Below are 54,341 nucleotides of genomic sequence, written 5' to 3'. Positions count from 1 at the left end.
CAAGGATCGCAGCACCCGCGACCTGGAAAAGGAAATCTCGACCCGGCTTGCTGCGGGTTACGTCAAGGATCCTAAGGTCAGCGTCGAGGTGCTGAACCACCGGCCCTTCTTCATCCTGGGCGAGGTGCGCAACCCCGGCCAGTACCAGTATGTCAACGGCATGACCGCCCTGTCGGCGGTGGCGATGGCCGGCGGCTACACCTACCGCGCCAAGGAGGACTATGTCCTGATCACCCGCGGCAGCGATCCCAAGAAGGAGCTGCGCAAGGCGCCGATCACCACGACGGTGATGCCCGACGACGTGCTGCGTGTGCCGGAGCGCTATTTCTGAGCCCGGAGGACGGGATCGGGAACTGGATCGGTGACAGCGAAAAGCCCGGCCGGGGTTGACCCGGCCGGGCTTTCGCTGTCCGCCGGCCGAAGCCGCCGGGGCATTTGCCGCAAGAAACCCCGCTCAGGTGTCCAGTGTGTCGCTGCCCTTCTTCTGGCCGGACGGCATCCGCTGGTCCGGAGCGACGATGGGATCGCGCGAGGGCCCGTGCGGCGGGGTGGTGCCGGCGGCCTCGTCGTCGGTGCCGAGCGGCGCGGCTGCCGGATCGGTCGCCGGAACCTTGTCGCCGGTCCGCCCCTGTTCGATGTCGCGGCGCATCCGATGGGCGTCGGCACTGGGCGAGAAGGGCATGTCGCGGTCCGACTCGGGTCGCTGGGGCTTGGTCATGGCCTGTCTTTCGTGGAAGCTGAAGGAAAGGCGCCGCGACTCGCTGCGGTGCCGGCGACGAGGCAGGGTGCGTCAGGCCATGCCCACACCCTCCAACCGCCTCCGCTTGCCGAGGTTCCTTTGGAATGTCCATGGAGGCTTTCGCGGCACTTCCGCGGAGAAGGCTCCGCTGGCATGATCCGACGGCGGGTGGACCAGGATTTCAGGAGCAACCGATGCCCGAAACCGGCCTCACCCTCTTCGCCCTGGCCATGCCCGTTCTGGCGGTGATCCTGCTGCTGATGGCAGCGGTCCTTGCGGTGCGCACCCGCGGCGTGCGGCGTTTCGGATGGGGGTTCTGTGCGGTTCTGATCGCCGGTGGCATGCTGGCAACGGGCGGCGTCCTGTGTTGCATGCCAGCGATGGTCGATCAGGACGGTGCGGTGATCGGCGAAATGCCGCCAGCCTTCGCGCTGTCGCTGATGGGGATCGCGCTGGGGTGCGGCGGCGTGCTTTTGGGGCTGCTGCGCCGCACCTTCAGCACGGCGATTGGCCGCCGCCGCTGACAGGGAACGCCGAAAGTGGAGGCTGACTGGAAGCGACAGCCTGCGGTATGGTGCCGGATACAGGAATCGAACCCGTGACCTTCTGATTACAAATCAGCTGCTCTACCAGCTGAGCTAATCCGGCGCACCCGCGGTTTGCGGGACGCACACCTTAGCGTCCCTTTTCCGCGCAAACAAGCATTCGCCCATCAAGAAATCGCAACGGCCCGTCACCCGCGCAGGCGGGCGACCTCGTAGAGCGCCACGGCGGCGGCGTTGGAGACGTTCAGGCTGCCGACCGGACCGCCGGTGGGCAGCCGGGCGATGGCGTCGCAGCGCTCCATGGTCAGGCGGCGCAGGCCGCTGCCTTCCGCTCCCATCACCAGCACCGTCTTGCCGGTCAGGTCGAGCTTCGCCAGCGTCGAGGCGCCCGATTCGGCCAGTCCGACCGCCCAGAAGCCGTTCTGCTGCAATTCGGTGAGCGCACGCGCCAGATTGGTCACGCGGACCAGCGGCACCGCCTCCAGCCCGCCCGACGCGCTCTTGGCCAACACCCCGGTGGTTTCCGGCGCGTGGCGCTCGGTCACCACCACCGCACGGGCCCCGAAGGCGGCGGCGGAGCGCAGGATGGCGCCGACATTGTGCGGGTCGGTCACCTGGTCCAGCGCCACGACCACCGCCGCCGATTCGCCGGCCAGTTCGTTGCAGAGATCGTCGATGCCCAGCTCCGGCAGCGGCGAGGCGTCGATGACGAGGCCCTGGTGCACCGCCCCGGCCGGCAGCATGCGGTCCAGATCCGTCCGGTCGACCGGGGACGCCTCGGGCCGTTGCAGCCCCTGGGCGCGTGCCGCGGCGATCGCCGGCTCAAGCGCTGCCCGGCCCGACTCGGTGACCAGCAGCCGGTGGATGCGCCGTTCCGGATTGACCCAGGCCGCCGCCACCGGATGCAGGCCGTAGAGCAGGACGCCGCGCGCCGGGGGCGGGCGGTTGCCCTTGGCCGGGCCGCGGCCGCTGCCACGAGGCCCGCCTTTCCCGTTGTCGTCGGTGTGCTCCTGCCGCGGGTCGGCGTGTTGCGGCTTGGCGTTGGGGCGGTCGGAACGGGGGCCGGGGCCGGGATGTCTGGAACGCGTCATGATACCCACGAAGAAGGGGAGGGAGGCCGCAGGGGACTCTGCCGAATTTTTTCTGGTGTGAACCGCTTAACCCGTGTTGACAAGGCCTGAAAAATTCGCATATTGCCGAACTCCGCGGCGGGCACTGCCATGCCGCGGATTGGAAGGGTGGCCGAGTGGTTAAAGGCAGCAGACTGTAAATCTGCCCGCGATAGCGTACGCTGGTTCGAATCCAGCCCCTTCCACCATCTACTTTCCACGGCTTGTCCGTGATCGCGTTTGCCTCGGACGGTCGCGCCGGCGGGATGGTCAAGGCGGGTGTAGCTCAATGGTAGAGCAGAAGCCTTCCAAGCTTACGACGGGGGTTCGATTCCCCTCACCCGCTCCAACCCGCGCGCGCCTCAGGAAAACGGATCCCGGCCGGGCCATTGTGTGCGTCCGGAACGTCGGGAACGAAAGACCAAAGCGATGGCGAAGGCAAAGTTTGAGCGGAACAAGCCGCACTGCAACGTTGGCACGATCGGCCACGTCGACCACGGCAAGACGTCGCTGACGGCGGCGATCACGAAGGTGCTGGCGGAGTCCGGCGGCGCGACCTTCACCGCTTACGATCAGATCGACAAGGCGCCGGAAGAGAAGGCGCGCGGCATCACGATCTCGACGGCCCACGTCGAGTACGAGACGGCCAACCGCCACTACGCGCACGTCGACTGCCCGGGCCACGCCGACTATGTGAAGAACATGATCACCGGCGCCGCCCAGATGGACGGCGCGATCCTGGTCGTGTCGGCCGCCGACGGCCCGATGCCGCAGACCCGCGAGCACATCCTGCTGGCCCGCCAGGTCGGCGTTCCGGCGCTGGTCGTGTTCATGAACAAGGTCGACATGGTCGACGACGAAGAGCTGCTGGAGCTGGTCGAGCTGGAAGTGCGCGAGCTTCTGTCGTCCTACCAGTTCCCGGGCGACGACATTCCGATCACGAAGGGCTCGGCGCTGTGCGCGCTGGAAGACCGTTCGCCGGAGATCGGCCGCGACGCCGTCCTGGCGCTGATGAAGACGGTCGACGAGTACATCCCGCAGCCGGAGCGTCCGGTCGACCGTCCGTTCCTGATGCCGATCGAGGACGTGTTCTCGATCTCTGGCCGCGGCACGGTGGTGACCGGCCGCGTCGAGCGTGGCATCGTGAAGGTCGGTGAGGAAGTCGAGATCGTCGGCCTGAAGGCGACGGTGAAGACGACGGTGACCGGCGTGGAGATGTTCCGCAAGCTGCTCGACTCCGGGCAAGCCGGCGACAACATCGGCGCGCTGCTGCGCGGCACGAAGCGCGAGGACGTCGAGCGCGGCCAGGTTCTGGCCAAGCCGGGTTCGATCACCCCGCACACCAAGTTCAAGGCCGAAGCCTACATCCTGACGAAGGAAGAGGGCGGTCGCCACACCCCGTTCTTCACGAACTATCGTCCGCAGTTCTACTTCCGGACGACGGACGTGACGGGCATGGTGTCGCTGCCGGAAGGCGTGGAGATGGTGATGCCGGGCGACAACGTCGCCATGGACGTCGCGCTGATCGCCCCGATCGCCATGGACGAAGGCCTGCGCTTCGCCATCCGCGAGGGTGGCCGCACCGTCGGTGCAGGCGTCGTTGCCAAGATCATCGAGTGATGCTATAAGCCTGCCTCCCCCGCCGGACCCGGTCCGGCGGGGGGTGTCTTCCAAGGCGGGTCGTTACGGTAAGGCTTCCGGAAAAAGCCCGTCAAATAGCTCTTGACATGGTTGCTTGAACAATGGTTTAAGCGGCCTCCCACATCGAACGGTGTGGTCGGACGGAGATAGGAGTGTAGCTCAATTGGTAGAGCACCGGTCTCCAAAACCGGGGGTTGGGGGTTCGATCCCCTCCACTCCTGCCATCCCGTCCCAAGAATGATTAGGGTAGAAGCGGCGCCCCCACAGTCGCTCCGGAGCTCGCACGGTTCGCACGATGGCTAAAGTCAATCCCGCAGAATTCGCGCGCGAGGTCCGCCGCGAGGTTGCCAGGGTCACCTGGCCGACCCGCAAGGAAACCGGCGTCACCACCGCCATGGTGTTCGTCATGGTCGTGCTGGCCGCCCTGTTCTTCCTCGTCGTCGATCAGGTGCTGGCGGTTGCCGTCCGCTTGATCCTTGGGCTGGGAGGCTAAGTCATGGCAGCGCGCTGGTACGTGGTGCATGTTTATTCGGGTTTCGAGAAGAAGGTTGCCCAGGCCATCCGCGAGAAGGCGGCTCAGAAGGGTCTGGAAGACAAGTTCGAGGAAATCCTGGTCCCGACCGAGGAAGTGGTCGAGGTTCGCCGGGGTGCCAAGATCAACACCGAGCGCAAGTTCTTCCCCGGCTATGTCCTCGTCAAGATGGACCTGACCGACGAATCCTGGTCGCTGGTGAAGAACACGCCGAAGGTTACGGATTTCCTGGGCGGTGGCGGCAAGCCGCAGCCGATTTCCCAGCGCGAGGCCGAGCGGATCATCCATCAGGTGCAGGAAGGTTTCGAGCGCCCCAAGCCGTCGATCACCTTCGAGGTGGGCGAGCAGGTTCGAGTGAGCGACGGCCCCTTCACTTCGTTCAATGGTGTCGTCGAGGAAGTCGACGAAGAGAAGTCCCGCCTGAAGGTGGCGGTGTCGATCTTCGGCCGTTCCACGCCGGTCGAGTTGGAATACACGCAGGTCGAGAAGATCTGAAAGCTGGGTTCCAGTGTTTTTCGAGTCGGAGCTGCCGGTGCTTTGCACCGGTGGCTCCATTCTGTTGCGGGAGGCTCGCCATGGCCGAACCGCGAAGCCCCGCGACGCGATGCCCGGCCGATCCGGCCGCAAGCGTAGCGCGTCGTCACAGGAGGTTGTGAGATGGCGAAGAAAATCGTCGGTTACATCAAGCTGCAGGTTCCGGCCGGCAAGGCCAACCCGTCGCCGCCCATCGGTCCGGCGCTCGGTCAGCGCGGCCTGAACATCATGGAGTTCTGCAAGGCGTTCAACGCCAAGACGGCGGACCTGGAAGTCGGCATGCCGATTCCGGTGGTCATCACCGCCTTCGGCGACCGCACCTTCACCTTCGTGACCAAGACCCCGCCGGTCAGCTACTTCCTCAAGAAGGCGTCGGGCAAGGACAAGGGTTCGACGACCCCCGGCAAGGGCGGTTTCGTCGGCCAGGTCACGACCTCGCAGATCCGCGAGATCGCCCAGAAGAAGATGGTCGACCTGAACGCGCACGACGTCGAAGCCGCCGCGACCATGATCGCCGGTTCCGCCCGCTCGATGGGCCTCGAAGTGGTGGAGGGCTGATCCTATGGCGAAGCTGGGCAAGCGTCTGACCGACGCCTACAAGACCGTCAACCGCGACTCGTTCTACCAGCTGGAGACCGCCGTCTCCATGCTGAAGGGCGGCGCGAAGGCCAAGTTCGACGAGACCATCGAAATCGCGATGAATCTCGGCATCGACCCGCGCCACGCCGACCAGATGGTCCGCGGCGTCGTCAACCTGCCGAACGGCACCGGCAAGACCGTCCGCGTGGCGGTGTTCGCCCGTGGCGCGAAGGTCGACGAGGCGCTGGCCGCCGGTGCCGACATCGTCGGTGGCGACGACCTGGCCGAGAAGATCCTGGCCGGCAACATCGATTTCGACCGCTGCATCGCCTCGCCCGACATGATGGGCGTGGTCGGCAAGCTGGGTAAGGTGCTGGGCCCGCGCGGCCTGATGCCGAACCCGAAGCTGGGCACGGTCACCCCCGACGTCGCCGGCGCCGTCAAGGCCGCCAAGGCCGGCGCGGTGGAGTTCCGTGCGGAGAAGACCGGCATCGTGCATGCCGGCGTGGGCAAGGCCAGCTTCTCGGAAGAGGCACTGGTCCAGAACATCCGCGCCTTCGTCGATGCCATCACCCGTGCCAAGCCGTCGGGCGCCAAGGGCCAGTACCTGCTGAAGGTCTCGCTTTCCTCGACGATGGGCCCGGGCGTCAAGCTCGACCTCGCCAGCGTGTCGGCTCCGGCCTCCGCCTGACGAATGCCTTTTCGCCGCTGCTTCCCTTGGGCCTGTCCCGGGTGATGCGGCGGCGATCGGACGGATTGCCGGAGGGGGGCTTCCCCCAAGGGCGCCCGCCCACCCCTGTCCGAGACCGCTGGTGTCCGAGCCTTCCCCCGGGACGGCAAGGGCTTAAAACCCGCCGGCGCAGACGGGAGTCGAACCGTTGACCCTCCGCCCCTGCCGCTCACGCGGCCGGTGTGGTCCAGGAACGGCTTGTACTTCTGGGACAGGTTCGCCGGACCTCCGGCCCTTCGGGGACGGGGGTTCATGTACACCTCTGTGCAAGGAGGCGATCCGTGGATCGTACACAAAAAGAAGCGACGATCGCGGCTCTGCAATCGAAGCTCCAGGACACGGGCCTGGTGGTGGTCACCCACCATCTGGGCCTGACGGTGAAGGAAGTCACCGACCTGCGTGCGAAGGTTCGGGCTGCTGGCGCCAGCTTCAAAGTGACGAAGAACCGGCTCGCCCGTCGTTCCCTTCAGGGGACGCAGTTCGAAGGTCTGGACGGTCTCTTCAAGGGACCGACGGCGATCGCCTTCTCGAAGGATCCCGTTGCGGCCGCCAAGGTGGTGGCCGATTACGCGAAGACCAACGAGAAGCTCAAGATCGTCGGCGCCAGCCTCGGCACCCAGATTCTGGACGCGGAGGGGGTCAAGGCCCTCGCCGCGCTCCCGTCGCTGGACGAACTGCGTGGCCGTCTCGTGGGCATGATCCAGACCCCGGCGACCCGTATCGCCGGTGTCCTCCAGGCTCCGGGCGGCCAGGTCGCCCGCGTGCTTGCTGCCTACGCGAAGAAGGACGACGAGGCGGCGGCCTAACCAGGCCTAGTCACTCGTTTTTTCCATCCCCAGAACTCAAGTCGTTTGGAGTAGTAACATGGCTGATCTGCAGAAGCTCGTCGACGATCTGTCGGCCCTGACCGTCCTGGAAGCCGCCGAGCTGTCGAAGCTCCTGGAAGAGAAGTGGGGCGTCTCCGCCGCCGCTCCGGTCGCCGTCGCCGCCGCCGGCCCGGTTGCCGCCGCCGCCCCGGTGGAAGAGCAGACCGAGTTCACGGTGATCCTCGCCGATGCCGGCGAGAAGAAGATCAACGTGATTAAGGAAGTCCGCGCCATCACCGGCCTGGGCCTGAAGGAAGCCAAGGACCTGGTCGAGGGTGCTCCGAAGCCGGTCAAGGAAGGCGCCACGAAGGACGAGGCCGCCAAGATCAAGAAGCAGCTTGAAGAGGCCGGCGCCAAGGTCGATATTAAGTAAGACCTTGTTGCGTTGCGGATCATACAGTTCCACGCCGGACGGCGGCCGGTCCCCAAGGGGGCCTGCCGCCGCACGGCGTTTTCTGCCTTCCGCCGGACCGGGCTTGCCCGGCCCGGCTCTTTCCGTCCCCATCTGGGGGGCGGCCCGCGCGGGCGCCCACGGGACCGGCCGATCATCTTGGTCGGCTCCTCTGGTCGGTTGAACGGTCGGTATAACGCGCATCACGTACAGACGTTTGGGGACATCCATGGCCAAATCCTTTACGGGTCGTAAACGTGTTCGGAAGAGCTTCGGGCGCATCCCGGAAGTCACCCAGATGCCCAACCTCATCGAGGTGCAGCGCAGCTCCTACGATCACTTCCTGCAAATGGACGTCGCCCCGGAAAAGCGGGCGAACCTGGGCCTGCAGGAAGTCTTCAAGTCGGTGTTCCCGATCAAGGACTTCTCCGACCGCGCGGTGCTCGATTTCGTCAAGTACGAGCTGGAGCAGCCGAAATACGACGTCGAGGAATGCCAGCAGCGCGGCATGACCTTCGCGGCTCCGCTGAAGGTGACCCTGCGTCTGTCCGTCTTCGACGTGGAGGAGGACACCGGCCTCCGTTCGATCCGCGACATCAAGGAGCAGGACGTCTACATGGGCGACATGCCCCTGATGACGGCCAACGGCACCTTCGTGATCAACGGCACCGAACGCGTCATCGTCTCGCAGATGCACCGCTCGCCGGGCGTCTTCTTCGACCATGACAAGGGCAAGACCCACGCGTCGGGCAAGTATCTGTTCGCCGCCCGCGTCATCCCGTACCGCGGCTCCTGGCTCGATTTCGAGTTCGACGCCAAGGATCTCGTCTACGTCCGCATCGACCGCCGCCGCAAGCTGCCGGCCACCACGCTGCTGTTCGCCCTGGACGGCGCGGAGACCGAGGCGCTGCGCGCCGAGCGCAAGGCCAACCGCAAGGACCTGCTGCCCTACGAGGCGCAGGGCATGGCCAAGGAAGAGATCCTCAACTACTTCTACGACACCATCACCTACAGCCGTTCGGCCGGCGGTTGGAAGACCCCGTTCAACGTCGACCGGATGAAGGGCGTCAAGCTGATCTCGGATCTCGTGGACGCCGCCACCGGCGCCATCGTCGCCGAGGCCGGCACCAAGATGACTCCGCGCGTCATCAAGAAGCTGGTCGAGGCCGGCCTGACCGAGCAGCAGGTCTCCACCGAGGAGTTGACCGGCCGCTATCTGGCCGTCGACATCATCAACGAGCGCACCGGCGAGGTGCTGTTCGAGGCGGGTGACGAGCTGTCGGCGAGCGACCTGGACAAGCTGGAGAAGACCGGCGTCGACGAGCTGCCGGTGCTGGCGATCGACCATCTGAATGTCGGCGCCTACATCCGCAACACGATGAACGCCGACCGCAACGCCAGCCGCGAAGACGCGCTGATCGACATCTACCGCGTCATGCGCCCGGGCGAGCCGCCGACCCTGGAATCGGCCGAGGCGCTGTTCTCGGGCCTGTTCTTCGACAGCGAGCGCTACGACCTGTCGGCCGTCGGCCGCGTCAAGATGAACGCGCGCCTGAACTTCCAGACCGACGACCAGATGCGTGTGCTCCGCAAGGAGGACATCCTGGAGATCCTGAAGGTTCTGGTGAACCTGAAGGACGGCCGCGGCGAGATCGACGACATCGACCATCTCGGCAACCGCCGCGTCCGCTCGGTCGGCGAGCTGATGGAGAACCAGTACCGCGTCGGCCTGCTGCGCATGGAACGTGCGATCCGCGAGCGCATGAGCTCGGTCGAGATCGACACGGTGATGCCGCACGACCTGATCAACGCCAAGCCGGCCGCCGCCGCGGTGCGCGAGTTCTTCGGCTCGTCGCAGCTGTCGCAGTTCATGGACCAGACCAATCCGCTGTCCGAGATCACGCACAAGCGTCGTCTCTCGGCCCTCGGGCCGGGCGGTCTGACCCGCGAGCGCGCCGGCTTTGAGGTGCGCGACGTGCACCCGACCCATTATGGCCGCATCTGCCCGATCGAGACGCCGGAAGGCCCGAACATCGGTCTGATCAACTCGCTGGCGACCTATGCCCGCGTGAACCAGTACGGCTTCATCGAGAGCCCCTACCGCAAGGTCATCGACAGCAAGGTCACCGACGAGGTGGTCTATCTGTCGGCGATGGAGGAGGGCCGCTACGTCGTCGCCCAGGCGAACGCCGAGCTGACCGCCGACAACAGCTTCGCCAACGATCTGGTGTCCTGCCGCCAGGGCGGCGAATACCTGATGTTCCGGCCGGAGGCGATCGATCTGATCGACGTGTCGCCGAAGCAGCTGGTGTCGGTCGCCGCGGCGCTGATCCCGTTCCTGGAGAACGACGACGCCAACCGCGCGCTGATGGGCTCGAACATGCAGCGCCAGGCGGTGCCGCTGGTGAAGGCGGACGCGCCGCTGGTCGGCACCGGCATGGAGGCGACCGTCGCCCGCGACAGCGGCGTGACCATCGTCGCCAAGCGGGCCGGCATCGTCGACCAGGTCGACGCCACCCGCATCGTCGTGCGCGCCACCGACAGCTCCGACAGCACGGCGCCGGGCGTCGACATCTACAACCTGCTGAAGTTCCAGCGTTCCAACCAGAACACCTGCATCACCCAGCGTCCGCTGGTGAAGGTCGGTGACCGGGTGAATGCCGGCGACATCGTGGCCGACGGTCCGTCGACCGACCTGGGCGAGCTCGCGCTCGGCCGGAACGTGCTCGTCGCGTTCATGCCGTGGAACGGCTACAACTTCGAGGACTCGATCCTCATCAACGAGCGCATCGTCAAGGACGACGTCTTCACCTCGATCCACATCGAGGAATTCGAGGTCATGGCCCGCGACACCAAGCTGGGCCAGGAGGAAATCACCCGCGACATTCCGAACGTCGGTGAGGAAGCTCTGAAGAACCTCGACGAGGCCGGCATCGTCTATATCGGCGCCGAAGTCCGTCCTGGCGACATCCTGGTCGGCAAGGTGACGCCGAAGGGCGAAAGCCCGATGACGCCGGAAGAGAAGCTGCTGCGCGCCATCTTCGGCGAGAAGGCCTCGGACGTCCGCGACACCTCGCTGCGCCTGCCGCCGGGTGTCGTCGGCACGATCGTCGAGGTCCGCGTGTTCAGCCGCCGCGGCGTCGACAAGGACGAGCGCGCGCTCGCCATCGAACGGGCCGAGATCGAGAAGCTGGCCAAGGACCGCGACGACGAGCGCGGCATCCTGGAGCGCAGCTTCTACACCCGCCTGAAGGAAGTGCTCATCGGCCAGACCGCCCAGTCGGGTCCGAAGGGCATGAAGGGCGGCACGGTCCTGACCGACGAGGTGCTGGCCGGCCTGTCGAAAGGCCTGTGGCGCCAGATCGCCATCGCCGACGAGTCGGTGATGGAGACCGTCGAGAACCTCGCCAAGGTATTCGACGACTCGATCAAGGCCCTGCAGGACCGCTTCGAGAACAAGGTCGACAAGCTCCAGCGCGGTGACGAGCTGCCGCCGGGCGTGATGAAGATGGTCAAGGTCTTCGTCGCGGTGAAGCGCAAGCTGCAGCCGGGCGACAAGATGGCCGGCCGTCACGGCAACAAGGGTGTCGTCTCGCGCATCATCCCGCAGGAGGACATGCCCTACCTTGAGGACGGCACCCCGGTCGATCTCGTGCTGAACCCGCTGGGCGTGCCGTCGCGCATGAATGTTGGTCAGATCCTGGAGACGCATCTGGGCTGGGCCGCGTCGGGTCTCGGCAAGCAGATCGGCCGCGCGGTCGATCAGTACCGTCTGGCGATCCGCAACAAGGCCGGCGGCGCTCCCCAGCTGGAGGCTCTGCGCGGCACGCTGAAGAACTCCTACGGCGAGGCCACCTACGCCGAGGACATCGCCGATATGACCGACGGCGAGATCCTGGAGCTGTCCGGCAACCTGCGCAAGGGCGTGCCCTTCGCGACGCCCGTCTTCGACGGCGCCCGCGAGGAGGACATCTGCGTCCATCTGGAGCGTGCCGGTTTCGACCGGTCGGGCCAGTCGACGCTGGTCGACGGCCGTACCGGCGAGACCTTCGACCGCAAGGTCACCGTCGGCTACATCTACATGCTGAAGCTGCACCACCTCGTGGACGACAAGATCCACGCCCGGTCGATCGGCCCCTACTCGCTGGTCACGCAGCAGCCGCTGGGCGGCAAGGCCCAGTTCGGCGGTCAGCGCTTCGGTGAGATGGAGGTCTGGGCGCTGGAAGCCTACGGCGCCGCCTACACGCTGCAGGAAATGCTGACGGTGAAGTCGGACGACGTGTCCGGCCGCACCAAGGTCTACGAAGCCATCGTTCGCGGCGACGACAACTTCGAGGCCGGCATTCCGGAGTCGTTCAACGTGCTGGTCAAGGAGCTGCGCTCGCTCGGCCTGAACGTCGAACTGAATCAGCGGGACTACTGAGCCGGTCTGACGTGACCCAGGCCCCGGATCGGCGCGCGCGCGCCGTTCCGGGGCATTGCACTGCCTTTAACCGACAACGCGGCGATGCCAGCGGGAGACGGTCATGAATGAGTTGATGAACATTTTCGGCCAGGTTCAGGGGCCGCAGAGCTTCGATCAGATCCGCATCCAGATCGCGAGTCCAGAGCGGATCCGGTCCTGGTCCTACGGCGAGATCAAGAAGCCGGAAACCATCAACTACCGCACCTTCAAGCCGGAGCGTGATGGCCTGTTCTGCGCCCGCATCTTCGGCCCGATCAAGGACTACGAGTGCTTGTGCGGCAAGTACAAGCGCATGAAGTATCGCGGCATCATCTGCGAGAAGTGCGGCGTCGAGGTCACGCTGTCGAAGGTCCGGCGCGAGCGCATGGGCCATATCGAGCTGGCGTCCCCCGTCGCGCACATCTGGTTCCTGAAGTCGCTGCCGAGCCGCATCGGCCTGCTGCTCGACATGACGCTCAAGGATCTGGAGCGCATCCTCTATTTCGAAAACTATGTCGTCATCGAGCCGGGCCTCACCCCGCTGAAGCTGCATTCGCTGCTGAACGAGGAAGAGTTCCTGAACGCCCAGGACGAGTATGGCGAGGATTCCTTCACCGCGTCGATCGGTGCCGAAGCGCTGCGCATCATGCTGTCTGCGCTCGACCTCGACGAGGAGAAGAAGCGCTGCCGTGAGGATCTGCGCGACACCAACTCCGAGGCCAAGCGCAAGAAGCTGGTCAAGCGCCTGAAACTGATCGACGCCTTCCTGGCCTCGCAGTCGCGCCCCGAATGGATGATCCTGGAAGTCATTCCGGTGATCCCGCCCGAGCTGCGTCCGCTGGTGCCGCTGGACGGCGGCCGCTTCGCCACGTCCGACCTGAACGACCTGTACCGCCGCGTCATCAACCGCAACAACCGCCTGAAGCGGCTGATCGAGCTGAAGGCGCCGGACATCATCGTCCGCAACGAGAAGCGCATGCTGCAGGAGGCCGTCGACGCGCTGTTCGACAACGGCCGCCGTGGCCGCGTCATCACCGGCGCCAACAAGCGTCCGCTGAAGTCGCTGTCGGACATGCTGAAGGGCAAGCAGGGCCGCTTCCGCCAGAACCTGCTCGGCAAGCGCGTCGATTACTCCGGCCGTTCGGTCATCGTCGTCGGTCCGGAGCTGAAGCTGCACCAGTGCGGCCTGCCGAAGAAGATGGCGCTGGAGCTGTTCAAGCCCTTCATCTACGCCAAGCTCGAGCTGTACGGCTTGGCCTCGACCATCAAGGCCGCCAAGCGGATGGTGGAGAAGGAACGTCCCGAGGTCTGGGACATCCTGGAGGAGGTCATCCGCGAGCATCCGGTGATGCTGAACCGGGCGCCGACGCTGCACCGTCTTGGCATCCAGGCATTCGAGCCGACGCTGATCGAGGGCAAGGCGATCCAGCTGCACCCGCTGGTCTGCACCGCCTTCAACGCCGACTTCGACGGCGACCAGATGGCCGTCCACGTTCCGCTGTCGCTGGAAGCGCAGTTGGAAGCGCGCGTCCTGATGATGTCGACCAACAACATCCTGTCGCCCGCCAACGGCAAGCCGATCATCGTGCCGTCCCAGGACATCGTGCTCGGCATCTACTACATCTCCATGGACCGCCCGAGCGAGATGGGCGAGGGGATGGTGTTCTCCACCGTCTCGGAGATCGAGCAGGCGCTGAACGCCAAGGTCCTGTCGATCCACGCCAAGATCAAGGCGCGCTATGTCGGCGTCGATGACGAGGGCGAGGAGAAGATCTCCATCGTCGAGACGACGCCGGGCCGCATGCTGCTGTCCGAGCTGCTGCCGCGCCATCCGAAGGTGCCCTTCTCGCTGATCAACCGCGTCCTGACCAAGAAGGACGTCGGCAACGTCATCGACGCCGTCTACCGCCATTGCGGCCAGAAGGAGACGGTGATCTTCGCCGACCGGCTGATGAAGCTGGGCTTCGGCCACGCCTGCCGCGCCGGCATCTCGTTCGGCAAGGACGACATGGTGATCCCGGAGGCCAAGGGCCGCCTGGTCAACGAGTCGAAGGAGCGGGTCAAGGAGTTCGAGCAGCAGTATCTCGACGGCCTGATCACCCAGGGCGAGAAGTACAACAAGGTCGTCGACGTCTGGTCGGAATGCACCGAGAAGGTCGCTTCCGAGATGATGAAGGCGATCTCGACCACCGAAGCCGGCAAGCAGGTCAATTCGGTGTACATGATGGCCCACTCCGGTGCGCGTGGTTCCGCCGCGCAGATCCGTCAGCTGGCCGGCATGCGCGGCCTGATGGCCAAGCCGTCGGGCGAGATCATCGAGACGCCGATCATCTCGAACTTCAAGGAAGGCCTGACCGTGCTGGAGTACTTCAACTCCACCCACGGCGCCCGCAAGGGTCTGGCCGACACCGCCTTGAAGACGGCGAACTCCGGTTACCTCACCCGCCGTCTGGTCGACGTGGCGCAGGACGCCATCATCGTCGAGCATGATTGCGGCACCGAGCGCGGCATCACCGTCAAGGCGGTGATCGACGGCGGCGAGGTCATCTCGCCGCTGGGCGACCGCATCCTCGGCCGCACGGTGGTCGGCGACGTGATCGATCCGCTGAACGGCGAGCTGTTGATCGAGGACGGCGGCCTGATCGACGAGCCGACGGTCGACCGCATCGAGCGGTCGGGCATCGACTCGGTCAAGATCCGCTCTGTCCTGACCTGCGAGACCCGCGACGGCGTGTGCGCCAAGTGCTACGGCCGTGATCTGGCCCGCGGCACGCTGGTGAACACCGGCGAGGCGGTCGGCGTCATCGCGGCGCAGTCGATCGGCGAGCCGGGCACCCAGCTGACCATGCGCACCTTCCACATCGGCGGTGCGGCGCAGCGCGGTGCCGAGCAGAGCCAGATCGAAGCGGCGTTCGATGGCATTGTGCGGATCAACAACCGCAACATCGTCATGAACTCCTCGGGCATTCCGGTCGTCATGGGCCGCAGCACCGAAGTGATCCTGCTCGACGATCAGGGCCGCGAGCGGGCGCGTCACCGCGTGCCGTACGGTGCCAAGCTGCTGGCGGACGAGGGCGTGAAGGTCGAGCGCGGCGCCAAGCTGGCCGAGTGGGACCCCTACACCCTGCCGATCATCACCGAGCGCGCCGGTACCGCCCGCTACATCGACCTCGTGGAAGGCATCTCCATGCGCGAGGTGATGGACGAGGCGACGGGCATCAGCTCCAAGGTGGTGGTCGACTGGCGCCAGCAGCCGCGTGGTGCGGACCTCAAGCCGCGCATCGCGCTGGTGGATGATCGGGGCGACCTGATCACCCTGCCGAACGGCCTGGAAGCCCGCTACTTCATGTCGGTGGACGCAATCCTGTCGGTTGAGAACGGCGCCGAGGTCCGGGCCGGCGACGTGCTGGCCCGTATCCCGCGCGAATCCTCCAAGACCCGCGACATCACGGGCGGTCTGCCGCGCGTGGCCGAGCTGTTCGAGGCGCGCCGTCCGAAGGACTTCGCGATCATCTCGGAGATGAGCGGCCGCGTCGAGTTCGGGAAGGACTACAAGACCAAGCGCCGCATCGTCGTCCGCAACGAGGAGAGCGGCGACGAGAAGGAGTATCTGATCCCGAAGGGCAAGCACATCTCCGTGCAGGAAGGCGATTACGTCGAGCGCGGCGACCTGCTGATGGACGGCAACCCGGTGCCGCACGACATCCTGGCGGTGATGGGCGTCGAGGCCCTGGCCGATTACCTGATCAACGAGATCCAGGACGTCTACCGGCTGCAGGGCGTGAAGATCAACGACAAGCACATCGAGGTGATCGTCCGCCAGATGCTGCAGAAGGTCGAGATCACCGACGCCGGCGAGACCACCTTCCTGGTGGGCGAGCAGGTCGACCGCCAGGAGTTCGACGAGGAGAACGAGAAGACCGTCGGCGAGGGCCTGCAGCCCGCGTCGGGTCATCCAGTGCTCCAGGGCATCACCAAGGCCAGCCTGCAGACGCGGTCCTTCATCTCGGCCGCGTCGTTCCAGGAAACCACGCGCGTCCTCACGGAAGCGGCCGTCGGCGGCAAGGTCGACAACCTGGAAGGCCTGAAGGAGAACGTCATCGTCGGCCGCCTGATCCCGGCCGGCACGGGCTCGGTGGTGAACCGCCTGAAGCTGATCGCCGCCGAGCGTGACCGCGAAGCGGCCCTGGAAGCCGGCGCGCCGGAGGAAACTCCGGCCCTGCCGACCCCGGGCGAGGAAAGCACCGCGGCCTGATCCATCGGGTCGTTTGAGTAGGCGAGGGGGCGCGTTCCGTGAGGAACGCGCCCTTTTTCTTTGGGGATCAGGGATCCGCCGGATCGTGGAAACGAAGCGAAGACCATCCTTGACTCTCCCGAACCCATTCCCTAAAGTCCGCGAACTTCAAAAGGACCCTCGGGCTCTCCGTGTGTCCGCTTGAATCCACCGATCCCGCCGATCGGAGTTGCCCGATCGGCTTTCGCTCATTCAGCCCGCTCGGAACGGCAACGTTTCGCAGGCGGGCTTTTGCTTCGTCCGGCTCCGCCGGCCGAGTGATCTTGAAGGGATGAAGGGCAGATATGCCGACGATCAACCAGTTGATCCGTAAGCCGCGCGAGCCGTTGGCCGCGCGCAACAAGGTTCCCGCGATGGAGGCCTGCCCGCAGAAGCGTGGCGTCTGCACTCGCGTCTACACCACCACCCCGAAGAAGCCGAACTCGGCGCTCCGTAAGGTCGCCCGCGTTCGCCTGACCAACGGCTTCGAGGTGACGAGCTACATCCCTGGCGAGGGTCACAACCTCCAGGAACACTCGGTGGTCATGATCCGCGGCGGCCGTGTGAAGGATCTTCCCGGCGTGCGCTATCACATCATTCGCGGCACGCTGGATACCCAGGGCGTCAAGGATCGTAAGCAGCGCCGGTCGAAGTACGGCGCGAAGCGTCCGAAGTAAGGAGAACTCACGATGTCCCGTCGTCATCGCGCCGAGAAGCGTGAAGTCCTGCCGGACGCCAAGTATGGCGACCGCGTCCTGACGAAGTTCATGAACTGCCTGATGTTTGACGGCAAGAAGTCGTCGGCTGAAAGCATCGTCTATGGGGCCCTCGGCCGCATCGAGGTCAAGACCAAGAACGACCCGGTTCAGGTCTTCCACGATGCGCTCGCCAACGTGAAGCCGCATCTGGAAGTGCGCTCGCGCCGCGTCGGCGGTGCGACCTATCAGGTCCCGGTCGAGGTCCGTTCGGACCGCGCCCAGGCCCTGGCCATCCGTTGGCTGATCGGCGCCGCCCGCGCCCGTTCGGAAAACACGATGACCGAGCGTCTGTCGGGCGAACTGCTCGACGCCGCCAGCCAGCGCGGCACTGCCGTGAAGAAGCGCGAAGACACGCACCGCATGGCGGAAGCCAACAAGGCGTTCTCGCACTACCGCTGGTAAGGTTAACGCCTCTCCTGGTGATTTTGCATGCCCCGTTCGCACGCCCTCGACCGTTACCGCAACATCGGCATCATGGCCCACATCGATGCCGGCAAGACGACGACGACCGAGCGCATCCTGTTCTATACCGGCAAGTCCTATCGCATGGGCGAGGTCCATGACGGCACCGCCGTCATGGACTGGATGGAGCAGGAGCAGGAACGGGGCATCACCATCACCTCGGCGGCGACGACCTGTTTCTGGCGCGACCACCGCATCAACATCATCGACACGCCCGGCCACGTCGACTTCACCATCGAGGTCGAACGGTCGCTGCGGGTCCTGGATGGCGCAGTCGCCATCTTCGATGCGGTCGCGGGGGTCGAGCCACAGACGGAAACCGTGTGGCGGCAGGCCGACAAGTACGGCGTGCCGCGCATGGCCTTCGTCAACAAGATGGACCGCGTCGGGGCGGATTTCGCGGCTTGCGTCGCGATGATGGCCGACCGGCTCGGTGTCGCACCGCTGGTGCTGCAACTCCCCATCGGCGTCGAATCCGGTTTTTCCGGCGTCGTCGATCTGGTCGAGATGCGGACGACGGTCTGGAAGGCCGAGACGCTCGGCGCAGAATTCGAACACACCGATATTCCCGAGGATCTGGCCGGACCGGCCGCGGATGCCCGTCAGGCTCTCCTGGAGGCCGTGCTCGACCTCGACGAGGCCGCCATGACCGCCTATCTGGACCGCGGCGAGGAGCCAGCGCCTGCTGCCCTGCGCGCCCTGATACGGAAGGGCACGATTTCCGGCGCGCTGGTCCCGGTGCTCTGCGGCTCGGCCTTCCGCAACAAGGGCATCCAGCCGATGCTGGACGCCGTCGTCGATTTCCTGCCGGCGCCGAACGACATCGGCTCGGTCAAGGGCCACGCCCTGAGTGGCGGCCAGGCGGAGGAGCGGGCGGCCAACGACAGCGCCCCCTTTGCCGGTCTGGCCTTCAAGGCGATGAACGACCCCTATGTCGGGACGCTCACCTTCTGCCGCATCTATTCCGGCACCGCCAGCGTCGGCGACTGGCTGCTCAATCCGGTCAAGGGCGAGCGCGAGAAGATCGGCCGCATGCTGCTGATGCATGCCAACAGCCGCGAGGACATCGAGCGCGCCCACACCGGCGACATCGTTGCCTTCGCCGGGCTGGAGCACACCGCCACCGGCGACACGCTGTGCGATCCGGCCCGGCCGATCGTGCTGGAGCGGCTTGACGTTCCCGAGCCGGTGATCGAGATCGTGGTCGAACCGCGGACGGATGCCGACCATGACCGGATGGCGGCGGCGCTGAACCGGTTGGGCCATGAGGATCCGTCGATGCGGGTCTCGGTCGACCGCGAGAGCGGCCAGACCCTGATCCGCGGCATGGGCGAGCTGCATCTCGACGTCATCGTCGACCGGATGAAACGCGAGTTCCGCGTCGATGCCGCGGTCGGGGCACCCAAGGTCGCCTATCGCGAGACCGTGCAGCGCTCGGCCGACATCGACCATGTCCACGCCCGCCAGTCCGGCGACCGCGCCCAGTTCGCCCGGGTGGTGCTTTCGGTGGAAGCGCTTGGGCGCGGCGCGGGCTTCGTCTTCGAGAACCGCGCTTCGGCGCTGCCCCGCGAGTTCGCCGCCGGCGTGCAGCGCGGGCTGGAGGCGGCGAAGGATGCCGGCGTGGTCGCCGGCTACCCGGTCGTCGACCTCAAGGTGACGCTGACCGGCGGCGAGACGCACGATGTCGATTCCTCGCCGCTCGCCTTCGAGCTGGCGGCGCGGGCCGCCTTCCGGGAGGCGATGACAAAAGCCGCTCCGACGTTGCTCGAACCGCTGATGCGGGTCGAAATCATCACGCCGGACGACTATATGGGCGACGTCATCGGCGACCTGAACGGTCGCCGCGGGCAGATCACCGGCATGGACCAGCGCGGCAACGCGCGCATCGTCACGGGACTGGTTCCCTTGGCGGCCATGTTCGGTTATGTGAATTCCCTGCGCTCCATGAGTCAGGGCCGCGCGCAGTACAGCATGCAGTTCGACCATTACGAGCCGGTGCCACAGGCCATCGCGGACGGGGTCCGCGCCAAGGTGGCCTGAAGACCGCTGGAACGATTGAGAAACGGAGAGACCAACCCATGGCCAAGGCAAAGTTCGAGCGGAACAAGCCGCACTGCAACGTTGGCACGATCGGCCACGTCGACCACGGCAAGACGTCGCTGACGGCGGCGATCACGAAGGTGCTGGCGGAGTCCGGCGGCGCGACCTTCACCGCTTACGATCAGATCGACAAGGCGCCGGAAGAGAAGGCGCGCGGCATCACGATCTCGACGGCCCACGTCGAGTACGAGACGGCCAACCGCCACTACGCGCACGTCGACTGCCCGGGCCACGCCGACTATGTGAAGAACATGATCACCGGCGCCGCCCAGATGGACGGCGCGATCCTGGTCGTGTCGGCCGCCGACGGCCCGATGCCGCAGACCCGCGAGCACATCCTGCTGGCCCGCCAGGTCGGCGTTCCGGCGCTGGTCGTGTTCATGAACAAGGTCGACATGGTCGACGACGAAGAGCTGCTGGAGCTGGTCGAGCTGGAAGTGCGCGAGCTTCTGTCGTCCTACCAGTTCCCGGGCGACGACATTCCGATCACGAAGGGCTCGGCGCTGTGCGCGCTGGAAGACCGTTCGCCGGAGATCGGCCGCGACGCTGTCCTGGCGCTGATGAAGACGGTCGACGAGTACATCCCGCAGCCGGAGCGTCCGGTCGACCGTCCGTTCCTGATGCCGATCGAGGACGTGTTCTCGATCTCTGGCCGCGGCACGGTGGTGACCGGCCGCGTCGAGCGTGGCATCGTGAAGGTCGGTGAGGAAGTCGAGATCGTCGGCCTGAAGGCGACGGTGAAGACGACGGTGACCGGCGTGGAGATGTTCCGCAAGCTGCTCGACTCCGGGCAAGCCGGCGACAACATCGGCGCGCTGCTGCGCGGCACGAAGCGCGAGGACGTTGAGCGCGGCCAGGTTCTGGCCAAGCCGGGTTCGATCACCCCGCACACCAAGTTCAAGGCCGAAGCCTACATCCTGACGAAGGAAGAGGGCGGTCGCCACACCCCGTTCTTCACGAACTATCGTCCGCAGTTCTACTTCCGGACGACGGACGTGACGGGCATGGTGTCTCTGCCGGAAGGCGTGGAGATGGTGATGCCGGGCGACAACGTCGCCATGGACGTCGCGCTGATCGCCCCGATCGCCATGGACGAAGGCCTGCGCTTCGCCATCCGCGAGGGTGGCCGCACCGTCGGTGCAGGCGTCGTTGCCAAGATCATCGAGTGATGACCGATGCTGCTGCCGTCTCGCGACGGCGGCAGCATCTGGTAGGGTAGGGTGTCCGGTCGGTCCGGCCGCCGGTTGTATGAGACGGGTCGTCCGCACAGCGCAAGCAGGGCGGGCGGCCCGCCCCGGTTCTAGCCATCGGGCGTCGGCGTTCAATGGCCGCCCGCCTGTCGATCAGGCTTCCTCCGTCCGGGGGGAGATTCAGGATTGACAGGCGGGCGTTGAACGCCTAGAGATTACGCCCTCTGGATTTTGGGTTGGTGGTAGGCAGCTTCGGCCTAGACGCAGCCCGAGACGAACGGCAAAGGCGCGCCCCTTCGGGAGGTGCGCCGTCTGCTGAACGGAACATCCCCTTTGCGCCGCCCGCGCAGGGGATGTTCTTTTTCGTATCGGATCGTCGCATCGGTCACAGTGTCGCCCGTCGGCCCCGCTTCGGTGGATCGGCGCGCGGCTTTGCGCTGTCGACGATGTGCCGCAAGCAAGCTCGTGGAGTTCCGGTGACGCGTCCGCGTCATCGCTAAAAGGTGCAAGGGACGTTTGGACATGGACAGCCAGAACATCCGCATCCGCCTGAAGGCGTTCGATCATCGCGTGCTCGACCAGTCGACCAGCGAGATCGTCAACACCGCCAAGCGGACCGGCGCGCGCGTGCGGGGCCCGATCCCGCTGCCGACGCACATTGAGAAGTTCACCGTGAACCGCTCGCCGCACATCGACAAGAAGTCGCGCGAGCAGTTCGAGATCCGCACCCACAAGCGCCTGCTCGACATCGTCGATCCGACGCCGCAGACCGTGGATGCGCTGATGAAACTCGACCTCGCCGCCGGCGTGGACGTCGAGATCAAGCTCTGATTTTTGGTTGGTAAGGGACCTCTCCATTCGCGGACGTCCCTGGTCAGGAGATAAAGAACAATGCGATCCGGTTTGATCGCGCAGAAGCTCGGCATGACCCGCGTCTTCACGGACGACGGCCAGCATGTTCCGGTCACTGTGCTGAAAGTCGACAGCTGCCAGGTCGTCGCCGTTCGTACCGAGGACAAGGATGGCTACACCGCCGTCCAGCTCGGCGCGGGCGCCATCAAGGTCAAGAACGTCAACAAGCCTGAGCGCGGGCATTTCGCCAAGGCGCGCGTGGAGCCCAAGCGCAAGCTGGTCGAGTTCCGCGTCGATGCCGATGCCCTGATCGAGGTTGGCGCCGAGCTGTCGGCTGCCCACTTCGTCGCCGGCCAGTTCGTCGACGTCACCGGCACTTCCATCGGCAAGGGCTTTGCCGGTGCGATGAAGCGGTGGAACTTCGGTGGTCTGCGCGCCACGCACGGCGTGTCGGTGTCGCACCGCTCGCACGGTTCGACGGGCAACCGTCAGGATCCCGGCAAGGTCTTCAAGAACAAGAAGATGGCCGGCCATCTCGGTGACGAGAAGGTCACGGTCCTGAACCTCCAGGTCGTGTCGGTCGATGAAGAGCGCGGCCTGATCCTGCTCAAGGGCGCCGTCCCGGGCGCCGAGGGCGGCTGGCTGCGCATCCGTGATGCGGTCAAGAAGAAGGCTCCGGAAGGACTGCCCTTCCCGGCCGGCATCAAGTCTGCTCCGGCGGCGGAAGCCCCGGCCGAGACGCAGGAGTGAGCGCCATGAAGGCCACGATCAAGAATCTGAACAACGAGGCCGTCGGCGAGATCGAGCTGTCGGAAGCCGTGTTCGGTCTTCCGACCCGCACCGACCTGCTGGCCCGCATGGTGAACTGGCAGCTGGCCAAGCGCCGCTCCGGCAACCATAAGACCAAGGGCATCAGCGAGATCAGGGGCACGACCAAGAAGCCCTATTCGCAGAAGGGCACCGGTCGCGCTCGCCAGGGCTCCATCCGTTCGCCGCAGTTCCGCGGCGGTGCGACCATCTTCGGTCCGGTCGTGCGCTCGCACGCCCATGATCTGACCAAGAAGGTCCGCAAGCTGGCGCTCAAGACCGCCCTGTCGGCCAAGGTCGCCGAGGGCAAGCTGATCGTCCTGGAGGCCGCGGCCGCCGAGACCCACAAGACCAAGGATCTGGTGGCCCGTCTCGCCACCCTCGGCCTGACTTCGGCACTGATCATCGACGGCTCGAACCTGGACGACAACTTCGCCAAGGCTTCGCGCAACATCCCGCTGATCGACGTGCTGCCGGAGCAGGGCGCGAACGTCTACGACATTCTCCGCCGCGATACGCTGGTCCTGACCCGCAACGCGGTCGAGCAACTGGAGGCTCGCCTGAAATGAGCAAGCAGTCGAAACCTGCGGTGAGCCAGGAGCGGATGTACGACCTGATCCTCGCTCCCGTCATCACCGAGAAGTCGACGTTGGTGTCGGAGCACAACCAGGTCACGTTCCGCGTGCCGCTCACGGCCTCCAAGCCGGAGATCAAGGCCGCCGTTGAAGGTCTCTTCAACGTCAAGGTGACCGCGGTCAACACCCTGGTTTCCAAGGGCAAGACCAAGCGGTTCCGCGGCACCATCGGCCGTCGCTCGGACTTCAAGAAGGCCGTCGTCACCCTCGCCGAGGGTAACAAGATCGACGTGACCACGGGCATCTGAGCGGGAGTGTGATCCGATGGCTCTGAAGCAATACCGCCCGATTACTCCGTCGCTCCGCCAGTTGGTCATCGTCGACCGCTCGGAGCTGTGGAAGGGCAAGCCGGTCAAGACCCTCACCGAGGGCCTGACCAAGTCCGGCGGCCGCAACAACACCGGCCGCATCACCGCGCGCCGGATGGGTGGCGGTCACAAGCGCGTCTACCGTCTGGTGGACTTCAAGCGTCGCAAGTTCGACATCCCGGCCGTCGTCGAGCGGCTGGAATACGATCCGAACCGCACCGCTTTCATCGCGCTGATCAAGTACCAGGACGGGACGCTGTCCTACATCCTGGCGCCGCAGCGCCTGAAGGTCGGCGACACCGTCGTGTCGGGCGAGAAGGTCGATGTGAAGCCCGGCAACGCCATGCCGCTGCGGAACATTCCGGTCGGCTCGATCGTGCACAACGTCGAGCTGAAGGCGGGCAAGGGTGGTCAGGTCGCGCGCTCCGCGGGCACCTACCTCCAGCTCGTCGGCCGCGATGGCGGCTACGCCCAGCTGAAGCTGCCGTCAGGCGAGCTTCGCGTGGTGCGCGGCGAGTGCATGGCGACCCTGGGCGCGGTGTCGAACCCCGACCAGATGAACACCAACCTTGGCAAGGCCGGTCGCAACCGCTGGCTGGGCAAGCGTCCTTCGGTCCGTGGCGTCGCCATGAACCCGATCGACCACCCGCACGGCGGTGGTGAAGGTCGCACCTCGGGCGGCCGTCATCCGGTCACCCCGTGGGGCAAGCCGACCAAGGGCAAGAAGACGCGTCACAACAAGAAGACGGACGGCCTGATCCTGCGCCGCCGTCATTCGAAGTAAGGAGGTCGAACGATGGCACGCTCCGTTTGGAAGGGCCCGTTCGTCGACGGCTATCTGCTGAAGAAGGCGGACAAGAGCCGGGCTTCGGGCCGCAACGAGATCATCAAGATCTGGTCGCGTCGTTCGACCATCCTGCCGCAGTTCGTCGGTCTGACGTTCGGCGTCTACAACGGCCACAAGTTCCTGCCGGTTCTCGTCACCGAACACATGATCGGTCACAAGTTCGGCGAGTTCGCTCCGACGCGGACCTTCTATGGCCACGCGGCGGACAAGAAGGCGAAGAGGAAGTAAGCCATGGGCAAGTCTGCCAACCCCAGCCGGGTCGCGGAGAACGAGGCTCTGGCCCGCAATCCGATGATCCGCACCAGCCCGCGGAAGCTCAACCTCGTCGCCCAGCTGATCCGGAACATGGATGCCAGCCGCGCCGTGGCCGAGTTGACCTTCTCCAAGCGCCGCATCGCCGGCGAGGTGAAGAAGGTTCTGCAGGCCGCGATCGCGAACGCCGAGAACAACCATCAGCTCGACGTCGACCGTCTCTACGTGTCGTCGGCGACCGTTGGCCGCGCTCTGGTGATGAAGCGCTTCCATGCCCGTGCCCGCGGTCGCGGCGCCCGGGTTGAGAAGCTGTTCAGCAACCTGACGATCATCGTTCGCGAGCGTGACGCCGCCGTTGCCGAAGGGGCCGAGTAATGGGTCAGAAAATCAATCCGATTGGGCTGCGCCTCGGCATCAACCGGACCTGGGACAGCCGTTGGTTCGCCAAGCGCGACTACGCCAACCTGCTGCACCAGGACCTGAAGCTGCGCGGCTATCTGCAGGGTCGCCTGCAGCAGGCCGGCGTGTCTCGCGTCGTCATCGAGCGTCCGGCCAAGAAGGCCCGCATCACCATCCACTCGGCCCGTCCGGGCGTGGTGATCGGCAAGAAGGGCGCGGACATCGAGAAGCTGCGTCAAGAGCTGTCGAAGATGACCGGCAGCGAGGTGAGCCTGAACATCGTCGAGATCCGCAAGCCGGAAATCGACGCCCGGCTCATCGCCGAGAACATCGCCAGCCAGCTGGAGCGCCGCGTGGCGTTCCGCCGTGCCATGAAGCGCGCCGTGCAGTCCGCCATGCGCCTGGGCGCCCAGGGCATCCGGATCAACTGCTCCGGCCGTCTGGGCGGGGCTGAGATCGCCCGCATGGAGTGGTACCGCGAGGGCCGCGTTCCGTTGCACACCCTGCGTGCCGACATCGATTACGGTGTGGGCACCGCCAAGACCACCTACGGCACCTGCGGTGTCAAGGTGTGGGTGTTCAAGGGCGAGGTCATGGCTCACGACCCGATGGCGCAGGACAAGCGCATGGGTTCCGAGCCGGTGTCGACCGACGGCGAGCCGCGCCGCGATCGTCACGATCGCCGCGACCGTCGCGAGCGCTCCGAGCGCTCCGAACGCGAGTAAAGGGGCCGAGCGATGCTTTCTCCCAAGCGCACGAAATACCGCAAGGCCCACAAGGGCCGCATCCACGGCAACGCCAAGGGCGGTACCGATCTGAACTTCGGCTCCTTCGGCCTCAAGGCCCTGGAGCCGGAGCGCATCACCGCCCGGCAGATCGAGGCGGCCCGCCGCGCGATCACCCGCGCGATGAAGCGTCAGGGTCGCGTCTGGATCCGCGTTTTCCCGGATCTCCCCGTCTCCACCAAGCCCGCCGAAGTCCGCATGGGCTCCGGTAAGGGTTCGCCGGAGTACTGGGCGGCCCGCGTCAAGCCGGGTCGCATCCTGTTTGAGCTGGACGGCGTACCCGCCGATGTGGCAAAAACCGCCTTCGCTCTGGCGGCCGCGAAGCTGCCGATCAAGGTGAAGCTGGTGACCCGCCTGGGCGGGGTCGAGGAGACCGCGGCATGAAGGCCGTAGACATTCGTACGAAGAGTGCGGACGAGCTGAACGATCAGCTCCTCCAACTCAAGAAGGAACAGTTCAACCTGCGTTTCCAGAAGGCCTCCGGCCAGCTGGAGAACACTGCGCGGGTGAACGTGGTGCGCCGCGACATCGCCCGCATCAAGACCATCATCGGCGAGCGCGCCCGCTCCGCCGACGCCGGCAAGTAAGGGGGATCATCCATGCCTCGCCGCGTTCTGCAGGGCACGGTGGTCAGCGACAAGTGCGACAAGACCGTTACGGTTCTTGTCGAGCGCCGTGTCATGCACCCCGTGTACAAGAAGTTCATTCGTCAGTCGAAGAAGTACGCCGCCCATGATGAGGGCAACCTCTTCAAGATCGGCGACAGCGTTTCGATCATCGAGTGCCGTCCGATCTCCAAGTCCAAGCGTTGGACGGTCGTGACGGAGTCCGCCGCCGACAGCGGCGCCGCGTGATAACGAAAGGTCATAAACCATGATCCAGATGCAAACCAACCTGGAAGTCGCCGATAACAGCGGGGCGCGCCGGGTGCAGTGCATCAAGGTGCTTGGCGGGTCCAAGCGGAAGGTCGCGACCGTGGGCGATGTCATCGTCGTCTCGGTCAAGGAGGCCATTCCGAAGGGCCGCGTCAAGAAGGGCGACGTGCATCGTGCCGTCATCGTCCGCACCGCGAAGGAACTGCGTCGGGAGGACGGGTCTGCGATCCGTTTCGACCGGAACGCCGCCGTGCTCATCAACAAGCAGGGTGAGCCGATCGGCACCCGTATCTTCGGGCCGGTCACTCGTGAGCTTCGCGGCAAGAAGTTCATGAAGATCATCTCGCTGGCGCCGGAGGTGCTGTGATGGCCGCCAAGATCAAGACCAAGGACAAGGTCGTCGTCCTGACCGGCAAGGACAAGGGCAAGACCGGCGAGGTGCTTCGCGTCATTCCCAAGGAGAACCGTGCGGTTGTCCAGGGCGTGAACGTGGTGAAGAAGCACCAGCGTGCCAGCGCCCGCTCGCAGGGTGGCATCATCGAGATGGAGGCGCCGATCAACGTCTCGAATCTCGCTCACGTCGACCCCAAGGATGGCAAGCCGACCCGCGTCGGTTTCAAGATCCTTGAGGATGGCCGCAAGGTGCGTGTCGCCAAGCGGTCCGGCGAAGTCATTGACCTGTGAGGGCCCGGGCATGACCGCACGTCTGAAAGAAGTTTACGCCTCCAAGATCCGCGCCGCTCTGAAGTCGGAATTCGGCTACAAGAACGACATGGAAGTCCCGCGGCTCGAGAAGATCGTGGTCAACATGGGTGTCGGCGAGGCTGTCGCCGACTCCAAGAAGATCCAGCTCGCCGTGGCCGAGATGGCCGCCATCACCGGTCAGAAGCCGGTGGTGACCAAGTCGCGCAAGTCGATCGCCCAGTTCAAGCTGCGCGAAGGCATGGCGATCGGCTGCAAGGTCACGCTGCGCAGCGACCGCATGTACGAGTTCCTGGACCGTCTGGTGACGATCGCGTTGCCGCGCGTCCGTGACTTCCGCGGTATCCCGGGGAACAGCTTCGACGGCCGTGGCAACTATGCCATGGGTGTCAAGGAGCAGATCATTTTCCCGGAGATCGATTACGACAAGATCGATCAGATCCGCGGCATGGACATCATCATCGTCACCTCGGCGAAGACCGATCAGGAAGCCAAGGCTCTCCTGAAGGGCTTCGACATGCCGTTCGTGAGCTGAGGCTGGAGCACGACCATGGCTAAGACCAGTGCCATCGAAAAGAACAAGCGTCGCGCCAAGCTGGCCAAGCAGTACGCGAACAAGCGTGCGAAGCTGAAGGCTATCGCGAACGACAAGACCCTCCCGCCGGAAGAGCAATTCGCTGCCCGCCTCAAGCTGGCCGAACTGCCGCGCAACTCCTCGAAGGTGCGCGTCCGGAACCGCTGCGAGTTGACCGGGCGTCCGCGCGCGTTCTATCGCAAGTTCAAGCTGTCCCGCGTCACCCTCCGCGAACTGGCCTCGACCGGCCAGATCCCGGGGATGACGAAGTCGAGCTGGTAAGGAGGGTCCGAGAATGTCTTTGAGCGATCCGCTCGGCGATATGCTGACCCGCATCCGTAACGGTCAGCACGCCCGCATGTCCGTTGTGGTTTCCCCGGCGTCAAAGTTGCGCGTCAACGTCCTGGACGTGCTGAAGCGCGAAGGCTTCATCCGCGGCTGGTCCGAGGAAGAGCTGCGTCCCGGCGTCAAGAACCTGAAGATCGAGCTGAAGTACCACGAAGGCGAGCCTGTCATTAAGCAGATCGCCCGTGTGTCGAAGCCCGGCCGTCGCGTCTATTCGAAGATCGCCGACCTGCCCCGTGTCTACAACGGGCTCGGTCTGTCGATCCTGTCGACCCCGCGCGGCGTGATGTCGGACAACGAGGCCCGCGCCGCCAATGTCGGCGGTGAAGTCCTCTGCCGCGTGTTCTAAGGGGGATTGGCAGATGTCGCGCATTGGCAAGCATCCCGTGCCGGTCCCGGCTGGCGTCGACGTTAACGTCGACGGCCAGCAGGTGACGGCGAAGGGCAAGCTGGGGCAACTCAGCCTGACCCTGGTCGACGACATCAACGCCTCGCTGGAAGACGGCAAGGTGGTGGTGAAGCCGGCAAATGACAGCAAGCGCGCCCGCACCATGTGGGCAACCTCGCGCACCCTGATCAACAACATGGTCACCGGTGTCAGCCAGGGCTACACGATCAACCTCGAGATCAACGGCGTCGGTTACCGCGCGGCCGTGCAGGGGAAGGAGCTGGTCATGCAGCTCGGCTTCTCGCACGACGTGAAGTACCCGATTCCGGACGGCATCACGATCAAGTGCGACAAGCCGACGGCCATCTCGGTCAGCGGCTACGACAAGCACAAGGTCGGCCAGGTCGCCGCCGAGATCCGCGGTTGGAAGAAGCCGGAGCCGTACAAGGGCAAGGGTATCAAGTACGATACCGAAACCGTCCTGCGCAAGGAAGGTAAGAAGAAGTAACCGCCATGCTGAAGCCAAAGCAACTCCACGAGCGCCGCAAGCAGCGCGTGCGCGCGCAGATTGCCAAGAAGGCCGGCGGGCGTGTTCGCCTCTCGGTCTTCCGGTCGAATCTGCATATCTACGCCCAGATCATCGACGACGAAAACGGCAAGACGCTCGCGTCTGCCTCGTCGCTGGAGAAGGAGCTGCGCGAGCAGCTCAAGCACGGCGGCAACGTCGAGGCGGCCAAGCGCATCGGCGTGCTGATCGCCGAGCGTGCCAAGGCCGCGGGCGTCACCGAGGTCGTGTTCGACCGCGGTGGTTATATTTTCCATGGCCGGGTCAAGGCCCTGGCCGACGCCGCCCGTGAGGGCGGGCTGTCGTTCTAAGGAGGCCCGGATATGGCACGTGAACGTGGGGAGCGGGACAACCGCGACCGGCAGCCGCGCGAGCGGGAAGAAAGCGAGCTGATCGAAAAGCTCGTCGGCATCAACCGCGTTGCCAAGGTGGTCAAGGGTGGTCGTCGCTTCGGCTTCGCCGCTCTGGTCGTTGTCGGTGACGGCAAGGGCCGCGTCGGGGTCGGATCGGGCAAGGCCCGTGAAGTTCCCGAGGCGATCCGCAAGGCGACGGATCAGGCCAAGCGCGGCATGATCCGGGTTCCGCTGCGCGAAGGCCGGACGCTGCATCACGACACCAACGGTCACTTCGGTGCCGGCAAGGTCGTGCTGCGGGCCGCCCCGGCCGGTACCGGCATCATCGCCGGCGGTCCGATGCGCGCGATCTTCGAGGCTCTCGGCGTCGCCGACGTCGTGACCAAGTCGATCGGCACCTCGAACCCGCACAACATGATCAAGGCGACCTTCGACGCCCTGACCCAGGTCACCAGCCCGCGTTCCGTCGCGGCGCGTCGCGGTCGTCGCGTGAGCGACATCCTCGGCCGTCGCGAGGCCGGCGCCGGACAGGAGGCCTGATCATGGCGGAGAAGAAGACCGTCGTCGTGACCCAGATCGGCAGCCCGATCGGCCGCAAGCACGACCAGCGCGAGACGCTGGTCGGTCTGGGTCTCAACAAGCTGCACCGGACCCGCGAGCTGGAGGATACTCCGGCCGTGCGGGGCATGATCGCCAAGGTCGCGCACCTGGTCCGCGTCGAGAACGAGGGCTGAGATCATGACCAAGCTGAATGACCTGCGTGACAACGCCGGTGCCCGCAAGGCGCGTATGCGCGTCGGTCGCGGTATCGGTTCGGGCAAGGGCAAGACCGCCGGCCGTGGCGTGAAGGGTCAGACCTCGCGCACCGGTGTGGCGATCAACGGCTTCGAAGGCGGGCAGATGCCTCTGCACCGCCGCCTGCCGAAGCGCGGTTTCCGGAACATCTTCGCCAAGGAATACTCGGTGGTCAATCTGGGCATGGTCCAGAAGGCGATCGACCTCGGCAAGCTGAACGCCGCCGAGACCATCGATGCCGCGGCGCTCCACGCCGCCGGTGTCACCGGCCGGGTGAAGAAGGACGGTGTCCGTCTGCTGGGCAAGGGCGAGCTGACCACGAAGGTTTCCTTCACGGTCGCCGGCGCGTCCAAGTCGGCAGTCGAGGCCGTCGAGAAGGCGGGTGGCAGCGTCACGCTGACCGCGCCCGCCGCCGAAGCCGCCGAGTAAAGTTCCGCGACAAGCCCGGGCTTGCGCACGGGCTGGCGTGGCACTACAAAAAGCGAAGTCGCGAGGGGCGGCCTGCGTCATGCAGTGCCGCCCCGTTCGCGCTTACGGGACAGGGATTGGACCATGGCATCAGCGGCCGAGCAGCTTGCCGCCAACATCAATTTCGGGGCTTTCTCCAAGGCGACCGAGCTGAAAAAGCGGATTTGGTTCACCTTGGCGGCCCTGATCGTCTACCGGCTGGGCACCTATATCCCGCTGCCGGGCATCGACCCGCACATCCTGCAGGATGTCTTCAAGCAGCAGGGCGGCGGTATTCTCGGCATGTTCGACATGCTGGCGGGCGGCGCGCTCAGCCGCATGACCATCTTCGCGCTCAACATCATGCCGTACATCTCGGCGTCCATCATCGTGCAGTTGCTGACCGCCGTGTCGCCGCAGATGGAGGCCATGAAGAAGGAAGGCGAATCGGGGCGCAAGAAGCTGAACCAGTACACCCGGTTCGGCACGGTCGCACTCGCCACGGTGCAGGCTTACGGCCTTGCCGTCGGCATCGAATCGATGCGCGGTTCGACCGGAGCCGCGGTGATCGATCCGGGGCTGTTCTTCCGCATCGCCACCGTCATCACGCTGGTCGGCGGCACCATGTTCCTGATGTGGCTCGGTGAACAGATCACCGCGCGCGGCATCGGCAACGGCATCTCGCTGATCATCTTCGCCGGCATTGTCGCCGAGTTGCCGCGGGCGCTGGTGAACACGCTCGAGCTCGGCCGTCAGGGCGCCCTGTCGACCATCTTCATCATCGTGATGCTGTTGATGGCGGTCGGCGTCGTCTTCTTCATCGTCTTCATGGAGCGCGCCCAGCGCCGCCTGCTGGTCCAGTACCCGAAACGCCAGGTCGGCAACCGGGTGTTCGGCGGCGAAGCGTCGCACCTGCCGCTGAAGATGAACACCGCCGGCGTCATTCCGCCGATCTTCGCATCGTCGCTGCTGCTGCTGCCGCTGACCGCGGTCGGTTTCGCCGGCGGCGAGGGACCCGAGTGGCTGCAGGCGGTGTCGCGCTACGTCGCGCACGGCACGCCGCTGTACATGCTGCTCTACGCCTCGCTGATCGTGTTCTTCTGCTTCTTCTACACCGCCATCGTCTTCAACCCCACCGAGACGGCCGACAACCTGCGCAAGCATGGCGGTTTCATCCCCGGCATCCGTCCGGGCAAGAACACCGCCGACCACATCGATTATGTGCTGTCGCGGCTGACGGTCATCGGTTCCGCGTACCTTGTGGCGGTTTGTCTCCTCCCCGAAATCCTGATATCCCAGCACTCGGTTCCGTTTTATTTTGGCGGCACCAGCCTGCTGATCGTGGTCACCGTCACGATGGACACGGTTGCGCAGATTCACTCCCACCTGCTGGCCCACCAGTATGAGGGATTGATCAAGAAATCGAAGCTTCGGGGGAGAAGGTAATGAACCTCATACTGCTCGGTCCGCCGGGCGCCGGGAAGGGGACCCAGGCGCGCCGTCTTGAAGACACGCGCGGTCTGGTGCAATTGTCGACGGGCGACATGCTCCGCGCCATGGTGGCCGAAGGCGGGCCGCTCGGGCAGCAGGCGAAGGAGATCATGGCCGCCGGCAAGCTGATGCCGGACGAGCTGATGGTCAGCATGATCGCCGAGCGTATTTCCAAGCCCGACGTCAAGAACGGCTTCATCCTCGACGGGTTCCCGCGCACCGTGGCCCAGGCCGAGGCGCTGGACGCGATGCTGGACGAGAAGGGCCTGAAGCTCGACCATGTGATCGAGATGCGGGTCGTCGACGACGTGCTGGTCGAGCGCATCACCGGCCGCTACACCTGCGCCAAGTGCGGCAAGGGCTATCACGACAGTTTCGAGAAGCCGAAGGTAGCCGGCGTCTGCGATGTCTGCGGCAGCACGGAATTCAAGCGTCGCGCCGACGACAATGCCGAGACGGTGAGCACCCGCCTGGCCCAGTACCACCAGCAGACCGCACCGATCCTGCCCTATTACCAGGGCCGCGGCGTGCTGAAGGCGGTGGACGGCATGGCCGACATCGATGAGGTGACCAAGGAGATCGAGGCGGTCCTCGCAGGCTGAGGTCCGTCATCCACTCGATACAGGAAAGGCCGTGCTCTCCGTCCGGAGGGCGCGGCCTTTTCCATGTCCGGGGGAGCCGGCCGGTTCAGGCGGGCGGGGCGGCCGGCTCCTCGGTCATCGTGCGGTAGCGGGCGAGGATCCAGCCGAGATGGGCGGTGACGGCGTTGGCGGCATCGTCCGGATCGCGGCGGGCGATGGCCTGGTGGATGGCGCGGTGATGCTCGATCATCAGCGCCTCATGATTCTCCATGAAGGGCTCGGTGTGCTTCATCTCGACCATGTTGCCGAGGATGTCCCGGATGGTCGACAGCAGATGCAGGTACACCGGGCTGCCGGAGGCCTGGGCGACGGCGACGTGGAAGTCCATGTCGTCGGCGGCCCGCCCGCCGTCGCGGTTGGTCTGGCTCATGGCGGCCAGGATGCGGCCGATGGTGTCGATCTGCTCCTGCGTCGCCCGTTCGGCGGCACGGCGCGCTGCCCAGCTTTCCAGGGCCATGCGGATCTCGACCAAATCGCAGAGGTTCTGGTGGGTGCTGCGCACCATCGCGGTGAGGGCGCCATCCATCATCCCGGCGGAGGACACCACCCGCGTGCCGCCGCCCTGGACCGCGGTCAGGAAGCCCTGGGTCTTCAGCTTCTGCAGGGCTGCGCGAACCGACACCCGGCTGACATGGAGCTGTTCGGCCAGCTGCCGCTCGCCCGGCAGACGCTCCCCCGGGACCAGCTCTCCGCGTGCGATCCGGTCGAGCAGCTGTTGGGCCACCCATTCGGAAATGCGCTGCGAGGAGGAGGGGACATGGGCGCTGTCGTCGGTGCCGGGCACGGATTGGTCCCCTTGGGTCGGAAACGGATCATAAGCGGTTCATCATACCGGTAGCGGTCCCCACCGGCCGGGTCAATGGCCGACCGCCGATCTGCGGCGCCTTGCCCGCAGGGTGGAAAGCGCGGGCCGGCCCCCGGCCGGTAATCTCCCGGGCCGGTCGCGCGCTTAGCGGCTGCCGCGGCGGGCCAGCAGGATCCCCATCAGGATCACAGCGGCGCCGACCGCTTGCAAGGTTCCCAACGGCTCGTCGAGCAGGATCCAGGCGAGAATCGCCGCTGCCGCCGGTTGGAGAAGCAGGCTTACCGACGAGAAGGAGGCCGGCAGATGGGCCAGCGCGTAGGCGATCAGGCTCTGGCCGCCAGCATGGCTGAACAGGGCAAGCCCGCCGAGGACCAGCCAGCCGGCAACGGTCGCCGGCAGCATCGCCTCGCCATCCAGGAGGCCGAGCGGCAGCAGGACTACGGCGGTGATGACGCCGCTCCAGGTCATGATGGTGGCGGTGGAGAATTCGGCGCGCAGATGGCCGACCGACAGGATGTAGCCGGCATAGAAAACCGCGGTCAGCAGACCCAGCGCGTCGCCGAACAGATGATCTGGGCTGAGTTGGAAGCTCTGCCCCATCAGAACCACCGCACCGGCCAGCGCCATCAGCATGCCGACGACGAAGCGGCCGGTGATCCGCTCCTTGAACAGGAACCAGGCGGCCGGCGCCACGAACAGCGGCGCGAAGTTGGCCAGCAGCGTCGCGTTGGCGACCGAGGTATAGCGGATCGAGGTGTGCCAGACCGCGAGGTCGCCGGCGAAGCACAGGCCGGCCAGCGACAGGCGGGCATAATCGGCGAGCGAGGAGGGGGACCGGCGCCCTTGCCTGGGTTCGGAGCCCATCCACAGCGCCAGCACCGGGGCGGCCAACGCCACCCGCCAGAAGCCGGTGGCGACAGGGCCGACTTCCGACAGGCGGACGAAGATCGGAGCGAAGGCGATGCCGAGCGCACCGGCCAGCAGCGCGATCAGGGCGATGCGCTGCGTCCGGGACGCATCGTCGGCGGGGATGGCACTGGCGTCGGGCATGGTGCCGCTTATAGCCGCCGGCCGTCCGCCGGGCCAGCCGGACGCGCGTCATGGCTGCCGTGCGCGTCCGGGAGTCCTGCAAAAGTAGCGAAGGCCGCAGAGGCGAGGGCCATGGTGGTGCAGCGCATCACGCAACGCCCTGCGGATCAGCGCGGACGGATGCGGCGTAGCGCCACCGACTCGTCGTCCTCGGCACCGAAATCGTCATAGTGGATCGGGCAGCGGCCATCCTTGCGCGGCTTGTCCTTGACCGTGGCAGGGTACCACTCGCCCTTCCACTGCACCTCGACCCGCATGCCGGGCTGGCACAGCGACCCGCCGGCCGGGTAGCCGGAGGCCGTGGGCGCCGGGGCGGCCACCGCCGGGCCGGCGGGCGGCATCGGGCTGAGCATCGGTGCCGCCGCTGCGGCGCCCGGGGCCGACTTCCCCTCGTCGCAGAAGGCGGTGCACACGGTTTTGGCGAGGACCTGACCGCCGCAGCTTCCGCCGAAACAGTCGCGATAGTCGGCCTCGCACCGCGCCTCGCAGCTGCTGTTGCCGCAGGAATAGGAGCGGTCGAAATCGCTGACCGACTTCTTGATCGGCTGCTTCTCGGCATTCCGGCGGTTCACATAGGCCTGATATTCGTAGAGGGCGCGCGATCGCGCCTCGTTCACGCAGGCCTGCTGCATCATCCCGCAGTTCTGGCGGCAGAAGTTGCGGTTCTGCTGGCACTGGTTGACGCACAGCCGCCCTTCCGCCGAGGTCGGCGGGATCAGGCTGTATTGCGTTTCATAGACGGGGCCGCAGGCGCTGAGCAGCGCCATCACGGCAAGGCAGAGGGTCAGCAGGCGGAGCATGCGGGACGTCTTCCGGGTGGGTGCGCACGGCAGAGGGAAAGAAAGGGTATCATCTTGCTGTTCGGGCTACCACCATCGGCCGCGCTTCCGCCCGGCCCGGGGGTTGCGTTAGTGTGGCGCATGGTTGCCTCATCCCCCGATCATCACGCCCATCCCGACACCCCGCCCGACACCGCGTCCGGGGAGGGGCCGGCCGAGCATCGGCGGCCCGTCACCGCTCCCGCACCGGCGCCCCGCATCGTCGTCCCCCTGCTGGGACCGGACGATCCGCCGCCGGCGATGACGCTGAACCCGGTGGCAGGCGGACCGCTGCTGCTGGTGTGCGATCACGCGTCGCGCGCGATCCCCAAACGGCTCGGCGACCTCGGCCTGCCGGAAGAGCAGCTGTGCCGGCACATCGCCTACGACATCGGCGCGGCCGAGCTGACGCGGCGGCTGGCGGCCCGCTTCGGCGCGACGGCGGTACTGTCCGGCTTCTCCCGGCTGGTGATCGACCCGAACCGGGCGCTGGACGACCCGACCGCGATCCCGGTGGTCAGCGACGATGTGGTCATCCCGGGCAACCGCGCGCTCGATGCCGAGGCGCAGGCCCTGCGGGTCGAGGCGCTCTTCCACCCCTATCACACGGCGGTGGCCGCGGCGGTGGCGGCGATCGTCGCGCGCGGCCAGGTTCCGGTGATGGTGTCGGTCCACAGCTTCACGCCGGCCATGCGCGGGATCGCTCGCCCGTGGCACATCGGCATCCTGTGGGACAACGACCCGCGCCTGCCGGTGCCGCTGATCGAGGCTCTGGAGGCCGACGGGCGCTGGTGCGTCGGCGACAACCAGCCCTATTCCGGGCGCGGCACGTCGGGCGGCACGGTGGAGACCCACGCGACGCCGGCCGGCTATCCCAACGTCCTGCTGGAGGTCCGGCAGGACCTGATCGCCACGCCGGAGGGCGCCGACCTGTGGGCGCAGGTGATCGGTGATGCGCTGGAACCCCTGCTCGGCCTGCCGTCGCTGGCGACCATCCACCATTATCCGCGGGCCTGACCACGCATGCGACACGCCGTCACCGAACCGTCCTTCACCCTGGGGCTGGAAGAGGAGTATCTGCTGGTCGACCGCGGCACGCGCGACATCGTGACCAGCCCGCCCGACGAGATGCTGGAGGCTTGCCAGCAGCAGGCGCCCGGCCGCATCCATCCGGAGTTCCTGCGCTGCCAGATCGAGGTGGGGACGCCGGTCTGCCGGACGCTGGCCGAGGCGCGGGAGGAACTGGCGGCGCTGCGCGGCACGGTGGCCGGGGTGGCGGAGCGCCATGGGCTGGCGCCGATCGCCGCCTCGACCCATCCCTTCGCCGCCTGGGAGCCGCAGAAGCACACCAACCGCGACCGCTACAACATGCTGGCCCGCGACCTGGGTGCGCCGGCCCGCCGCCTGATGATCTGCGGCATGCATGTCCATATCGGCATCGAGGACGACGACCTGCGCATCGACCTGATGAACCAGGTCCGCTATTTCCTGCCGCATCTGCTGGCGCTGTCGACCTCGTCGCCCTTCTGGCGCGGGCGCGACATGGAGCGCCGGTCCTACCGGCTGAGCGTGTGGCACGAGCTGCCGCGCACCGGCATGCCCGCCGGTTTCCAGAGCTACGGCGAGTATCAGAGCCATGTCGCGGTGCTGGTGAATGCCGGAGTGATCGAGGATGCGAGCAAGCTGTGGTGGGACATCCGCCCCTCCTCGCGCTTTCCGACGCTGGAGATGCGCATCACCGACATCTGCACCCGGCTCGACGATGCGGTGACGGTGGCGGCGCTCTACCGCTGCCTGCTGCGGATGCTGTGGCGGCTGAAGCTGCGCAATGTGACGTGGCGGCCCTACAAGAACATGCTGATCGAGGAGAATCGCTGGCGGGCCCAGCGCTATGGCCTGGACAGCGGGCTGGTCGATTTCGGCCAGGGCCGCATCGTGCCCTATGCCGACCTGCTGGACGAGATCATCGACCTGACCCGCGAGGATGCCCTGCATTTCGGCTGCACCGCCGAAGTCGAGCGGGCGCGTGAGATCGTGGAGCGCGGGACCAGCGCGCACCGGCAGATCGCGATCTTCCAGGCGGCGCTCGCCGAGGGGGCCGGCGAGGAGGAGGCATTGAAGCGCGTGGTCGACTGGCTGGTCGAGGAGACGATGACGGGGGTGGCGTGATTCGATCGCCGCGGCGCCCCGCGTCCGAACGGCGATGTTTTCCCGTGTTGATAAATCCGCATTGCGGAAATACAAGGCTCTGGTTGTTCAAAGAGGGGCGACCATGCTCAGAGCCTTGTTTTCCGTGGTTGTGCTGATGTTGGCTGGATGTCAGGCCACCACCAGGCCGGACGACGCCCGATCGCAGCAGGGGCGTGAACGGCCAGATCGTGAACGGCCAGATGCAGCCGGGGAGGCGGCGGGAAAATCCTTGAGCGCCGCCATTGTCGAAACGACGATGCCGGGCTGGAAAGCGTCCGCCGCGCTCGCTCCGATCGACGCTCGCTCATCCGGGATGAGGCCGGTGTGCCTGTACAAGGATTCGCAGGAATCCTTGATAGGAAGGAAAGGGCCCTGGCGCGTCGTTTCAAGTCAGAACTGCATAATTGATGAAATCGGTCACGAGAGATTTTATCTCGACTTCAGAAATAAAGCGATATACTTGGCCGCAAGTGAACGTGGAAATAATTTCTCCGGTTCAAAAGGCCGCGCGGGGAGACCGACAGACGAATCCGGCCGCTCGATCCAGTGGTATTGTACGCGGAGCACGCTCGCGGGAATAACCCGCAGTAGAAATGACAATTACAATATCTGCACGTCGGAATTCACCCAGACTGTGGCGACGCCGGCAAGCGTGATTACGAATACGCTGTTCGCGCCGATCGCAGTGCTTGCGCATGCCACGGATGTGGTCGTGGATACCGGGAAGCTCTATGAAGCCGCCGTGGAAAGTGGCGCGTTGAACGGTGCCTGGACCGAGTTCTATCTCGCTGCGCAGCAGGGAATTGGCACTGCCAGATCCTTGAATGATCTGAAAACGGCCCGTGTTCAGTATGACGCTATCCTATCTGGCGATGAGTCACTGAAAAGACTCTACGAGGATCGGGAGGCGAAGCTGCGTCAGGCCGAGCGCGAAAGTCAGAAATTGCGGGAACAACAGGAAAACCAGGAAATTGAAAAGCGGCGTGTGGCTGTCGCGCGTTTCCGACGGACCGTTTCGGCTGGAATGGACAGCCATTGCGGCTTGGTTCTGTCGGTCAACGGACCGGTGGCGATGGTACAGGCGCCTGCCGGGGTCGGGCAGTACGGGATGCGGATTTCCGAGCTTTATCCGGTCGGCCTTGCCTCCTGCCGTTTCATCAACGGTGTCTATCAGCGACCGAACATCGCGTATTGAAGGGGCTTGGCGACAGCTTGCGGGCGGCGTTGACGGGCGATGGCATTTGGATGGGCCGAACCGCCTTGACGCGCGCGTCAGGGCTCCATACGCTCCCGCACCGTCGATACCGCTGGATCGCGGGTTGAACAGGGCTGGCAAAGCAAAAAGCCGACAAAAGTCGGCGTTCGACGAACGGGGGCCGCTCCTTGCCAGGCGGCCCTCATTCGCCCTCGGGGCGGGAACAACCAGCAAGCGGGAGGGAGGAGCATGGCCGGCGCCAAGTTCCTGAAGTTCGATACGCAGAGCCTGCATGCGGGACAGAAGCCCGACCCGGCGACGGGAGCGCGGGCGGTTCCGATCCACCTCACCTCCTCCTACGTCTTCTCGGACGTCGATCAGGCAGCGGCACTGTTCAACCTGGAGCGGCCGGGCCATATCTATTCGCGCATCTCCAACCCCACCGTCGCGGTGCTGGAAGAACGGCTGGCGACGCTGGAGGGCGGGGTGGGCGCGGTCTGCACCGCCAGCGGGCAGGCGGCGCTGTCGCTTGCGATCATGACACTGATGGGGGCGGGCGGGCACATCGTCGCCTCCTCCTCCATCTATGGCGGCAGCCGCAACCTGCTGGCCTATACGCTGCCGCGCTTCGGCATCACCACCAGCTTCGTGCATCCGCGCGACCTCGACGGCATCCGCGCGGCGATCCGGCCCGAAACCCGTCTGGTCTTCGGCGAGGTGCTGGGCAATCCGGGGCTCGAGGTGCTCGACGTCCCGAAGGTGGCCGCCATCGCGCATGAGGCCGGCATCCCGCTGCTGATCGATTCGACCTTCACCACCCCCTATCTCTGCCGGCCGTTCGAGCATGGCGCCGACCTGATCATGCACTCCTGCACCAAGTGGCTGGGCGGGCATGGCACGGCCATCGGCGGCGTGGTGATCGACGGCGGCCGCTTCGACTGGGAGGCGTCGGGCAAGTTTCCGACCCTGACCGAACCCTATGCCGGCTATCACGGCATCGATTTCGCCGAGGAATACGGCCCCGCCGCGTTCATCGCCCGCGCCCGCGCCGAGGGGCTGCGCGATTTCGGCGCCTGCATGAGCCCGATGAACGCCTTCCAGATCCTGCAGGGGGTGGAGACACTGCCGCTGCGGATGAAGGGCCACATCCACAACGCCCGCAAGATCGTCGGCTTCCTGGAAGGGGAGCTGTATTCGGAAACGGGCGCCGGCAATGGCGGGGGCAAGGGCGGCAGCACCGGCGCCGTCGCCTGGGTGTCCTATCCCGAACTGGTCGACCACCCCGACCATGCGCTGGCCGCCCGGCTGCTGCCGCAGGGCGCCGGCTCGATCATCTCCTTCGGTATCCGCGGCACCGGCGAGGGTGGCAGCCGCGAGGCCGGGCGCCGCTTCATCGAGTCCCTGACCCTCTTCTCGCACCTCGCCAATGTCGGCGACGCCAAGTCGCTGGTCATCCATCCCGCCAGCACCACCCATGCCCAGCTGGATGCCGAGGCGCTCGCCGCCGCCGGGGTGGGGGAGGACATGATCCGCCTGTCCATCGGGCTGGAGGATTGCGAGGACCTGATCGACGATCTGAAGCAGGCGCTGCGCGCCGCCACCAAGGGCTGAGGGCCGCGCCATGCAGTTGACCGTCAATGGCTTCCCCGTCTTCGTCCACACCGGCGGCCGGGACATCGACCCGGCACGTCCCGCCATCGTCCTGATCCACGGCGCCGGCATGGATCACAGCGTCTGGAGCCTGCAGAGCCGCTACCTTTCCCATCATGGCCGTTCGGTCCTGGCGGTCGATCTGCCCGGCCATGGCCGCTCCGGCGGCGAGCCGCTGGGCAGCATCGCCGGGATCGCCGATTGGGTGGTCGCCCTGCTGGACGCCGCCGGGCTGGAACGTGCGGCGCTGGCCGGTCACTCCATGGGGGCGCTGGTCGCGCTCGACGCCGCCGCACGCCATGGCGCGCGGGTGGAGGCGGTCGCGCTGCTCGGCGTGGCGGAACGGATGCCGGTCCATCCCGACCTGCTGGCCGCCGCGCATGCCGGCGACCCGTCCGCCATCGAGATGGTGATCGGCTGGGGCCATGGGCCGCGCGGCCATGGCGGCAGCCAGGGCGGCGGCTGCCCGACTCCGGGGCTGGCGCTGATCCCCGGCGGCCGGCGGCTGATGGCATCTGTCCGCCCCGGCGTGCTGGGTGTCGATCTGGACGCCTGCAACGACTATGGGCAGGGCGCCGACGCCGCCGCGATGGTGGCCTGTCCGGCGCTGTTCCTGCTGGGCGCGCTCGACAAGATGACACCCGCGAAGGCCGGGCGGTCGCTGGCGGCGCGCGTCACGTCCGCGCAGGTCGTCATTCTGCCGCAGACCGGTCATATGGTGATGACCGAAGCGCCCGACGCCGTTCTGGATGCCCTGACCTCGTTCCTGTCCCTGCGGCGGGGCTGACGGGGCGTTTGCGGAGGCCATGGGGAAGAGCCGGGGCGTCGCCGCCATAAAACCTTAATCTTTCCCTGGCTATGCTGGATGGCGGGACGGGGTCGGCCGCGGCATCGCGGGTGAACGGCCGGATCGGCCCGATCATCCGTTGCCGGTCCGGGGGCTGTCTTGCAGGTCAATGAAAGACTGGCCGACGCGCTGTTCCGCGATGTCCGCGAGGTGGCCGCGGTGCTGGCGCCCGACGGTCGCGTGCTCCATGTCGGCGAGACGGGAGCGGAGATCCTGGGCGGCCCGGCCCGGGCGCTGGTCGGCGCGCCGCTCGACCGCCATATCCACCCCGACGATCTGGAAGAGGTCCGGTGCAGGCTCCGGGCGCGTGCCGCGGCCCCGGCGGGGAGCAGCGGCCGTGCCGTGTTCCGCTTCCGCTATGACGGCGGCGGCAGCGACGATGGCGAGGACGGCGGCTGGCGCTGGCTGGAGGCGACCGCGCGCAACGAGCTGGCCGACCCGGACATTGGCGGGCTGGTGCTGAACATCCGCGACGTCAGCGGCCAGATCGCCCTGTCGGAGCGGCTGCGCGCCAGCGAGGCGCGCTATCGCAAGCTGGCCGACTCGGTGCCGGTCGGCATTCTGCAGACCGACGCTGCGGGGCAGGTGCAGTTCGCCAACGCCCGCGTCGGCGCCATCACCGGGCTGGAGCCGGACCGCCTGCTCGGCGACGGCTGGCTCGACGCCGTCCACCCCGAGGACCGGCCGCGGGTCGAGGCGGACTGGCGGCTCGGTGCGGGCGGCGATCCCCTGCCGACCGACTTCCGCTTCCACGATCCCCAGCTGGCGGGAGGCACTGGGATCGCCCGGCGGGTGATGTGCCAGCGCATCGCGCTGGAGGATGGCGGCAGCATCGCCACCGTCACCGACGTCAGCGAATATGTCCACACCGCCAATGCCCTGAGGCATTCGGAGGCGCTGAACAAGGCGATCCTGGACACCGCCGCCGATGCGGTCCTCACCATCGACGAGGCGGGGGTTCTGGTCGGCTTCAACCGTGCGGCGGAAGCGATGTTCGGGGTGTCGGCGGCGGAGTTGCTGTGGCGCCCGCTCGACCGCTTGCTGCCGGCGGAGACCCTGCGCGAAGAGGGTGGTGTCCGGTTGGAGTTCGCGACCGGCCAGACCACCGCCCTGGTCGCCCGCGACCGCGGCGCCGAGGCGGAGCGCGCCGACGGCACCCGGTTCCCGGTGGAGCTGTCGGTGAGCGCCAGCGAGGTGGAGGGGCGGCGGCTCCATACCGCCATCGTCCGCGACGTCACCGCCCGCCGCCGGGCCGAGGCCGACCTCCTGGCGGCCAAGGAGGCGGCGGAGGCGGCCGACCATGCCAAATCGGCCTTCCTCGCCACCATGAGCCATGAACTGCGCACCCCGCTGAACGCGGTGATCGGCTTTTCCCAGCTGCTGGACATGCGGATCGGCGAACCCGGCGGGCAGGAGCGGCTGCGCGACGGTGTCGCCGCCATCCGCCATGCCGGCGAGCGGCTGCTGGCCATGATCGACGATATCCTGGACATGGCCCGCGTCGAGGCCGGTGGGCTGTCGCTGGTCGAGGGAGCGGTCGACCTGCCGGCGCTCGCCGCCCAAACGGTGGCGCAACTCGGATTCCAGGCGACCCGCCAGACGGTGACGGTCGAGCTGGTCACCGACGGCGACCTGCCGCCGCTGCGCGGCGACGAGCGGCGTCTGCGCCAGGTGCTGGAAAATCTGCTGTCCAACGCCGTCAAGTTCAGCCATCCGCAGGGCACCGTCACCCTGTCGGTGATGCCGGCCGCCGACGGCTGGATCGAACTGGCGGTGCGCGACCGCGGCATCGGCATGAACCCGGAGGACATCGCGACCGCCCTGACCCCTTTCGCCCAGATCGATCAGGCCGCCAACCGCCGCTATGAAGGCATAGGACTGGGCTTGCCGCTCGCCCTGCGGCTGGTGGAGGTGCATGGCGGCAGCCTGACGCTGGACAGTGCTCCGGGGCAGGGCTGCACCGCGACCATCCGACTGCCGCCCTGGCGGATCATGACCATCGAGGAGTTGCTTGCGTCGATGCCGTGATCCGCCGACTGGCACCAGGCGCCCGGATGTGCCAGAAGCTGGCTGCGGAGGCCCCGGCCGGGGCCGGCGGCGTGGCAATGGCAGGTGTGCGATGGTGGAACGGGACGGACAGAAGGACGCCGTGGTGCTGGTCAGCGGCGGGCTCGATTCGACGACGGTGCTCGCCATCGCCAAGGCCGAGGGCTATCGGGTCAATGCCCTGAGCTTCCGCTACGGCCAGCGCCATGCGGTGGAGCTGGAGGCGGCGCGGCGCGTCGTCGCGGCGATGGGGGTGGAGCGGCATGTGGTTGCCGACATCGACCTGCGCGCCTTCGGCGGCTCGGCGCTGACCGACGCCATCGCCGTGCCGAAGCACGGCAGCGCCGCCGAACTGGGGGATGGGATCCCCGTCACCTACGTTCCGGCGCGCAACACCGTCTTCCTGTCCTTCGCGCTGGCCTGGGCCGAGACGCTGGGGGCGTCGGACCTGTTCATCGGCGTGAACGCGCTGGATTATTCCGGCTATCCCGATTGCCGGCCAGAATATATCGCCGCCTTCGAAACGCTGGCCAACCTCGCCACCAAGGCCGGGGTGGAGGGGACCAGCCGGTTCCGCATCCATGCGCCGCTGATGACCCTGGACAAGGCCGGCATCATCCGCCGCGGGCAGGAACTGGGCGTGGATTACAGCCTCACCCACTCCTGCTACGACCCGACGCCCGACGGGCAGTCCTGCGGCACCTGCGACAGCTGCCTGTTGCGGTTGAAGGGCTTTTCCGAAGCCGGAATGATCGACCAAATCCGTTATGAATCCGGAATGAATGGCTGAATAGTTAGGTCGATTCGATATCGGTTAGTTCTTCCACGGCATGTCTGCCCACGGGGTGCGGAACTCGCCGCCGAACTGCATCAGTTCGGCGGCGAAGGCCTCCGGGCCGACGATGCGCAGCGGCACCATATCGATGGCATAGCCCTGTTTGCGGAAGGCGGGCAGGTCCGGTGCCATCTCCCAGCGCGTGCGACTCATCACCCCGAGCATCCGCACCGGATCGACGCCGGCCGCACCGCGCGATCCCTCGCCCGGATTCCGGTCGCAGATCCGGATACGGCAGCCGATCATCGCGCGGTAATTCTCGGCGCTGCCGGAGAAGGGCGCAGGCGTCAGCTTCACGCCGGCCTGCCGCTTCAGCAGAAGCATGGCCAGATGGTCGTCCGACCCGATGCCGGTGGGGCCGACGGTCGGCGAGCGCGGTTTCTCCCTGACAGCGCGCAGGACGTCCGCGACGCTCCTGAACGCGCTGTCGGCATGGACCGTCATCACCCCGGGATCGTCGACGACGTTCAGCAGCAGATCCCCGGCCATGCACGGGAAAGAGGTCGCTGCTGTCATCGTTTCCATCCGATCATTCCGGTGCCGGTGTTGCCCTTGCCCACACGCCCGGTACGCGAAGCGTGTATAAATCAGAATGAATAACGGGTTTTAGGGCAATATAAGGCAAGAACCGCGCCAAAGAGGGCTGTTTTCAAGAACAAGACAGCCTATGCGTCGCAATGTCGCCAAATCGCGCTCGACTGCGATACAATGCTGGGCGATAATACAACTGGCGGATATGGATATGCCGGTTGTCCGATGACGGCCCGTTTCCGTCTCCATCCCCCGATGCCGGGAGCGTGGCACCCGGTTGTCGCGCCGTCGCGTGCGAGAGAGAGCGGATAGACCCATCCAATGACACATACCCTGAGATCGTCCCGGCCGGCCGCGTCCCGGTTGAGATCGCCCCGGGATCTCGCGGCCGGTCTGCTGCTGAGCGCCATCGCGCTTTGCGGGCTGTGGCTGGCCCGCGAATGGCAGGCCGGATCCCTCGCCATGATGCAGGCCGGCTTCTTCCCGCGGCTGATCTGCGGCTTCCTGCTGGCGATGGGGCTGGTGACGCTGCTGCGCGGGCTGACCGCCGACGGGCCGGCGACGCTGGGTTGGGCATGGCGCCCGTCCGTCGCCATCACCGGGGCCGTGGTCGCTTTCGCGGCGCTGCTCGACAGGCTCGGGCTGGTGCTCGCCATCCTGGCGCTGATCGGCATCGGCGGGCTGGCCGGCCGGCCGCTGCGCCCCGGTCCCTTCACGGCCCTGTGGGCCACGCTGGCGACCGGTTGCATCGCCATCTTCTCCTGGGGACTGGGCTTGCCGCTCCAGATCTGGCCATGATCGACATCTTCGCCAATCTCTGGCTCGGGCTGGGCGTCTCGCTCGAGCCGATGAACCTCGTCTACTGCTTTCTGGGCGTCCTGATCGGCACGTTGATCGGTGTGCTGCCGGGGCTGGGGCCGACGGCGACGGTGGCGCTTCTGCTGCCGATCACCTTCTACCTGCCGCCGGTCGGTGCGCTGATCATGCTGGCGGGCATCTTCTACGGTGCCCAATATGGCGGGTCGACCACGGCGATCCTGGTGAAGCTGCCGGGCGAGTCCTCTTCCGTCATGACCTGCCTGGACGGCAACGCCATGGCCCGCCAAGGCCGCGGCGGCGTGGCGCTGGCCACCGCGGCGCTGGCCTCGCTGTTCGCGGGCATCGTCACCACGCTGGTCATCGCGGTGGCCGGCCCACCGCTGGCCGGGGTGGCGCTGGCCTTCGGCCCGTCGGAATATGTGGCGCTGATGCTGGTCGGGCTGATCGGCGCGGTGATCCTCGCCCATGGGTCGGTGGTCAAGGCGGTGGCGATGATCCTGCTCGGATTGCTGCTGTCGATGGTCGGGACCGACGTCAATTCCGGCCAGATGCGCTTCACCTTCGATATTCCGCAGCTCTATGACGGGCTCGATTTCGTGCCACTGGCGATGGGGCTGTTCGGACTGGCCGACATCATCATCAATCTGGAGGAGACCGAAGGCCGCGGGATCGAGCCCTCGCCGATCCACCGGCTGTGGCCGTCCTTGCAGGATTTCAAGGAGGCATGGCCGGCCGCGGTGCGCGGCACCGCGCTGGGCGCCTTCCTCGGCATCCTGCCGGGCGGCGGCGCCACGCTCAGCGCCTTTTCCTCCTACGCGCTGGAAAAGAAGATGGCGCGCGATCCCTCGGCCTTCGGCAAGGGAGCCATCCAGGGCGTGGCCGGGCCGGAGGCGGCGAACAATGCCGGCGCCCAGGCCAGCTTCATCCCCATGCTCAGCCTCGGCATCCCGTCGAACGCGGTGATGGCGCTGATGGTGGGTGCCATGATGATCCACGGCATCACGCCGGGGCCGCAGATCATGACCAAGCAGCCGGACCTGTTCTGGGGCATGATCGCCAGCATGCTGGTCGGCAATGTCATGCTGGTGGTTCTGAACCTCCCGCTGATCGGCTTGTGGGTGCGGCTGCTGCGCGTGCCCTACGCCTATCTGTTCCCGGCGATCCTGGTCTTCTGCTGCATCGGCACCTACAGCCTGAAGAACGACGTGTTCGACGTGGTGCTGATGGCCGGATTCGGCGTGTTCGGCTATGTCCTGAAGAAGCTGGACTGCGAGCCGGCGCCGCTGCTGCTCGGCTTCGTCCTCGGCCCGCTGCTGGAGGAGAATCTGAGCCGGGCCATGCTGCTGTCGCAGGGCGATCTGAGCGTCTTCGTCACCCGTCCGATCAGCGCCGGGCTGATGGCGGTCGCCGCCGGGCTGCTCGCCCTGATCCTGCTGCCGGCCTTCCGCCGCCAGCGCGAGGTGGCATTCAAGGAATAGGGAAGCTGCCGTTCCGGATCCTGCGGCCGCCAGCCGCAGGATTCCAGCCTTGCCGAACAAGATAAAATTTTATATAAAAGCGCGTAGAAATGTATGGATGGCAAGGGAGCGCGTCATGGCCGCCACCTCTTGGATGGGACGTCGACTGACCGGCCGCGCCAACCGTGCGGTGATGCTTGCACATCGCCGCGCCAATGCACGCAAGCGCGCCTGGACCCGGGACATCGCGCGCGTGATGCTGGTCGCCTCTGTCCTGGTGCTGGGCGTGCTGGCGGTCGAGATCGGCCGCAAGGCGGTCACCATCCACAGCCACAGCGCCGCCCAGAACTCAGTCGAGATTGCCGGCTGATCCGCTGAGGCGATCCGTCAGGGCAGCACCACCACATACCGCTTGGTCGTGGTGACGACCACCGTCCAGCTGCCCTGGAAACCCGGTTCGATGACGAACCGGTCGCCGGCCTTCAAGGACCAGGAGCGGCCGTCGTCATGGGCGACGATGCTTTCGCCCTCCAGGATCTCGCAATACTCCCACTCGTCGTAGAGGATCCGCCAAGCTCCCGGCGTCGATCGCCATGTACCGGCGAACCGCTTGCCGTCCGCCGATTCATAGCCGTTCCATGTGGTGAAGGCCGGCGCTCCCGACAGGATGCGGTCGGCGGCCGGTGCGCCGGTCTCGGCCGCGCCAGGGCTCAGTAGAGCGAGAGACATACGTCGACTCCAAAGGAGATTTCCGATAGGCCGGCGGGAGACGGATTGCCTATTGGTGTATGTGGAAGGATTATGCTATCTCCGCGCGAACAATCTCGTCCTTGCCGGAATCGCTCTATGTTTTGGCTTAATCCGCCACTCGTTGTCTATCATGGCACATATGACGAAGCGGCGGCAGCGATGATGCGCAAGGGCTCGAGATACTCTCATTCAGTCGATGTCGGCGTTGGTCGCCCCAATTGCGATTTCGGTCCCGGCTTTTACGTAACGACGGACCTCGGGCAGGCACGGGAGTGGGCAAACATCAAGACCCGGCGCCTGCGGGCCTCGCGCATGTCCACGTTGCACCCGCTTGTCGCGGTTGTTGTCCGGTTCGAAATTGACCGCACGGCACTGTCCGAATTGGACAGTCTCGTGTTTCAGAATGATGGCGAGGTCTTCGGTTTCTGGCCTTTTGTTGAGGATTGCCGGGCCGGAAGGATCAGGGCGCATGGTCGCGAGAAGCCATATGATGTGGTCTATGGACCGGTTACCGCATGGCCGCAGCGTTCCATTCTGCCCGATAGATCCCAAATCAGTTTCCATACGGAGCGTGGATCGTCCGTGTTAGGATCGCCGGACAGAGCGTGTGTCGGCAGGCCGTTCTTATGAAGGATGGATGAGCGATGAGCCAGTATACGCCACCGATGGATGACCGGTCGTTGTTCTGGGCCGTGGTCGAGGCGACGTTGTCGGAAATCTTCCACGACGACCCTGCTTTGGCCCAGCGACTGAAGGATGAGCTTTCCGACGCGTCTGAATCGGAGCGATCGTTGTTTTTCCATGCGGAGCCGCTGGAGGTTGCTGCGGATCTTAGTGGCGTCACACCCACGGAAAGCCAATTTTTGTTGTATCGGTGCCTGCTGGGTCGACTGGCGCCGGAGGCGAAACTCGCACTGCGCGCAGACATGGCTGACGGGTGGTCGGCGCGCGTGGCCCGCAATCAGGCTCCTGCGGAGCAGTTGACGCTTTTCGGATCTGGTTGACGGGCGACGACCACTGCAGTTTCTTCAAGTCCCCAGCAGGGGCGGCAGTTCGCGGATCGAGTCGATGCGGCGGTAATGCTCGTCGGGCACGTCGGCTTCCTCATGGGCCCAGGTGATGGCATAGGGGATGTGGACGGCGTGGGCACCGGTCGCCAGCACCGGCAGGATATCGGAGCGCACCGAGTTGCCGACCATCAGGAAGCGCGCCGGGTCGATGCCATGGCGCTCCATCACCCGCCGGTAGGTCGCCGGATCTTTCTCGCTGACGATCTCCACCGCGTGGAAGCGTTCGGACAGGCCGGAACGGGCGATCTTGCTTTCCTGGTCGAACAGGTCGCCCTTGGTGATCAGCACCAGACGGTGGCAGGCAGCCAGTTCCTCCACCACCTCCGCCACGCCGGGCAGCAACTCCACCGGATGCTCCAGCATCGCCTTGCCGAAATCGATCAGGCTTCGCAGGTCGCGGGCCGGAACCTGGCCGTCGGTGACGTCGATCGCCGTTTCGATCATCGACAGGACGAAGCCCTTGATGCCGTAGCCGTAAACGCGAAGGTTGGCGCGCTCCGCCTCCAACAGCCGGCGATCGAGGTCGGTCGGGTCGGCGGTGTGGGCCAGCAGGGCGCGGAATCGGTCCTGCGTCATCGAGAAGAGCGATTCATTGTGCCAGAGCGTGTCGTCGCCGTCGAAGCCGATGGCATCGAAGCTCTGCTGGACCCCCGGGTTTCCGGGATCGATGGTGCCGGTCATGGATGTGCCCGCTGCTCCCAGTGATTGGTTCGTAAGTAAAACAATACATGGCTCAAGTCAGGTTGACTTGTCCAGAGGGTGGCAAGGCGGGACGTCGTCATTGTCCGTCTGGCGAACCGTAAGTATCCGCAATGACGCTTTTGCCACACATCGGTGACATTGCATGGTGAGTTCTTCGCTGCCTGCAAAGCGGGCATGTTGCCGCTGGGGGTGGCAACATGGCGAGAAGAGGCGTAATTATATTTCCACACAAGGAGAGAGCGATCGCCGACCGGCGGCCCCTCCAAAAACAAGACATCTCAGGAATCACCATCATGGCCACTCTTCTGCACTCGGCCGATGCCGGCCGCACCACCTCCACCGTCGCCCATATCGTCGAAGTCGCGTCGAACATGCTGGGCCTGTGGCGCCAGCGCATCGTGACCCGCCGCGAGCTGGGCTATCTGGACGACCGCATGCTCCAGGACATCGGCTTCAACCGCCTGGACGCCGAGCGCGAGATGTCGAAGCCGTTCTGGCGCGAATGAGCGCCTGTACGCCGGCCGGCGAACGCACAGGAAAAAGGCCGCTTCCGTTGATCGGAAGCGGCCTTTTTTATTGTCCGCACCGTCCTGGCGCCTAAAAAACAGGCTGCACAGAAAAGCGCCGCCCCCAAAAGAAAAGCCCGTCGGCCGGGATGGACGGCGGGCGGGCTGTAGGTGGCAATTCCGATGATCGGCCCGGGGACTACGCCCTGGTGATCGGCGGAGCGGGCCGGGACCGCGCTCCGCCGGCCGACGGTCAGATGCAGTAGTGCTTGAGCGGCTCGAAGCCGTTGAAGCAGACCGCCGAGTAGGTCGTGGTGTAGGCCCCGGTGGCGTGGATGCGCACGCGGTCGCCGGCCTTCAGCCCCATCGGCATCTTGTAGTCGGCGCGCTCATACATCACGTCGGCGCTGTCGCAGGTCGGGCCGGCCAGGATCACCGCCTCGCGGTCGCTCTCCTGGTCATCGCCCAGCACCTCGATCGGGTACTGGATCGCCTCGTCCATCGTCTCGGCCAGACCGCTGAACTTGCCGATGTCGAGATAGACCCAGCGCTTGGGATCCTCGGCCGACTTGCGCGACACCAGAACCACTTCGCTCTCGATGATGCCGGCGCTGCCGACCATGCCGCGGCCGGGCTCGACGATCGTCTCCGGCAGATGGTTGCCGAAATGGGTGCGCAGCGAGTCGAAGATCGCCTGGCCGTAGGCGGTGGATTCCGGCACGTCGGTGCGGTAGCGGGTGGGGAAGCCGCCGCCCAGGTTGATCATGCCCAGATCGACGCCCAGCACCTCGAGCTCGCGGAACAGCTGCGCCACCTGGAAGATGGCGTGGTCCCATTGCATCAGGTCCTTCTGCTGCGAGCCGACATGGAACGACACGCCATAGGGCTGCACGTCCATGTCGCGGGCCTTCAGCAGCAGCTCGCGCGCCATCGGCAGGTCGCAGCCGAACTTGCGCGACAGCGGCCACTCGGCGCCCTCGCCCGAGGTCAGGATGCGGCAGAAGACGCGGGCGCCGGGGGCGGCGCGCTCGATCTTTTCCAGTTCCGGCTCGCTGTCGAAGGCGAACAGGCGCACGCCCAGCTCGAAGGCGCGGCGGATGTCGCCTTCCTTCTTGATGGTGTTGCCGAAGGAGATGCGGTCCGGGGTGGCGCCGGCGGCCAGCGCCATCTGGATTTCCGGGACCGAGGCGCAGTCGAAGGCGGAGCCGAGACGGGCCAGCAGCGACAGGATCTCGGCGGCCGGATTCGCCTTCACCGCATAGAAGATGCGGGCGTCGGGCAGGGCGTCATGCAGATCGTTGTAGTTCTGCTCGACCACGTCGAGATCGACGACGAGGCAAGGGGTCTGCGGGCGCTGCTCTTCGAAAAAGCGCGCAATCTTCTGGGTCATCTCAGTCTCCTGGGACGCAAGATGATGGAACGGAACGGGTGATGTCGGGGGGACGGAGCGGCCGGGCGGGCCGATCGGCAAAGCAAAAGCCGATCAGGCGCTCAGGCCGCCAATACTGGATTGCCCCGCACAGAAACCTGTTCTGTCCGTATGGCCCAGGAGCGAGGGAGTTCGGAGACGGGTGAGCACGCGCCCACCCACAACAACATCAACCATCGTAACCTCCAAGTCGCCGCCTTGTTTAAGGGACGGTCGGGGATCACGCGTTACGTCGTTGCATAACCACATCTCGGAGACGCCGAGGGGCGGGCCAGCGGCACGTGCGCTTGCGAGTTCGCGTTACATAGATCCAACGTGATCGATTGGAAAGTGAAAAATGCCGCAGGTCCCAAAAAAGTGGCAGGTTCGGGAAGGACGCAAAAAACCGGAGCGATTTCATGGGCTTGACGATGGTTCTGACGGTCGAGGAGATGGGGTTGCGCCTGCTGGCGGCCGCGCTCTGCGGCGCGCTGCTCGGGCTCGACCGCGAGATGCGCGGCAAGGCGGCGGGCCTGCGCACCCATACGCTGATTTCGATCAGCTGCGCCCTGACTACACTGGTTGCGTTCGAGATCTATGCCGATCTGCACGCCACCGGTGACGAGCGGCCGGGCGATCCGGTGCGCGTCATCCAGGGGGTGGCGCAGGCCGTCGGATTCATCAGCGCCGGGGTGATGTTCCGATCGGGCGACAGCGTGCGCGGGGCGACGACCGCCGCGGTCATCTGGGTGGCCGGGGCGCTGGGCATCGCCTGCGGCGCCGGTTATTTCATGCTGGCGGGGATGACGCTGGGGCTGTGCCTGATGGTGACCATCGTCTTCTCCTTCCTGATGGACCGCTTTCCGCAGATCGGGAAGGACGGCGACTCGGGCCGCGACTCCGAAGACGGTCCCGAAGACGATCATGACGACGACCGCAAGGCGCGGGAACGCCGACGCGCGGCGCGGTCCGGCCGGGTCAGGCGGATCGCGCGTCCCGCCCCGCGGGAATGACCAGCAGCCGGTGCGCCAGCAGTGCACCCAGCGCCACCAGCCCGATGGCCCCCATCATCGCCAGCGCGCTGCCGTCGCTCAGATGTCCGACGACAATGCCGATGGCCGCGGCGATGGTCATCTGAGCGAATCCCAGCAGGGAGGAGGCGAGCCCGGCCATGGTGGGGTAGGGACCGACCGCATTGGCCGTGGCGTTGGGCAGGGTCAGCCCGCTGCCGAGGATGAACAGGAAGACCGGCACCACGATGGCGGCCAGATGCAGCACCCCGGCCAGGGCCAGACCGCCGCCCAGCGCCCCGCCGCCGAGCGACAGCAGCGTGCCGATCCGGATCATCCGCGCGCCTCCCAGCTTCGGAGTCAGCCGCCCGGCCAGGAAGGTGCCCAGCATGTAGCCCAGCACCACCGCGCCGAAGCTGGCGCCATATTGCGCCGGCGTCAGATGCAGCCGCTCGATCAGGACGAAGGAGGAGCCGGAGATGAAGGAGAAGATGCCGCTGTAGGAGAAGGCGACCACCAGCACATAACCGACGAAGCCGCGGTTGCGCAGCAGCATCAGGTAATTGGCGGCCAGCCGCCCGGGCCGCAGGGCCTCCTCGTCGCGGTGGCTGTTGGTCTCGCCCAGCAGCGACCATACCGCCGCCAGGATCAGGCAGGCGAAGACCGTCAGCAGCATGAAGTTGGCGCGCCAGCCGAACCATTCCGTCAGGACGCCGCCCAGCATCGGCCCGACCGCCGGGGCCAGCGCCATCGCCATCGACATGTAGGCCAGCACCGTCGCCGACCGCTCGCGCCCGAAGACGTCGCGCACCACCGCGCGTGCCACCACCGGCCCGCAGCAGGCGCCGAGAGCCTGGAAGAAGCGGGCGGCGATCAGCGCGTCGATGCTGGTGGTGACGGCGCAGACGGCGCTGGCGACCAGATAGATCGCCACCCCGACCAGCAAGGTCGGGCGCCGGCCGAAACGATCGGACATCGGGCCGTAGACCAGCTGCGACACCGCGAAGCCGACCAGGAAGATCGACAGGGTCAACTGCACCGTGGCGACATCGGTCCCGAACACCCGGACCAGGGTCGGCAGCGACGGCAGGTAGAGGTCGGTGGACAGCGGGCCGAAAGCGACCAGCGCGGTCAGCAGGACGCGGATCGTCAGGGAATCGGGGCGTGGCATGGGCTGCTGCAGTGCAAGCGGAGACGGGGGCGCACTGTATCAGATGAAACAACCGCCGCCAGCGTCGAACGCGGCGGGCAGCCCTGCCGCCTCACTTTGCCGGCAGCACCATGCGGATGCAGCGGGACAGGACGGTGTTGCCGGTCATCTCGCGATAATTCTGGATGATGACCGGCTCGGCCGCCTTGCATTGTTCCAGGCTGGCGAACTCCAGCGTGGTGGGGCCGCCCTGGTTCAGTATGAACAGCAGCATCAGAACCCGTTCCATTCCCTGCGAACTCCCTTCAGCCGGCCTGTCAGCCGGCATCGGCCAGCACCGCGCGGGCGGCGGCGGCGTCCTGGACGATCTGGTCCTTCAGCGCGTCGAAGCTTGGGAACTTCATCTCGGGCCGCAGGAAATCGATCATCTGCACCCGCAGATGCAGGTCGTAGAGGTCGAGGTCGACGTCGAACAGGTGGGCCTCCAGCCGCGCCACCGTGCCGTCGAC

Annotated in this window: 64 protein-coding genes and 4 tRNA genes (2 of these 68 running past the window's edge); 55 read left to right on the top strand and 13 right to left on the bottom strand. The window is 66.1% G+C overall.

Annotated features, from left to right (window positions below; translation table 11 throughout):
- A protein-coding gene (locus AL072_RS01585; RefSeq protein ID WP_045581793.1) for a polysaccharide biosynthesis/export family protein crosses the window boundary here: on the top strand, positions 1-331 show its 3' portion. The gene continues 251 nt to the left of window position 1, outside the view; only the last 331 of its 582 coding nucleotides appear in the window; its start codon lies off the left edge, out of view; the stop codon is at positions 329-331.
- Between the two features lie 123 nt (positions 332-454).
- Here the strand turns inward: AL072_RS01585 and AL072_RS01580 are convergent, their stop codons facing one another.
- A complete protein-coding gene (locus AL072_RS01580) occupies positions 455-718 on the bottom strand; it encodes a hypothetical protein (protein WP_045581794.1) in 264 nt (87 codons plus the stop codon).
- 215 nt (positions 719-933) lie between these two features.
- On the opposite strand from AL072_RS01580, the gene AL072_RS01575 reads away from it, so the two are divergent.
- Positions 934-1,263, top strand: coding sequence for a hypothetical protein (locus AL072_RS01575; RefSeq protein WP_045581795.1), 330 nt, complete (start codon positions 934-936; stop codon positions 1,261-1,263).
- A 48-nt stretch (positions 1,264-1,311) separates the two neighbouring features.
- On the opposite strand, the gene AL072_RS01570 is transcribed toward AL072_RS01575, so the two are convergent.
- Positions 1,312-1,387: transfer RNA gene (locus AL072_RS01570), tRNA-Thr, on the bottom strand.
- Between the two features lie 85 nt (positions 1,388-1,472).
- A complete protein-coding gene (gene rlmB / locus AL072_RS01565) occupies positions 1,473-2,375 on the bottom strand; it encodes a 23S rRNA (guanosine(2251)-2'-O)-methyltransferase RlmB (protein WP_045582607.1) in 903 nt (300 codons plus the stop codon).
- A gap of 141 nt (positions 2,376-2,516) precedes the next feature.
- Here rlmB and AL072_RS01560 point away from each other — a divergent pair.
- From AL072_RS01560 to AL072_RS01370, 39 genes are all read left to right on the top strand, one after another.
- A tRNA-Tyr gene (locus AL072_RS01560) sits at positions 2,517-2,602 on the top strand.
- A 66-nt stretch (positions 2,603-2,668) separates the two neighbouring features.
- Positions 2,669-2,742: transfer RNA gene (locus AL072_RS01555), tRNA-Gly, on the top strand.
- An 80-nt stretch (positions 2,743-2,822) separates the two neighbouring features.
- Positions 2,823-4,013: an elongation factor Tu gene (tuf, locus tag AL072_RS01550; protein ID WP_045581796.1), complete on the top strand. Its 1,191-nt coding sequence runs from the start codon at positions 2,823-2,825 to the stop codon at positions 4,011-4,013.
- Positions 4,014-4,182: 169 nt separating this feature from the next.
- Positions 4,183-4,258: transfer RNA gene (locus AL072_RS01545), tRNA-Trp, on the top strand.
- 71 nt (positions 4,259-4,329) lie between these two features.
- Entirely contained in the window at positions 4,330-4,527 is a 198-nt protein-coding gene (gene secE / locus AL072_RS01540) for a preprotein translocase subunit SecE (protein ID WP_045581797.1), read from the top strand.
- A 3-nt stretch (positions 4,528-4,530) separates the two neighbouring features.
- Positions 4,531-5,061 carry a transcription termination/antitermination protein NusG gene (gene nusG, locus AL072_RS01535; protein WP_045581798.1) on the top strand — a complete coding sequence of 177 codons (531 nt, stop codon included), beginning with the start codon at positions 4,531-4,533 and terminating at the stop codon, positions 5,059-5,061.
- A gap of 162 nt (positions 5,062-5,223) precedes the next feature.
- The gene (rplK, locus tag AL072_RS01530; RefSeq protein WP_045581799.1) at positions 5,224-5,658 is read left to right on the top strand and encodes a 50S ribosomal protein L11; all 435 of its coding nucleotides are present in this window, start codon (positions 5,224-5,226) and stop codon (positions 5,656-5,658) included.
- Positions 5,659-5,662: 4 nt separating this feature from the next.
- Positions 5,663-6,370: a 50S ribosomal protein L1 gene (gene rplA, locus AL072_RS01525; RefSeq protein WP_045581800.1), complete on the top strand. Its 708-nt coding sequence runs from the start codon at positions 5,663-5,665 to the stop codon at positions 6,368-6,370.
- Positions 6,371-6,690: 320 nt separating this feature from the next.
- A complete protein-coding gene (gene rplJ, locus AL072_RS01520) occupies positions 6,691-7,215 on the top strand; it encodes a 50S ribosomal protein L10 (protein ID WP_045581801.1) in 525 nt (174 codons plus the stop codon).
- A 58-nt stretch (positions 7,216-7,273) separates the two neighbouring features.
- Positions 7,274-7,648: a 50S ribosomal protein L7/L12 gene (rplL, locus tag AL072_RS01515; protein ID WP_045581802.1), complete on the top strand. Its 375-nt coding sequence runs from the start codon at positions 7,274-7,276 to the stop codon at positions 7,646-7,648.
- 247 nt (positions 7,649-7,895) lie between these two features.
- Positions 7,896-12,089, top strand: a complete 4,194-nt coding sequence (gene rpoB, locus AL072_RS01510; protein ID WP_045581803.1) for a DNA-directed RNA polymerase subunit beta — start codon at positions 7,896-7,898, stop codon at positions 12,087-12,089.
- 103 nt (positions 12,090-12,192) lie between these two features.
- On the top strand, positions 12,193-16,365 hold the full coding sequence (rpoC, locus tag AL072_RS01505) for a DNA-directed RNA polymerase subunit beta' (protein WP_045581804.1): 4,173 nt from the start codon (positions 12,193-12,195) through the stop codon (positions 16,363-16,365).
- A gap of 323 nt (positions 16,366-16,688) precedes the next feature.
- The gene (gene rpsL, locus AL072_RS01500; RefSeq protein ID WP_012973201.1) at positions 16,689-17,060 is read left to right on the top strand and encodes a 30S ribosomal protein S12; all 372 of its coding nucleotides are present in this window, start codon (positions 16,689-16,691) and stop codon (positions 17,058-17,060) included.
- 12 nt (positions 17,061-17,072) lie between these two features.
- Complete coding sequence (rpsG, locus tag AL072_RS01495) at positions 17,073-17,543, top strand: 30S ribosomal protein S7 (protein ID WP_045581805.1); 471 nt, start codon at positions 17,073-17,075, stop codon at positions 17,541-17,543.
- Positions 17,544-17,570: 27 nt separating this feature from the next.
- The gene (gene fusA, locus AL072_RS01490; protein ID WP_045581806.1) at positions 17,571-19,643 is read left to right on the top strand and encodes an elongation factor G; all 2,073 of its coding nucleotides are present in this window, start codon (positions 17,571-17,573) and stop codon (positions 19,641-19,643) included.
- A 38-nt stretch (positions 19,644-19,681) separates the two neighbouring features.
- Positions 19,682-20,872: an elongation factor Tu gene (tuf, locus tag AL072_RS01485; RefSeq protein WP_045581796.1), complete on the top strand. Its 1,191-nt coding sequence runs from the start codon at positions 19,682-19,684 to the stop codon at positions 20,870-20,872.
- A 543-nt stretch (positions 20,873-21,415) separates the two neighbouring features.
- On the top strand, positions 21,416-21,724 hold the full coding sequence (rpsJ, locus tag AL072_RS01480; RefSeq protein WP_012973204.1) for a 30S ribosomal protein S10: 309 nt from the start codon (positions 21,416-21,418) through the stop codon (positions 21,722-21,724).
- A 60-nt stretch (positions 21,725-21,784) separates the two neighbouring features.
- A complete protein-coding gene (gene rplC, locus AL072_RS01475; protein WP_045581807.1) occupies positions 21,785-22,495 on the top strand; it encodes a 50S ribosomal protein L3 in 711 nt (236 codons plus the stop codon).
- Between the two features lie 5 nt (positions 22,496-22,500).
- Positions 22,501-23,121 (top strand): 50S ribosomal protein L4, encoded by a 621-nt coding sequence (gene rplD, locus AL072_RS01470; RefSeq protein WP_045581808.1) that lies wholly within the window; start codon positions 22,501-22,503, stop codon positions 23,119-23,121.
- The gene (locus tag AL072_RS01465; protein WP_012973207.1) at positions 23,118-23,435 is read left to right on the top strand and encodes a 50S ribosomal protein L23; all 318 of its coding nucleotides are present in this window, start codon (positions 23,118-23,120) and stop codon (positions 23,433-23,435) included. Before rplD ends, AL072_RS01465 begins: the two co-directional genes overlap by 4 nt.
- Before the next feature lie 16 nt (positions 23,436-23,451).
- Positions 23,452-24,279, top strand: coding sequence for a 50S ribosomal protein L2 (gene rplB / locus AL072_RS01460; RefSeq protein WP_045581809.1), 828 nt, complete (start codon positions 23,452-23,454; stop codon positions 24,277-24,279).
- 12 nt (positions 24,280-24,291) lie between these two features.
- The gene (gene rpsS, locus AL072_RS01455; RefSeq protein WP_012973209.1) at positions 24,292-24,570 is read left to right on the top strand and encodes a 30S ribosomal protein S19; all 279 of its coding nucleotides are present in this window, start codon (positions 24,292-24,294) and stop codon (positions 24,568-24,570) included.
- A gap of 3 nt (positions 24,571-24,573) precedes the next feature.
- Positions 24,574-24,969 carry a 50S ribosomal protein L22 gene (rplV, locus tag AL072_RS01450; protein WP_012973210.1) on the top strand — a complete coding sequence of 132 codons (396 nt, stop codon included), beginning with the start codon at positions 24,574-24,576 and terminating at the stop codon, positions 24,967-24,969.
- A complete protein-coding gene (gene rpsC / locus AL072_RS01445) occupies positions 24,969-25,718 on the top strand; it encodes a 30S ribosomal protein S3 (protein ID WP_045581810.1) in 750 nt (249 codons plus the stop codon). The genes rplV and rpsC overlap by 1 nt, the downstream gene beginning before the upstream one ends.
- A gap of 12 nt (positions 25,719-25,730) precedes the next feature.
- On the top strand, positions 25,731-26,162 hold the full coding sequence (gene rplP / locus AL072_RS01440; RefSeq protein WP_045581811.1) for a 50S ribosomal protein L16: 432 nt from the start codon (positions 25,731-25,733) through the stop codon (positions 26,160-26,162).
- Positions 26,159-26,365: a 50S ribosomal protein L29 gene (gene rpmC, locus AL072_RS01435; protein WP_045581812.1), complete on the top strand. Its 207-nt coding sequence runs from the start codon at positions 26,159-26,161 to the stop codon at positions 26,363-26,365. The genes rplP and rpmC overlap by 4 nt, the downstream gene beginning before the upstream one ends.
- Positions 26,366-26,377: 12 nt before the next feature.
- The gene (gene rpsQ / locus AL072_RS01430; protein ID WP_045581813.1) at positions 26,378-26,632 is read left to right on the top strand and encodes a 30S ribosomal protein S17; all 255 of its coding nucleotides are present in this window, start codon (positions 26,378-26,380) and stop codon (positions 26,630-26,632) included.
- 19 nt (positions 26,633-26,651) lie between these two features.
- Positions 26,652-27,020 (top strand): 50S ribosomal protein L14, encoded by a 369-nt coding sequence (gene rplN, locus AL072_RS01425; protein ID WP_012973215.1) that lies wholly within the window; start codon positions 26,652-26,654, stop codon positions 27,018-27,020.
- The gene (gene rplX / locus AL072_RS01420; protein WP_045581814.1) at positions 27,020-27,337 is read left to right on the top strand and encodes a 50S ribosomal protein L24; all 318 of its coding nucleotides are present in this window, start codon (positions 27,020-27,022) and stop codon (positions 27,335-27,337) included. The genes rplN and rplX overlap by 1 nt, the downstream gene beginning before the upstream one ends.
- 10 nt (positions 27,338-27,347) lie before the next feature.
- Complete coding sequence (gene rplE / locus AL072_RS01415) at positions 27,348-27,890, top strand: 50S ribosomal protein L5 (protein WP_045581815.1); 543 nt, start codon at positions 27,348-27,350, stop codon at positions 27,888-27,890.
- A gap of 15 nt (positions 27,891-27,905) precedes the next feature.
- Positions 27,906-28,211, top strand: coding sequence for a 30S ribosomal protein S14 (gene rpsN / locus AL072_RS01410; protein WP_045581816.1), 306 nt, complete (start codon positions 27,906-27,908; stop codon positions 28,209-28,211).
- Positions 28,212-28,224: 13 nt separating this feature from the next.
- On the top strand, positions 28,225-28,623 hold the full coding sequence (gene rpsH, locus AL072_RS01405; RefSeq protein ID WP_045581817.1) for a 30S ribosomal protein S8: 399 nt from the start codon (positions 28,225-28,227) through the stop codon (positions 28,621-28,623).
- A gap of 13 nt (positions 28,624-28,636) precedes the next feature.
- Positions 28,637-29,170, top strand: a complete 534-nt coding sequence (rplF, locus tag AL072_RS01400) for a 50S ribosomal protein L6 (protein ID WP_045581818.1) — start codon at positions 28,637-28,639, stop codon at positions 29,168-29,170.
- Between the two features lie 5 nt (positions 29,171-29,175).
- Positions 29,176-29,538: a 50S ribosomal protein L18 gene (rplR, locus tag AL072_RS01395; protein ID WP_045581819.1), complete on the top strand. Its 363-nt coding sequence runs from the start codon at positions 29,176-29,178 to the stop codon at positions 29,536-29,538.
- A 12-nt stretch (positions 29,539-29,550) separates the two neighbouring features.
- Positions 29,551-30,120, top strand: coding sequence for a 30S ribosomal protein S5 (rpsE, locus tag AL072_RS01390; RefSeq protein WP_014246902.1), 570 nt, complete (start codon positions 29,551-29,553; stop codon positions 30,118-30,120).
- A 2-nt stretch (positions 30,121-30,122) separates the two neighbouring features.
- The gene (gene rpmD, locus AL072_RS01385; protein WP_014246903.1) at positions 30,123-30,314 is read left to right on the top strand and encodes a 50S ribosomal protein L30; all 192 of its coding nucleotides are present in this window, start codon (positions 30,123-30,125) and stop codon (positions 30,312-30,314) included.
- 4 nt (positions 30,315-30,318) lie between these two features.
- Entirely contained in the window at positions 30,319-30,804 is a 486-nt protein-coding gene (rplO, locus tag AL072_RS01380) for a 50S ribosomal protein L15 (protein WP_045581820.1), read from the top strand.
- 123 nt (positions 30,805-30,927) lie between these two features.
- The gene (gene secY, locus AL072_RS01375) at positions 30,928-32,268 is read left to right on the top strand and encodes a preprotein translocase subunit SecY (RefSeq protein WP_045581821.1); all 1,341 of its coding nucleotides are present in this window, start codon (positions 30,928-30,930) and stop codon (positions 32,266-32,268) included.
- Positions 32,268-32,915, top strand: a complete 648-nt coding sequence (locus tag AL072_RS01370; RefSeq protein WP_045581822.1) for an adenylate kinase — start codon at positions 32,268-32,270, stop codon at positions 32,913-32,915. The genes secY and AL072_RS01370 overlap by 1 nt, the downstream gene beginning before the upstream one ends.
- Before the next feature lie 85 nt (positions 32,916-33,000).
- Here AL072_RS01370 and AL072_RS01365 read toward each other — a convergent pair whose 3' ends face one another.
- From AL072_RS01365 to AL072_RS01355, 3 genes are all read right to left on the bottom strand, one after another.
- Positions 33,001-33,738, bottom strand: coding sequence for a FadR/GntR family transcriptional regulator (locus tag AL072_RS01365; RefSeq protein ID WP_045581823.1), 738 nt, complete (start codon positions 33,736-33,738; stop codon positions 33,001-33,003).
- 165 nt (positions 33,739-33,903) lie between these two features.
- Positions 33,904-34,809 (bottom strand): DMT family transporter, encoded by a 906-nt coding sequence (locus AL072_RS01360; RefSeq protein WP_045581824.1) that lies wholly within the window; start codon positions 34,807-34,809, stop codon positions 33,904-33,906.
- Between the two features lie 146 nt (positions 34,810-34,955).
- Positions 34,956-35,648, bottom strand: a complete 693-nt coding sequence (locus tag AL072_RS01355) for a tudor domain-containing protein (RefSeq protein ID WP_045581825.1) — start codon at positions 35,646-35,648, stop codon at positions 34,956-34,958.
- 120 nt (positions 35,649-35,768) lie between these two features.
- On the opposite strand from AL072_RS01355, the gene AL072_RS01350 reads away from it, so the two are divergent.
- From AL072_RS01350 to queC, 7 genes are all read left to right on the top strand, one after another.
- Positions 35,769-36,683, top strand: a complete 915-nt coding sequence (locus AL072_RS01350) for an N-formylglutamate amidohydrolase (protein ID WP_052710039.1) — start codon at positions 35,769-35,771, stop codon at positions 36,681-36,683.
- A gap of 6 nt (positions 36,684-36,689) precedes the next feature.
- Positions 36,690-37,835, top strand: a complete 1,146-nt coding sequence (locus AL072_RS01345; RefSeq protein WP_045581827.1) for a carboxylate-amine ligase — start codon at positions 36,690-36,692, stop codon at positions 37,833-37,835.
- Between the two features lie 103 nt (positions 37,836-37,938).
- Positions 37,939-39,051 carry a hypothetical protein gene (locus AL072_RS34040; protein ID WP_144428103.1) on the top strand — a complete coding sequence of 371 codons (1,113 nt, stop codon included), beginning with the start codon at positions 37,939-37,941 and terminating at the stop codon, positions 39,049-39,051.
- Positions 39,052-39,300: 249 nt separating this feature from the next.
- Positions 39,301-40,662 (top strand): O-acetylhomoserine aminocarboxypropyltransferase, encoded by a 1,362-nt coding sequence (locus AL072_RS01335; protein ID WP_045581829.1) that lies wholly within the window; start codon positions 39,301-39,303, stop codon positions 40,660-40,662.
- A 10-nt stretch (positions 40,663-40,672) separates the two neighbouring features.
- On the top strand, positions 40,673-41,488 hold the full coding sequence (locus AL072_RS01330) for an alpha/beta fold hydrolase (RefSeq protein WP_045581830.1): 816 nt from the start codon (positions 40,673-40,675) through the stop codon (positions 41,486-41,488).
- Between the two features lie 159 nt (positions 41,489-41,647).
- A complete protein-coding gene (locus AL072_RS01325) occupies positions 41,648-43,576 on the top strand; it encodes a PAS domain-containing sensor histidine kinase (RefSeq protein ID WP_045581831.1) in 1,929 nt (642 codons plus the stop codon).
- 91 nt (positions 43,577-43,667) lie between these two features.
- Complete coding sequence (gene queC, locus AL072_RS01320; protein WP_045581832.1) at positions 43,668-44,384, top strand: 7-cyano-7-deazaguanine synthase QueC; 717 nt, start codon at positions 43,668-43,670, stop codon at positions 44,382-44,384.
- A gap of 24 nt (positions 44,385-44,408) precedes the next feature.
- Here the strand turns inward: queC and AL072_RS01315 are convergent, their stop codons facing one another.
- Positions 44,409-44,945 carry a tripartite tricarboxylate transporter substrate-binding protein gene (locus AL072_RS01315; RefSeq protein WP_245636721.1) on the bottom strand — a complete coding sequence of 179 codons (537 nt, stop codon included), beginning with the start codon at positions 44,943-44,945 and terminating at the stop codon, positions 44,409-44,411.
- 378 nt (positions 44,946-45,323) lie between these two features.
- Here AL072_RS01315 and AL072_RS01310 point away from each other — a divergent pair, with 378 nt between their 5' ends.
- The 3 genes from AL072_RS01310 to AL072_RS01300 all read left to right on the top strand — a co-directional run bounded on the left by AL072_RS01310 (position 45,324) and on the right by AL072_RS01300 (position 47,606).
- Positions 45,324-45,758: a tripartite tricarboxylate transporter TctB family protein gene (locus tag AL072_RS01310; protein ID WP_245636720.1), complete on the top strand. Its 435-nt coding sequence runs from the start codon at positions 45,324-45,326 to the stop codon at positions 45,756-45,758.
- Positions 45,755-47,257, top strand: coding sequence for a tripartite tricarboxylate transporter permease (locus tag AL072_RS01305; RefSeq protein WP_144428102.1), 1,503 nt, complete (start codon positions 45,755-45,757; stop codon positions 47,255-47,257). The genes AL072_RS01310 and AL072_RS01305 overlap by 4 nt, the downstream gene beginning before the upstream one ends.
- A 115-nt stretch (positions 47,258-47,372) precedes the next feature.
- Positions 47,373-47,606: a hypothetical protein gene (locus tag AL072_RS01300; protein ID WP_045581834.1), complete on the top strand. Its 234-nt coding sequence runs from the start codon at positions 47,373-47,375 to the stop codon at positions 47,604-47,606.
- A gap of 17 nt (positions 47,607-47,623) precedes the next feature.
- Here AL072_RS01300 and AL072_RS01295 read toward each other — a convergent pair whose 3' ends face one another.
- Entirely contained in the window at positions 47,624-47,965 is a 342-nt protein-coding gene (locus tag AL072_RS01295) for a cupin domain-containing protein (RefSeq protein ID WP_045581835.1), read from the bottom strand.
- Between the two features lie 72 nt (positions 47,966-48,037).
- On the opposite strand from AL072_RS01295, the gene AL072_RS36165 reads away from it, so the two are divergent.
- Positions 48,038-48,616 carry a DUF3990 domain-containing protein gene (locus AL072_RS36165; protein ID WP_144428101.1) on the top strand — a complete coding sequence of 193 codons (579 nt, stop codon included), beginning with the start codon at positions 48,038-48,040 and terminating at the stop codon, positions 48,614-48,616.
- Positions 48,617-48,630: 14 nt separating this feature from the next.
- Entirely contained in the window at positions 48,631-48,990 is a 360-nt protein-coding gene (locus AL072_RS01290) for a hypothetical protein (protein ID WP_045581836.1), read from the top strand.
- A gap of 24 nt (positions 48,991-49,014) precedes the next feature.
- Here AL072_RS01290 and AL072_RS01285 read toward each other — a convergent pair whose 3' ends face one another.
- On the bottom strand, positions 49,015-49,737 hold the full coding sequence (locus tag AL072_RS01285; RefSeq protein ID WP_045581837.1) for an HAD family hydrolase: 723 nt from the start codon (positions 49,735-49,737) through the stop codon (positions 49,015-49,017).
- Between the two features lie 314 nt (positions 49,738-50,051).
- On the opposite strand from AL072_RS01285, the gene AL072_RS01280 reads away from it, so the two are divergent.
- Entirely contained in the window at positions 50,052-50,264 is a 213-nt protein-coding gene (locus AL072_RS01280; RefSeq protein WP_045581838.1) for a DUF1127 domain-containing protein, read from the top strand.
- A 253-nt stretch (positions 50,265-50,517) separates the two neighbouring features.
- On the opposite strand, the gene AL072_RS01275 is transcribed toward AL072_RS01280, so the two are convergent.
- Positions 50,518-51,654 (bottom strand): type III PLP-dependent enzyme, encoded by a 1,137-nt coding sequence (locus tag AL072_RS01275; protein ID WP_045581839.1) that lies wholly within the window; start codon positions 51,652-51,654, stop codon positions 50,518-50,520.
- A 437-nt stretch (positions 51,655-52,091) separates the two neighbouring features.
- Here AL072_RS01275 and AL072_RS01270 point away from each other — a divergent pair, with 437 nt between their 5' ends.
- On the top strand, positions 52,092-52,685 hold the full coding sequence (locus AL072_RS01270) for an MgtC/SapB family protein (RefSeq protein WP_045581840.1): 594 nt from the start codon (positions 52,092-52,094) through the stop codon (positions 52,683-52,685).
- Here the strand turns inward: AL072_RS01270 and AL072_RS01265 are convergent.
- The 3 genes from AL072_RS01265 to AL072_RS01260 form a co-directional block, all read right to left on the bottom strand.
- Positions 52,651-53,853, bottom strand: a complete 1,203-nt coding sequence (locus AL072_RS01265; protein ID WP_045581841.1) for a multidrug effflux MFS transporter — start codon at positions 53,851-53,853, stop codon at positions 52,651-52,653. The two genes, AL072_RS01270 and AL072_RS01265, sit on opposite strands and share 35 nt — an antisense overlap.
- Positions 53,854-53,944: 91 nt before the next feature.
- A complete protein-coding gene (locus tag AL072_RS35140; protein ID WP_167543361.1) occupies positions 53,945-54,121 on the bottom strand; it encodes a hypothetical protein in 177 nt (58 codons plus the stop codon).
- A 28-nt stretch (positions 54,122-54,149) separates the two neighbouring features.
- A protein-coding gene (locus AL072_RS01260) for a bifunctional riboflavin kinase/FAD synthetase (protein WP_045581842.1) crosses the window boundary here: on the bottom strand, positions 54,150-54,341 show its 3' end. Its footprint extends 753 nt past the window's final position; only the last 192 of its 945 coding nucleotides appear in the window; its start codon lies off the right edge, out of view — the gene reads right to left on this strand; the stop codon is at positions 54,150-54,152.

The organism is Azospirillum thiophilum (assembly GCF_001305595.1).
GTDB lineage: Bacteria > Pseudomonadota > Alphaproteobacteria > Azospirillales > Azospirillaceae > Azospirillum > Azospirillum thiophilum.
Note: the sequence above shows the minus strand (reverse complement) of the source record. Positions and strands in the feature narration are given on the sequence as shown.

Coding starts and splice junctions, on each gene's coding strand:
- AL072_RS01580 (WP_045581794.1), bottom strand. CDS start 718: ATGACCAAGCCCCAGCGACCCGAGTCGGACCGCGACATGCCCTTCTCG.
- AL072_RS01575 (WP_045581795.1), top strand. CDS start 934: ATGCCCGAAACCGGCCTCACCCTCTTCGCCCTGGCCATGCCCGTTCTG.
- rlmB (WP_045582607.1), bottom strand. CDS start 2,375: ATGACGCGTTCCAGACATCCCGGCCCCGGCCCCCGTTCCGACCGCCCC.
- tuf (WP_045581796.1), top strand. CDS start 2,823: ATGGCGAAGGCAAAGTTTGAGCGGAACAAGCCGCACTGCAACGTTGGC.
- secE (WP_045581797.1), top strand. CDS start 4,330: ATGGCTAAAGTCAATCCCGCAGAATTCGCGCGCGAGGTCCGCCGCGAG.
- nusG (WP_045581798.1), top strand. CDS start 4,531: ATGGCAGCGCGCTGGTACGTGGTGCATGTTTATTCGGGTTTCGAGAAG.
- rplK (WP_045581799.1), top strand. CDS start 5,224: ATGGCGAAGAAAATCGTCGGTTACATCAAGCTGCAGGTTCCGGCCGGC.
- rplA (WP_045581800.1), top strand. CDS start 5,663: ATGGCGAAGCTGGGCAAGCGTCTGACCGACGCCTACAAGACCGTCAAC.
- rplL (WP_045581802.1), top strand. CDS start 7,274: ATGGCTGATCTGCAGAAGCTCGTCGACGATCTGTCGGCCCTGACCGTC.
- rpoB (WP_045581803.1), top strand. CDS start 7,896: ATGGCCAAATCCTTTACGGGTCGTAAACGTGTTCGGAAGAGCTTCGGG.
- rpoC (WP_045581804.1), top strand. CDS start 12,193: ATGAATGAGTTGATGAACATTTTCGGCCAGGTTCAGGGGCCGCAGAGC.
- rpsL (WP_012973201.1), top strand. CDS start 16,689: ATGCCGACGATCAACCAGTTGATCCGTAAGCCGCGCGAGCCGTTGGCC.
- rpsG (WP_045581805.1), top strand. CDS start 17,073: ATGTCCCGTCGTCATCGCGCCGAGAAGCGTGAAGTCCTGCCGGACGCC.
- fusA (WP_045581806.1), top strand. CDS start 17,571: ATGCCCCGTTCGCACGCCCTCGACCGTTACCGCAACATCGGCATCATG.
- tuf (WP_045581796.1), top strand. CDS start 19,682: ATGGCCAAGGCAAAGTTCGAGCGGAACAAGCCGCACTGCAACGTTGGC.
- rpsJ (WP_012973204.1), top strand. CDS start 21,416: ATGGACAGCCAGAACATCCGCATCCGCCTGAAGGCGTTCGATCATCGC.
- rplC (WP_045581807.1), top strand. CDS start 21,785: ATGCGATCCGGTTTGATCGCGCAGAAGCTCGGCATGACCCGCGTCTTC.
- rplD (WP_045581808.1), top strand. CDS start 22,501: ATGAAGGCCACGATCAAGAATCTGAACAACGAGGCCGTCGGCGAGATC.
- AL072_RS01465 (WP_012973207.1), top strand. CDS start 23,118: ATGAGCAAGCAGTCGAAACCTGCGGTGAGCCAGGAGCGGATGTACGAC.
- rplB (WP_045581809.1), top strand. CDS start 23,452: ATGGCTCTGAAGCAATACCGCCCGATTACTCCGTCGCTCCGCCAGTTG.
- rpsS (WP_012973209.1), top strand. CDS start 24,292: ATGGCACGCTCCGTTTGGAAGGGCCCGTTCGTCGACGGCTATCTGCTG.
- rplV (WP_012973210.1), top strand. CDS start 24,574: ATGGGCAAGTCTGCCAACCCCAGCCGGGTCGCGGAGAACGAGGCTCTG.
- rpsC (WP_045581810.1), top strand. CDS start 24,969: ATGGGTCAGAAAATCAATCCGATTGGGCTGCGCCTCGGCATCAACCGG.
- rplP (WP_045581811.1), top strand. CDS start 25,731: ATGCTTTCTCCCAAGCGCACGAAATACCGCAAGGCCCACAAGGGCCGC.
- rpmC (WP_045581812.1), top strand. CDS start 26,159: ATGAAGGCCGTAGACATTCGTACGAAGAGTGCGGACGAGCTGAACGAT.
- rpsQ (WP_045581813.1), top strand. CDS start 26,378: ATGCCTCGCCGCGTTCTGCAGGGCACGGTGGTCAGCGACAAGTGCGAC.
- rplN (WP_012973215.1), top strand. CDS start 26,652: ATGATCCAGATGCAAACCAACCTGGAAGTCGCCGATAACAGCGGGGCG.
- rplX (WP_045581814.1), top strand. CDS start 27,020: ATGGCCGCCAAGATCAAGACCAAGGACAAGGTCGTCGTCCTGACCGGC.
- rplE (WP_045581815.1), top strand. CDS start 27,348: ATGACCGCACGTCTGAAAGAAGTTTACGCCTCCAAGATCCGCGCCGCT.
- rpsN (WP_045581816.1), top strand. CDS start 27,906: ATGGCTAAGACCAGTGCCATCGAAAAGAACAAGCGTCGCGCCAAGCTG.
- rpsH (WP_045581817.1), top strand. CDS start 28,225: ATGTCTTTGAGCGATCCGCTCGGCGATATGCTGACCCGCATCCGTAAC.
- rplF (WP_045581818.1), top strand. CDS start 28,637: ATGTCGCGCATTGGCAAGCATCCCGTGCCGGTCCCGGCTGGCGTCGAC.
- rplR (WP_045581819.1), top strand. CDS start 29,176: ATGCTGAAGCCAAAGCAACTCCACGAGCGCCGCAAGCAGCGCGTGCGC.
- rpsE (WP_014246902.1), top strand. CDS start 29,551: ATGGCACGTGAACGTGGGGAGCGGGACAACCGCGACCGGCAGCCGCGC.
- rpmD (WP_014246903.1), top strand. CDS start 30,123: ATGGCGGAGAAGAAGACCGTCGTCGTGACCCAGATCGGCAGCCCGATC.
- rplO (WP_045581820.1), top strand. CDS start 30,319: ATGACCAAGCTGAATGACCTGCGTGACAACGCCGGTGCCCGCAAGGCG.
- secY (WP_045581821.1), top strand. CDS start 30,928: ATGGCATCAGCGGCCGAGCAGCTTGCCGCCAACATCAATTTCGGGGCT.
- AL072_RS01370 (WP_045581822.1), top strand. CDS start 32,268: ATGAACCTCATACTGCTCGGTCCGCCGGGCGCCGGGAAGGGGACCCAG.
- AL072_RS01360 (WP_045581824.1), bottom strand. CDS start 34,809: ATGCCCGACGCCAGTGCCATCCCCGCCGACGATGCGTCCCGGACGCAG.
- AL072_RS01355 (WP_045581825.1), bottom strand. CDS start 35,648: ATGCTCCGCCTGCTGACCCTCTGCCTTGCCGTGATGGCGCTGCTCAGC.
- AL072_RS01350 (WP_052710039.1), top strand. CDS start 35,769: ATGGTTGCCTCATCCCCCGATCATCACGCCCATCCCGACACCCCGCCC.
- AL072_RS01345 (WP_045581827.1), top strand. CDS start 36,690: ATGCGACACGCCGTCACCGAACCGTCCTTCACCCTGGGGCTGGAAGAG.
- AL072_RS34040 (WP_144428103.1), top strand. CDS start 37,939: ATGCTCAGAGCCTTGTTTTCCGTGGTTGTGCTGATGTTGGCTGGATGT.
- AL072_RS01335 (WP_045581829.1), top strand. CDS start 39,301: ATGGCCGGCGCCAAGTTCCTGAAGTTCGATACGCAGAGCCTGCATGCG.
- AL072_RS01330 (WP_045581830.1), top strand. CDS start 40,673: ATGCAGTTGACCGTCAATGGCTTCCCCGTCTTCGTCCACACCGGCGGC.
- queC (WP_045581832.1), top strand. CDS start 43,668: ATGGTGGAACGGGACGGACAGAAGGACGCCGTGGTGCTGGTCAGCGGC.
- AL072_RS01315 (WP_245636721.1), bottom strand. CDS start 44,945: ATGACAGCAGCGACCTCTTTCCCGTGCATGGCCGGGGATCTGCTGCTG.
- AL072_RS01305 (WP_144428102.1), top strand. CDS start 45,755: ATGATCGACATCTTCGCCAATCTCTGGCTCGGGCTGGGCGTCTCGCTC.
- AL072_RS01300 (WP_045581834.1), top strand. CDS start 47,373: ATGGCCGCCACCTCTTGGATGGGACGTCGACTGACCGGCCGCGCCAAC.
- AL072_RS01295 (WP_045581835.1), bottom strand. CDS start 47,965: ATGTCTCTCGCTCTACTGAGCCCTGGCGCGGCCGAGACCGGCGCACCG.
- AL072_RS36165 (WP_144428101.1), top strand. CDS start 48,038: ATGCTATCTCCGCGCGAACAATCTCGTCCTTGCCGGAATCGCTCTATG.
- AL072_RS01290 (WP_045581836.1), top strand. CDS start 48,631: ATGAGCCAGTATACGCCACCGATGGATGACCGGTCGTTGTTCTGGGCC.
- AL072_RS01285 (WP_045581837.1), bottom strand. CDS start 49,737: ATGACCGGCACCATCGATCCCGGAAACCCGGGGGTCCAGCAGAGCTTC.
- AL072_RS01280 (WP_045581838.1), top strand. CDS start 50,052: ATGGCCACTCTTCTGCACTCGGCCGATGCCGGCCGCACCACCTCCACC.
- AL072_RS01275 (WP_045581839.1), bottom strand. CDS start 51,654: ATGACCCAGAAGATTGCGCGCTTTTTCGAAGAGCAGCGCCCGCAGACC.
- AL072_RS01270 (WP_045581840.1), top strand. CDS start 52,092: ATGGGCTTGACGATGGTTCTGACGGTCGAGGAGATGGGGTTGCGCCTG.
- AL072_RS01265 (WP_045581841.1), bottom strand. CDS start 53,853: ATGCCACGCCCCGATTCCCTGACGATCCGCGTCCTGCTGACCGCGCTG.
- AL072_RS35140 (WP_167543361.1), bottom strand. CDS start 54,121: ATGGAACGGGTTCTGATGCTGCTGTTCATACTGAACCAGGGCGGCCCC.